Source organism: Streptomyces sp. SID5643, assembly GCF_009872555.1.
Taxonomy (GTDB): Bacteria; Actinomycetota; Actinomycetes; order Streptomycetales; family Streptomycetaceae; genus Streptomyces; species Streptomyces iakyrus.
Map to the genome: position 1 here is coordinate 1 of NZ_WWIC01000106.1, position 57,671 is coordinate 57,671.

49 protein-coding genes and 3 pseudogenes (1 of these 52 running past the window's edge) are annotated in these 57,671 nt (G+C 71.6%); 28 read left to right on the forward strand and 24 right to left on the reverse strand.

Annotated elements, in window-relative coordinates:
- The 6 genes from GTY56_RS13250 to GTY56_RS13275 all read left to right on the forward strand — a co-directional run.
- A partial coding sequence (locus tag GTY56_RS13250) for a type I polyketide synthase (RefSeq protein ID WP_161365458.1) occupies positions 1–2,515 on the forward strand: 2,515 nt, incomplete at its 5' end.
- Positions 2,516–2,621: 106 nt separating this feature from the next.
- Positions 2,622–6,695 carry a type I polyketide synthase gene (locus GTY56_RS13255; protein WP_161365460.1) on the forward strand — a complete coding sequence of 1,358 codons (4,074 nt, stop codon included), beginning with the start codon at positions 2,622–2,624 and terminating at the stop codon, positions 6,693–6,695.
- Between the two features lie 74 nt (positions 6,696–6,769).
- Positions 6,770–7,975, forward strand: coding sequence for a P450-derived glycosyltransferase activator (locus GTY56_RS13260; RefSeq protein ID WP_161365462.1), 1,206 nt, complete (start codon positions 6,770–6,772; stop codon positions 7,973–7,975).
- A 43-nt stretch (positions 7,976–8,018) separates the two neighbouring features.
- Positions 8,019–9,296: an activator-dependent family glycosyltransferase gene (locus GTY56_RS13265; protein WP_161365464.1), complete on the forward strand. Its 1,278-nt coding sequence runs from the start codon at positions 8,019–8,021 to the stop codon at positions 9,294–9,296.
- Between the two features lie 110 nt (positions 9,297–9,406).
- Positions 9,407–10,153 (forward strand): 3-oxoacyl-ACP reductase family protein, encoded by a 747-nt coding sequence (locus tag GTY56_RS13270; protein ID WP_161365466.1) that lies wholly within the window; start codon positions 9,407–9,409, stop codon positions 10,151–10,153.
- A 543-nt stretch (positions 10,154–10,696) separates the two neighbouring features.
- Positions 10,697–11,371: a lytic polysaccharide monooxygenase auxiliary activity family 9 protein gene (locus GTY56_RS13275; protein ID WP_524540100.1), complete on the forward strand. Its 675-nt coding sequence runs from the start codon at positions 10,697–10,699 to the stop codon at positions 11,369–11,371.
- 151 nt (positions 11,372–11,522) lie between these two features.
- Here the strand turns inward: GTY56_RS13275 and GTY56_RS40510 are convergent.
- A pseudogene (locus GTY56_RS40510) lies at positions 11,523–11,657 on the reverse strand (IS5 family transposase); the annotation flags it as partial.
- 271 nt (positions 11,658–11,928) lie between these two features.
- Here GTY56_RS40510 and GTY56_RS13280 point away from each other — a divergent pair.
- The 6 genes and pseudogenes from GTY56_RS13280 to GTY56_RS41305 form a co-directional block, all read left to right on the forward strand.
- Positions 11,929–12,327: pseudogene (locus GTY56_RS13280) on the forward strand (helix-turn-helix domain-containing protein); the annotation flags it as partial.
- 272 nt (positions 12,328–12,599) lie between these two features.
- Positions 12,600–12,743, forward strand: a pseudogene (locus tag GTY56_RS13285) (pirin family protein); the annotation flags it as partial.
- A gap of 194 nt (positions 12,744–12,937) precedes the next feature.
- Entirely contained in the window at positions 12,938–13,810 is an 873-nt protein-coding gene (locus GTY56_RS13290; protein ID WP_161365470.1) for a universal stress protein, read from the forward strand.
- 85 nt (positions 13,811–13,895) lie between these two features.
- Positions 13,896–16,664, forward strand: a complete 2,769-nt coding sequence (locus GTY56_RS13295) for a cation-translocating P-type ATPase (RefSeq protein ID WP_161365472.1) — start codon at positions 13,896–13,898, stop codon at positions 16,662–16,664.
- A complete protein-coding gene (locus GTY56_RS13300; RefSeq protein ID WP_161365474.1) occupies positions 16,661–17,320 on the forward strand; it encodes an NAD-binding protein in 660 nt (219 codons plus the stop codon). The genes GTY56_RS13295 and GTY56_RS13300 overlap by 4 nt, the downstream gene beginning before the upstream one ends.
- Positions 17,317–17,976 carry an NAD-binding protein gene (locus GTY56_RS41305; RefSeq protein WP_161365476.1) on the forward strand — a complete coding sequence of 220 codons (660 nt, stop codon included), beginning with the start codon at positions 17,317–17,319 and terminating at the stop codon, positions 17,974–17,976. The genes GTY56_RS13300 and GTY56_RS41305 overlap by 4 nt, the downstream gene beginning before the upstream one ends.
- A 100-nt stretch (positions 17,977–18,076) precedes the next feature.
- Here GTY56_RS41305 and GTY56_RS13310 read toward each other — a convergent pair whose 3' ends face one another.
- The 10 genes from GTY56_RS13310 to GTY56_RS13350 all read right to left on the reverse strand — a co-directional run bounded on the left by GTY56_RS13310 (position 18,077) and on the right by GTY56_RS13350 (position 26,814).
- Positions 18,077–18,964: a universal stress protein gene (locus tag GTY56_RS13310; RefSeq protein WP_161365613.1), complete on the reverse strand. Its 888-nt coding sequence runs from the start codon at positions 18,962–18,964 to the stop codon at positions 18,077–18,079.
- Positions 18,965–19,065: 101 nt separating this feature from the next.
- Entirely contained in the window at positions 19,066–19,677 is a 612-nt protein-coding gene (locus tag GTY56_RS13315) for a V-type ATP synthase subunit D (protein WP_202510110.1), read from the reverse strand.
- Positions 19,674–21,077 (reverse strand): V-type ATP synthase subunit B, encoded by a 1,404-nt coding sequence (locus GTY56_RS13320; protein ID WP_161365477.1) that lies wholly within the window; start codon positions 21,075–21,077, stop codon positions 19,674–19,676. The genes GTY56_RS13315 and GTY56_RS13320 overlap by 4 nt, the downstream gene beginning before the upstream one ends.
- Positions 21,074–22,837 (reverse strand): V-type ATP synthase subunit A, encoded by a 1,764-nt coding sequence (locus GTY56_RS13325; RefSeq protein WP_346345476.1) that lies wholly within the window; start codon positions 22,835–22,837, stop codon positions 21,074–21,076. The genes GTY56_RS13320 and GTY56_RS13325 overlap by 4 nt, the downstream gene beginning before the upstream one ends.
- Positions 22,834–23,361, reverse strand: coding sequence for a V-type ATP synthase subunit E (locus GTY56_RS39920; RefSeq protein WP_202510127.1), 528 nt, complete (start codon positions 23,359–23,361; stop codon positions 22,834–22,836). Before GTY56_RS39920 ends, GTY56_RS13325 begins: the two co-directional genes overlap by 4 nt.
- Positions 23,358–23,591 (reverse strand): hypothetical protein, encoded by a 234-nt coding sequence (locus GTY56_RS13330; RefSeq protein WP_161365481.1) that lies wholly within the window; start codon positions 23,589–23,591, stop codon positions 23,358–23,360. Before GTY56_RS13330 ends, GTY56_RS39920 begins: the two co-directional genes overlap by 4 nt.
- Complete coding sequence (locus GTY56_RS13335) at positions 23,588–24,004, reverse strand: ATP synthase subunit C-like protein (protein WP_161365483.1); 417 nt, start codon at positions 24,002–24,004, stop codon at positions 23,588–23,590. Before GTY56_RS13335 ends, GTY56_RS13330 begins: the two co-directional genes overlap by 4 nt.
- Before the next feature lie 2 nt (positions 24,005–24,006).
- Entirely contained in the window at positions 24,007–25,446 is a 1,440-nt protein-coding gene (locus GTY56_RS13340) for a V-type ATPase 116kDa subunit family protein (protein ID WP_346345477.1), read from the reverse strand.
- Between the two features lie 37 nt (positions 25,447–25,483).
- Positions 25,484–26,440: a V-type ATPase subunit gene (locus tag GTY56_RS13345; protein WP_161365487.1), complete on the reverse strand. Its 957-nt coding sequence runs from the start codon at positions 26,438–26,440 to the stop codon at positions 25,484–25,486.
- On the reverse strand, positions 26,440–26,814 hold the full coding sequence (locus tag GTY56_RS13350) for a hypothetical protein (RefSeq protein ID WP_161365489.1): 375 nt from the start codon (positions 26,812–26,814) through the stop codon (positions 26,440–26,442). The genes GTY56_RS13345 and GTY56_RS13350 overlap by 1 nt, the downstream gene beginning before the upstream one ends.
- Positions 26,815–27,113: 299 nt before the next feature.
- On the opposite strand from GTY56_RS13350, the gene GTY56_RS40525 reads away from it, so the two are divergent.
- Positions 27,114–27,968 (forward strand): CBS domain-containing protein, encoded by an 855-nt coding sequence (locus GTY56_RS40525; protein ID WP_161365491.1) that lies wholly within the window; start codon positions 27,114–27,116, stop codon positions 27,966–27,968.
- A gap of 42 nt (positions 27,969–28,010) precedes the next feature.
- Here the strand turns inward: GTY56_RS40525 and GTY56_RS13360 are convergent, their stop codons facing one another.
- From GTY56_RS13360 to GTY56_RS13395, 8 genes are all read right to left on the reverse strand, one after another.
- Positions 28,011–28,256, reverse strand: coding sequence for an acyl carrier protein (locus tag GTY56_RS13360; protein WP_237524770.1), 246 nt, complete (start codon positions 28,254–28,256; stop codon positions 28,011–28,013).
- Between the two features lie 2 nt (positions 28,257–28,258).
- Positions 28,259–29,737 carry a dihydrolipoamide acetyltransferase family protein gene (locus tag GTY56_RS13365; RefSeq protein ID WP_161365494.1) on the reverse strand — a complete coding sequence of 493 codons (1,479 nt, stop codon included), beginning with the start codon at positions 29,735–29,737 and terminating at the stop codon, positions 28,259–28,261.
- Between the two features lie 2 nt (positions 29,738–29,739).
- A complete protein-coding gene (locus GTY56_RS13370; RefSeq protein ID WP_161365496.1) occupies positions 29,740–30,738 on the reverse strand; it encodes an alpha-ketoacid dehydrogenase subunit beta in 999 nt (332 codons plus the stop codon).
- A gap of 2 nt (positions 30,739–30,740) precedes the next feature.
- Positions 30,741–31,835 (reverse strand): pyruvate dehydrogenase (acetyl-transferring) E1 component subunit alpha, encoded by a 1,095-nt coding sequence (gene pdhA / locus GTY56_RS13375; protein WP_161365498.1) that lies wholly within the window; start codon positions 31,833–31,835, stop codon positions 30,741–30,743.
- Positions 31,832–33,622, reverse strand: coding sequence for an acetate--CoA ligase (gene acsA, locus GTY56_RS13380; RefSeq protein WP_161365500.1), 1,791 nt, complete (start codon positions 33,620–33,622; stop codon positions 31,832–31,834). Before acsA ends, pdhA begins: the two co-directional genes overlap by 4 nt.
- Before the next feature lie 303 nt (positions 33,623–33,925).
- Positions 33,926–34,954: an alcohol dehydrogenase catalytic domain-containing protein gene (locus GTY56_RS13385; protein WP_161365618.1), complete on the reverse strand. Its 1,029-nt coding sequence runs from the start codon at positions 34,952–34,954 to the stop codon at positions 33,926–33,928.
- A gap of 270 nt (positions 34,955–35,224) precedes the next feature.
- Entirely contained in the window at positions 35,225–36,700 is a 1,476-nt protein-coding gene (locus GTY56_RS13390) for an AAA family ATPase (RefSeq protein ID WP_161365619.1), read from the reverse strand.
- Positions 36,701–36,803: 103 nt separating this feature from the next.
- Complete coding sequence (locus tag GTY56_RS13395) at positions 36,804–37,673, reverse strand: universal stress protein (RefSeq protein WP_161365501.1); 870 nt, start codon at positions 37,671–37,673, stop codon at positions 36,804–36,806.
- Between the two features lie 197 nt (positions 37,674–37,870).
- Here GTY56_RS13395 and GTY56_RS13400 point away from each other — a divergent pair, with 197 nt between their 5' ends.
- From GTY56_RS13400 to GTY56_RS13420, 5 genes are all read left to right on the forward strand, one after another.
- Entirely contained in the window at positions 37,871–38,692 is an 822-nt protein-coding gene (locus GTY56_RS13400; protein WP_161365502.1) for a universal stress protein, read from the forward strand.
- A 164-nt stretch (positions 38,693–38,856) separates the two neighbouring features.
- A complete protein-coding gene (locus GTY56_RS13405; RefSeq protein ID WP_161365505.1) occupies positions 38,857–39,462 on the forward strand; it encodes an Rv1733c family protein in 606 nt (201 codons plus the stop codon).
- 37 nt (positions 39,463–39,499) lie between these two features.
- Complete coding sequence (locus GTY56_RS13410; RefSeq protein ID WP_161365507.1) at positions 39,500–40,852, forward strand: nicotinate phosphoribosyltransferase; 1,353 nt, start codon at positions 39,500–39,502, stop codon at positions 40,850–40,852.
- A gap of 34 nt (positions 40,853–40,886) precedes the next feature.
- The gene (locus GTY56_RS13415; protein ID WP_161365509.1) at positions 40,887–41,174 is read left to right on the forward strand and encodes a DUF1876 domain-containing protein; all 288 of its coding nucleotides are present in this window, start codon (positions 40,887–40,889) and stop codon (positions 41,172–41,174) included.
- 34 nt (positions 41,175–41,208) lie between these two features.
- Positions 41,209–41,667 carry an Hsp20/alpha crystallin family protein gene (locus GTY56_RS13420; RefSeq protein WP_161365510.1) on the forward strand — a complete coding sequence of 153 codons (459 nt, stop codon included), beginning with the start codon at positions 41,209–41,211 and terminating at the stop codon, positions 41,665–41,667.
- A gap of 117 nt (positions 41,668–41,784) precedes the next feature.
- Here the strand turns inward: GTY56_RS13420 and GTY56_RS13425 are convergent, their stop codons facing one another.
- A complete protein-coding gene (locus GTY56_RS13425) occupies positions 41,785–42,459 on the reverse strand; it encodes a CBS domain-containing protein (RefSeq protein WP_161365512.1) in 675 nt (224 codons plus the stop codon).
- 133 nt (positions 42,460–42,592) lie between these two features.
- Here GTY56_RS13425 and GTY56_RS13430 point away from each other — a divergent pair, with 133 nt between their 5' ends.
- On the forward strand, positions 42,593–43,519 hold the full coding sequence (locus GTY56_RS13430) for a pyridoxamine 5'-phosphate oxidase family protein (protein WP_161365514.1): 927 nt from the start codon (positions 42,593–42,595) through the stop codon (positions 43,517–43,519).
- Between the two features lie 57 nt (positions 43,520–43,576).
- Complete coding sequence (locus tag GTY56_RS13435) at positions 43,577–44,569, forward strand: Acg family FMN-binding oxidoreductase (RefSeq protein WP_346345478.1); 993 nt, start codon at positions 43,577–43,579, stop codon at positions 44,567–44,569.
- A gap of 52 nt (positions 44,570–44,621) precedes the next feature.
- Here GTY56_RS13435 and GTY56_RS13440 read toward each other — a convergent pair whose 3' ends face one another.
- The gene (locus tag GTY56_RS13440) at positions 44,622–45,299 is read right to left on the reverse strand and encodes a CBS domain-containing protein (protein ID WP_161365516.1); all 678 of its coding nucleotides are present in this window, start codon (positions 45,297–45,299) and stop codon (positions 44,622–44,624) included.
- A 24-nt stretch (positions 45,300–45,323) separates the two neighbouring features.
- Positions 45,324–45,725 carry a Crp/Fnr family transcriptional regulator gene (locus tag GTY56_RS13445; protein ID WP_161365623.1) on the reverse strand — a complete coding sequence of 134 codons (402 nt, stop codon included), beginning with the start codon at positions 45,723–45,725 and terminating at the stop codon, positions 45,324–45,326.
- Between the two features lie 315 nt (positions 45,726–46,040).
- Here GTY56_RS13445 and GTY56_RS13450 point away from each other — a divergent pair, with 315 nt between their 5' ends.
- The 6 genes from GTY56_RS13450 (at position 46,041) to GTY56_RS13475 (ending at position 54,910) form a co-directional block, all read left to right on the forward strand.
- Entirely contained in the window at positions 46,041–46,916 is an 876-nt protein-coding gene (locus tag GTY56_RS13450) for a universal stress protein (RefSeq protein ID WP_161365518.1), read from the forward strand.
- A 57-nt stretch (positions 46,917–46,973) separates the two neighbouring features.
- Positions 46,974–49,373 (forward strand): glycoside hydrolase family 65 protein, encoded by a 2,400-nt coding sequence (locus GTY56_RS13455; RefSeq protein WP_161365520.1) that lies wholly within the window; start codon positions 46,974–46,976, stop codon positions 49,371–49,373.
- A gap of 113 nt (positions 49,374–49,486) precedes the next feature.
- On the forward strand, positions 49,487–50,365 hold the full coding sequence (locus tag GTY56_RS13460) for a potassium channel family protein (protein WP_161365522.1): 879 nt from the start codon (positions 49,487–49,489) through the stop codon (positions 50,363–50,365).
- Positions 50,366–50,484: 119 nt separating this feature from the next.
- Positions 50,485–53,121: a cation-translocating P-type ATPase gene (locus tag GTY56_RS13465; protein WP_161365524.1), complete on the forward strand. Its 2,637-nt coding sequence runs from the start codon at positions 50,485–50,487 to the stop codon at positions 53,119–53,121.
- A gap of 236 nt (positions 53,122–53,357) precedes the next feature.
- Positions 53,358–54,107, forward strand: coding sequence for a glucose 1-dehydrogenase (locus GTY56_RS13470; RefSeq protein ID WP_161365625.1), 750 nt, complete (start codon positions 53,358–53,360; stop codon positions 54,105–54,107).
- 125 nt (positions 54,108–54,232) lie between these two features.
- Positions 54,233–54,910: a hypothetical protein gene (locus tag GTY56_RS13475; protein ID WP_161365526.1), complete on the forward strand. Its 678-nt coding sequence runs from the start codon at positions 54,233–54,235 to the stop codon at positions 54,908–54,910.
- 155 nt (positions 54,911–55,065) lie between these two features.
- Here the strand turns inward: GTY56_RS13475 and GTY56_RS13480 are convergent, their stop codons facing one another.
- On the reverse strand, positions 55,066–55,593 hold the full coding sequence (locus tag GTY56_RS13480) for a DUF6448 family protein (RefSeq protein WP_161365528.1): 528 nt from the start codon (positions 55,591–55,593) through the stop codon (positions 55,066–55,068).
- A gap of 195 nt (positions 55,594–55,788) precedes the next feature.
- Between GTY56_RS13480 and GTY56_RS13485 the strand changes: the two genes are divergently transcribed.
- Together GTY56_RS13485 and pspAA are read left to right on the forward strand one after the other, a co-directional pair.
- Positions 55,789–56,565: a PspA/IM30 family protein gene (locus GTY56_RS13485; RefSeq protein ID WP_161365530.1), complete on the forward strand. Its 777-nt coding sequence runs from the start codon at positions 55,789–55,791 to the stop codon at positions 56,563–56,565.
- Positions 56,562–56,840 carry a PspA-associated protein PspAA gene (gene pspAA / locus GTY56_RS13490; protein ID WP_161365532.1) on the forward strand — a complete coding sequence of 93 codons (279 nt, stop codon included), beginning with the start codon at positions 56,562–56,564 and terminating at the stop codon, positions 56,838–56,840. The genes GTY56_RS13485 and pspAA overlap by 4 nt, the downstream gene beginning before the upstream one ends.
- Positions 56,841–57,036: 196 nt before the next feature.
- Here the strand turns inward: pspAA and GTY56_RS13495 are convergent, their stop codons facing one another.
- Positions 57,037–57,671, reverse strand: the 3' end of a protein-coding gene (locus GTY56_RS13495; RefSeq protein ID WP_161365533.1) for a multicopper oxidase domain-containing protein. 862 nt of this gene lie beyond the right edge of the window; the window shows 635 of its 1,497 coding nt (coding positions 863–1,497); its start codon lies beyond the right edge, outside the window; the stop codon is at positions 57,037–57,039.

Below are 57,671 nucleotides of genomic sequence, written 5' to 3' on the forward strand. Positions count from 1 at the left end.
GGTGCCGTTCTATTCGACGGTGGAGGCCGCGGCGGTCGACACCGCGTCGTTGGATGCGGGGTACTGGTTGAGGAATCTGCGTCGGCCGGTGCGGTTCCAGGAGACGGTCGAGCGGCTGCTGGCTGATGGTTGTGCGGTGTTCGTGGAGGCCAGTGCGCATCCGGTGTTGACGGGGGCGGTGCAGGAGACGGCGGAGTCGGTGGGCCGGCAGGTGTGTGCGGTGGGTTCGCTGCGCCGTGAGGAGGGCGGCCTGCGGCGTTTCCTGACCTCGGTGGCGGAGGCGTTCGTCCAGGGCGTCGATGTGACCTGGCCGGCGCTCTTCGACGGTACCGGCGCCCGCGTCATCGACCTGCCCACCTACCCCTTCCAACGCCAGCGCTACTGGCTCGAGTCAAGCCCCTCCACGACGGTGACCGAGTCCGCCGCAGCGTCAGGAATCGAGAGCTGGCGTTACCGCGTGGCGTGGAAGGGCCTGTCGTTGCCGGAGTCGGTGCGTGTGGACGGCCGGTGGCTGCTCGTCGTGCCCGAACACCTGGACGCGGACGCCACGCGTGTCGCCCACGACGTCCAGCAAACCCTCACCACCCACGGCGCCACGGTCTCCCGTCTCACGGTCGACGTGTCGGCGACGGACCGCGCCGACCTGTCGGCGCGGCTCACCACCACCGCGGCCGAAGAACAGGAACCCCCTGTCGGGATCCTGTCCCTCCTGAGCACCGATGAGCGGCAGCACCCGGATCATCCGGGTGTCGACTGCGCCACGGCAGGCACGATGCTGCTCGCGCAGGCGTGCGCGGATCTTGACGTGGACGTGGCCCGGGGCGTGGAGCCGAAGCTGTGGGTCGTGACCCGTGGGGCGGTCGCGGTGTCCCCCGCCGAGCGCCCGTCGTCAGCCGGCGCCCAGGTCTGGGGCCTGGGCCGCTGTGCGGCACTCGAACTCCCCACCCGGTGGGGCGGGATGGTGGACCTTCCCCGGGCGGCGCGGGATGCCGGACGGCAAGGGCGGCAGCTCGTGCGAGTGCTGTCGGAGACCTGTGCCGAGGACCAGGTGGCGCTGCGCGCGTCGGGCGCGTACGGCCGCAGGCTGCTGCCCGCCTCCAGCCCTTCCGCATCCGCCCGCCGGGCCGCGAAGGGCGGTTACCAGCCGCACGGCACAATTCTGGTGACCGGCGGAACCGGATCCCTCGGAGGCCATCTGGCGCGGTGGCTGGCCCGCAACGGCGCCGAGCACATCATTCTGGCCGGGCGACGGGGCGAGAGCGCGCCAGGAGCTGCGGAACTGTCAGCGGAGATCAAGGAACTGGGCGCAGAGGTGACCGTCGCGGCCTGCGACGTGACGGACCGGGACGCGTTGCGGGACGTGCTGGACGCCCTGCCGGCCGGGCAGCCGCTGTCAGCGGTGTTCCACGCCGCCGGTGTCCCGCATTCGGCGCCGTTGGCAGAGACGGATGTGGGGGGACTCGCCGCCGTTCTCTCGGGCAAGGTCGTCGGGGCGCGGCATCTGCACGACCTCACCAGGGAGAAGGAGCTGGACGCGTTCGTGCTGTACGCGTCGGGCGCCGGGGTGTGGGGGAGTGGCGGGCAGAGCGCATACGGAGCCGCCAACGCCGCACTGGACGCACTGGCCGAACAGCGCCGGGCGGAGGGACTGACCGCCACTTCGGTCTCCTGGGGCCTGTGGGACGGCGGAGGCATGGCCGGCGAGCAGGGCGAGGAATTCCTCACCGCCCTCGGTCTGCGGGCGATGGAGCCCGAGTCGGCCGTCGCCGCCCTGGGCGAGGCCCTGGACCGAGGGGACACCTGCGTGAGCGTGGTCGACGTCGACTGGTCCCGGTTCGCACAGTCGTTCACCGCTTTTCGACCCAGCCCGCTGATCGGGGAGCTGCCCGGAGTGCGTACCGCGCCGGACGGACCGGCGGGCGGGCCGTCGGAGGACCTCCCGGGCGGCGCACGCCGCGGCGGGGCAGCAGACCAGGGCGTGCTGGCACGGCTCGGCCGGGCCACGGGCGACGAACGGCGGGAGATCCTGCTCGATCTCGTGCGCCGCCATGCCGCCGCCGTCCTCGGTCATCCGGGGCCGCAGCACATCGAGTCCGACGCCGGGTTCCGGACGCTGGGGTTCAGCTCGGTCACCGCCGTGGAACTGGCGAACAAGCTCGGTGCGGCCGTGGGCACCAAGATCCCCGCCACCTTCGCGTTCGACCACCCCAACGCCCGTGCCGCGGCAGCCCGCCTCGACGTCCTGCTGCCGGTGCCGAGCGACGAGGCCGCGCAGGAGGCGGAGATCCGGCAGGCACTGCAGAACGTGCCGCTGGCCCGCCTGCGGGCCGCGGGCCTCCTCGACGGTCTGCTCGAACTCGCCGGACCGGGAGCGGAGTCCGACGGCTGGGCCGACCTGCCGGGCGACGAGCCGCATCGCGACGGGGCCACGGACGAGGAGTCCGCCTTGGCGGAAGTCGACGGTCTGGACGCCGAAGCACTGGTCGACCTCGTCCTCAACCAGTCCGACTCCTGACCGTTGCGGGCGGCGCCGGGGCCCGCTGCGCCGTCGCCGCCTTCGGCCGCACGAACCACACAGACCTGGCCGGGTCACGGCCCGGAGCCCAGCAAGGAGACCACTCATGGCTCTGTCCCAGGAGAAGGTGCTAGAGGCACTGCGCACCTCCGTCAAGGACGCCGAACGGCTGCGCAAGCGCAACCGCGAACTCCTCGCGGCCCGTCACGAGCCCATCGCGATCGTCGGCATGGCCTGCCGCTTCCCCGGTGGGGTCCGCTCGCCCGAGGACCTCTGGGAACTCGTCGTGTCGGGGACGGACGCGGTGGGTCCCTTCCCCGAGGACCGGGGCTGGGACGTGGAGCGGATCTACGACCCGGACCCGTCGGTCCCGGGCACGACGTACTGCCGCGAGGGCGGATTCCTGTACGACGCGGGAGACTTCGACGCGGCGTTCTTCGGGATAGGACCGCGCGAGGCCACCGTGATGGACCCGCAGCAGCGCCAGCTGATGGAGGCGTCCTGGGAAGCCCTGGAGCAGGCCCGGCTGGACCCGCGCGCGCTGCGCGGCAGCCAGGGCGGTGTGTTCGTCGGCGCGGCGAACCAGGGCTACGTGCCGGGCGACGCGGCGGCGTCGGGACGTCTGCCGGAGGGGTCCGACGGCTACCTGCTCACCGGCACTGCCGACGCGGTCCTGTCGGGCCGGATCAGCTACTTCCTGGGCCTGGAAGGCCCGTCCATGACCGTCGAGACGGCCTGTTCTTCCTCACTGGTGGCACTGCACCTGGCGGTGCAGGCGCTGCGCCGCGAGGAGTGCGAGTTCGCCCTGACCGGCGGAGTCGCCGTGCTCGCCAACCCGGCCGCCTACGTGGAGTTCGCCCGGCAGCGGGGGCTCGCCCCGGACGGCCGCTGCAAGGCGTTCGACGACGCGGCGGACGGTACGGGCTGGGCCGAGGGCGTCGGCGTCCTGGTGGTGGAGAGGCTGTCGGACGCGGTACGCAAGGGGCACCGGGTCCTCGCCGTCGTGCGGGGTACGGCGGTGAACCAGGACGGTGCCAGCAGCGGCCTGTCCGTGCCCAACGGGCCCTCCCAGCAGCGAGTCATCCGCCGCGCGCTGGCGGACGCCCGACTCGAGGCCGGCCAGATCGACGCGGTGGAGGCGCACGGCACCGGCACCCGGCTGGGCGACCCCATCGAAGCGCAGGCCCTGCTGGACACGTACGGTGAGGAGAGGAGCCCCGAACGCCCCCTGTGGGTCGGGTCGTTGAAGTCGAACTTCGGCCACGCGCAGGCGGCAGCCGGAGTGGGCGGCGTCATCAAGACGGTGATGGCGCTGCGGCATGGTGTGCTTCCCCGCACGCTCCATGTGACCAGCCCGACGCGGCACGTCGACTGGGGCGACGGGCAGGTGCGGCTGCTGACCGAGACGGTGGAGTGGCCGCGGACCGGCGCCCCCCGGCGGGCCGGAGTCTCGGCGTTCGGCGTGAGCGGCACGAACGGTCACGTCATCCTCGAAGAGGCGCCGCCCGCACAGCTCGAAGCGGAGCGGCCGGCCGTGGCGGGGCGGCCGGCCCTGGTCCCGTGGACGCTGTCCGGCCGTACGAGGCCGGCGCTGCGCGAGCAGGCCGCGCGCCTGGCGGCACACCTGGAACAGCACCCGGGCCTCGACCCGCTGGACGTCGGGTTCTCGCTCGCCACGACCCGCACCCACTTCGAGCACCGGGCCGTGCTGCTCGCGGACGCCTCCGCCGAGGGCGGCTCCCGTGCCGACGTGCTCGGGGGGTTGGAGGCGATGGTGGAAGACCGCGACCCGGGCGGAGCGGTGCGGGACACCGTGCAGGGCGAAGGGCGTACCGCCTTCCTGTTCAGCGGGCAGGGCAGTCAGCGACCCGGCATGGCGGAGCAGCTGTACGCGCAGTACCCGGCGTTCGCACGGGAGCTGGACACGATCGCCAAGCATCTGGACGCCCATCTGGACCGACCGTTGTCGACGGTGATGTTCGCGCAGGCCGGTTCGCCGGAAGCCGCACTGCTCGACGGCACGCAATACGCCCAGGCCGCCCTGTTCGCCGTAGAGGTCGCGTTGTTCCGGCTCTTCGAGGGCTGGGGGGTGCGCCCCGACGTGCTGCTGGGTCACTCCGTGGGCGAGCTGGCCGCTGCCCACGTGGCCGGGGTGTTCGGGCTGGCGGACGCCTGCGCACTGGTCGCCGCCCGCGGCCGGCTCATGCAGGAGCTGCCGACCGGCGGCGCGATGCTCTCGGTCCGTGCCGCCGAGCACGAGGTGCGGGACCTGATCGCCGGGCAGGAGGACCGCATCGCGGTGGCGGCCGTCAACGGGCCCCGCTCCATTGTCGTCTCCGGGGACGAGGACGCCGTCTCGGCGCTCGCCGAGGAGCTGACCGAATACGGCGTGCGGACCAAGCGCCTCAACGTCAGCCACGCCTTCCACTCCCCTCGCTTGGACTCCATGCTGGAGGCGTTCCGCCGGGTCGCGGACACGGTGGAGTACCACGAGCCGACGCTCGACGTGATCAGCGGCCTGACCGGCCGCGCGCCCGGGGCCGGGGAACTCGCCGCCGCCGACTACTGGGTCCGGCAGGCGAGGGACACCGTCCGGTTCCACGACGGGGTGCGCGCCGCTCTCGCGCTCGGCGTCAGCACCTTCGTGGAGCTGGGGCCGGACGGCGTGCTCTGCGGCCTGGCCCTGGAGACCCTGGAGGAGGAGACGGCCGGGGAAGAGGCCGCCGCGGCGCCCGGCCGGGCGCGGGCCGCGCTGGTGCCCGTGATGCGTCGGGAGCGGCCGGAGGGCAGTACCCTCCTGATGGCGCTCGCCACGGCCTACGCGCGCGGCGTGGAGGTGGACTGGTCCCGGTTCTACGCCGGCACCGGCGCCCGCCACACCACAGTGCCCACGTATGCCTTCCAGCGTCAGCGGTTCTGGCTGGAGGCGGCGGCTCCCGTGCCCACGAGGGCCGCCGGGCCCGTCGCGCCCGCGGTGGGCCCGGCGGCCGGACCGGCCGACACGGAGGAGACCACCGGTCCGGCGGCCCGGCCCGCGCTGAGTGCGCAGGACCTGCTCGTGCTGGTGCGGACACAAGCGGCGGCCGCACTTGGCCACGCCGAATTGAAGGACGTACCGGCTGACACCCCCTTCGGCGACATCGGTTTCGACTCGCTCGCCGCCATCGAACTGGGCGCCGCCCTGACCGGCACCACCGGCCTGGAAGTGCCGTCCTCCTTCGTCCTCGACCATCCCACCCCCAGGGAGCTGGCCGGGCACCTGGCAGCCGCCCTGACGGCCGCCGACAGCGACGGCACGCCTGCCAAGGGCCCGGACACGGCCGGTGAGAGCAGCCTGGTGGCGACGTACCGGCGGGCCGTGCGGCTCGGCAGGGCCGAGCCGTTCATCGGCACACTCGCCGAACTCGCCGCCTTCCGGCCCGCCTTCCCCGCCGATCATGTCCTCGCGGACGGAGAAACCCTCGGGCAGGCGGCCGCCGCATGGCAGCCGGCGCCAGTGCCCCTGGCCACCGCGGACGGTGCGGGACCGGAGCTGATCTGCTGCGCGGGCACGGCGGTGGCGTCGGGTCCGGAGGAGTTCACCGCACTGGCCGCGGCCCTGGACAACCGGCTGAGCGTGTCGGCGCTGCGCCAGCCCGGCTTCCGCGCGGACGAGTTGCTGCCCGGCTCCCTGGACGACCTGCTCGACGCGCAGGCGGACACGGTGCTGCGGCACACCGGTGACAGGCCCTACGCCCTCCTCGGCCACTCGGCGGGCGGAGCGCTGGCACACGCGCTGACCTGCCGACTGGAGGAGCGCGGCGCGGGTCCTACGGCGCTGATCCTGGCGGACGTCTATCTCCCCAGCTCGCCGGGGGCGATGGGGGTGTGGCGCAACGAGATGCTCGACTGGGTCATGCAGCGTTCCGTGGTGTCCATCGACGACTCCCGGCTGACGGCGATGGGCGCCTACAACCAGATGCTCCTGGAATGGGCGCCGAAGCCCACGAAGGCGCCGGTCCTGTTCCTGCGCGCGACGGAGCCGGTGGGGCAGTGGTCCGGGGAACCGGAGAGCTGGCGGGCACGCTGGGACGGCGGCGACCACACCGCCGTCGACGTGCCGGGCACCCACCTGACGCTGATGACCGAGCACGCCCGCCACCTCGCGGCGACCGTTCACAGCTGGCTCGACACCCTGTGAACCACCCCGGGGGAACTTCGCCGGGCGGCTGCTTCCCCCGTTTTCCGTACACCGCGACACCTTGGAGGACTCCCGTGACAACGCAGTGGACCACGCCGTCCGCACTCGGCCGCAGACTTCAACGAACCTACGTGGGCCACTGGTTCGCTGGAACGCAGGGAGACCCCTACGCGCTGATCCTGCGCGCCCAGCGGGACGACACCACTCCCTACGAGGAGGAGGTCCGCGCACGCGGACCGGTGTTCCACAGCGAGGGGCTGGACACCTGGGTGATCGCGGACGGCGCCCTCGCCCGGTCCGTCCTGACCGACGCCCGCTTCGGAGCACTGACCCGCGCGGGAGAACGCTACCGCGCTGAACTTCTCCCGCCGGCAGGCCCCGAGACCGGTCCGGCCCGCGCACGGGAGCACGGCGGCGTGCCGGCCGACGCCGAGCCGGCGGTGTCGGCGCAGGACGAGGTGGCCGTGGCGTCCCTGGCCGAGCAGGTGTCACGCACCCTCCTGGGCGCGCTCGGCGCCGACTTCGACCTCGTTGCCGACTTCGCGCGACGCCTGCCGGCACAGGTCCTGGCTGAATTCCTCGGGCTGCCCGCAGCCGGGCGCAGCCGGTTCGAGGCACTGCTGGCCGGCTGTGCCCGCAGCCTCGACAGCCGGCTGTGCCCGCAGACTCTCGACATCACACGGACCGGCCTGGGAGCAGCGGCCGAGCTCCGGGAACTGCTCGCGCGCCACCTCAGTGAGGGCGGACCACGGTCCGCTCAGGCGGCTCTCGCTCTGGCAGTCGATGTGGCCGCACCCGCCGGTGCGCTCATCTGCAACGCGCTCGAGGCGCTGGGCAGCTCTCCCGGGCAGTGGGACGCCCTTTGCCGGGACCCGGAGAAGGCCGACGCCGTCATAGCGGAGACCTGGTGGCGGCAGCCGCCGGTGCGGGTGGAGAGCAGGATCGCGCAGGAGGACGTAGAACTGGCCGGAGTGCCGATCCCTGCGGACGGGCATGTGGCGATCCTCGTCGCCGCCGCCCAGCGCGACCGGGCGGTCACCCCGGCCCCGACGGAGAACGGCACCGGCGCCCCCGAACAGGGCGTCGGCGTCCCCCTGGGGCTCCTCGGCGATGCGCACTCCACCTCGGCCGCCCGGACGGTCCGCGCCCTCTCCCGCGGTGCGCTGCGGGTGCTGGCGCAGGAGGCACCGGGCCTGCGGCCGAGCGGGACCGCGGTACGCCTCAGGCGGGCACCCGTCACGCTCGGCCACGCCCGCTTCCCCGTCGCCCGTGCGGCATGAGCACGCGCGACGAACACCGACTGCCGAACGGGGAGACGAGCCGATGCGCGTCCTGATGACGTCGATCGCCCACAACACGCACTACTACCACCTGGTGCCGCTGGCCTGGGCCCTGAGAGCCGCTGGCCACGAGGTGCGCGTGGCCAGCCAGCCCCGCATCACCGACATCATCACCGGGTCCGGGCTCACCGCCGTGCCGGTCGGTGACGAAAAAGACATGATGGAGCTGTTCGCCGAGATCGGCGGAGACATCACCCCGTATCAGGAGGGACTGGACTTCGCCGAGGAGCGGCCCGAGGCGCGGTCCTGGGAACATCTGCTCGGCCAGCAGACCGTTCTGACCTCGCTGTGCTTCGCGCCGCTCAACGGCGACTCCACGATGGACGACATCGTCGCGCTGGCCCGCTCCTGGCAGCCGGACCTGGTGATCTGGGAAACCTTCACCTATGCGGGAGCGGTCGCCGCCCATGCCGTGGGCGCGGCGCACGCCCGCATCCTGTGGGGTCCCGACATCATCGGACAGGCCCGCGAACGCTTCCTGGACGCCAAGGCACAGCAGGCGCCCGAGCACCGGGAGGACCCGATGGCCGAGTGGATCGGCTGGACCCTGGAGAGGCTGGGACTCCCGTCCGCCGGAGACGGGCTGGAGGAGTTGCTGAACGGCCAGTGGGTCATCGACCCAGGCCCGGAAAGTGTGCGGCTCGACCTTCGCGGGCCCATCCTGCCCATGCGCTTCGTTCCCTACAACGGCCCTGCCGTCGTACCCGGCTGGCTGTCCGAGAAGCCGAAGCGACCGCGCATCTGCCTCACCCAGGGAGTGTCGGGGCGCGAGACCCACGGCAAGGACAGCGTCCGCTTCCAGGACCTCCTCACGGCGCTGGGCGACCTCGACGTCGAGATCATCGCCACGCTGGACAGCACCCAGCGGGAGAACCTGACGGAGGTCCCCGACAACGTCCGGATCGTCGACTTCGTCTCGATGGACGTGCTGCTGCCGAGTTGCGCCGCGATCATCTACCACGGTGGCGCCGGAACCTCGGCGACAGCCCTCCTGCACGGCGTTCCGCAGATCGTCATCGGCGCGCACTGGGACGTGCCGGTCAGGGCCCGGCAGCTCGACGGCCTGGGCGCCGGCATCTTCATCCGGCCCGGGGACCTTGACGCGGCCACACTTCGTGCGGCGGTTCAGCGCGTGCTCACCGAGCCTTCCCTCCAGCAGGCCGCGGACCGGTTGCGGGCCGAGATGCGGTCCAACCCCACCCCCGCGGAGACCGTCCCCGTGCTGGAGCGGCTCGCCGAGAGCCACCGGCAGTCCCGCTGACCACCCGGCCGGTACACGGTGCGGGCCCGCGTGCCAGGGCACGCCGTCGCGGCGGTCGTCGGATCGCCGTCCGGTCGTCTCCCGTAATCAACGGATGGAGCGAAGAGCACATGGAGTTCGAAGGTCAGGTCGCGCTTGTGACGGGGGCCGGCAGGGGGATCGGCCGTGCGACGGTCGTCCGGCTGGCGGAAGCCGGATGCGACATCGCGCTCAACTACCACAGCTCGAAGTCACAGGCTGAGGAAGCCGCCGAGCACATCGCCGCACTCGGCCGCAAGGTCGGACTGTTCCCCGGCGACATCTCCCGCCCCGAAATCGCACGGCAGTTGGTGGCCGCGGTGCACCAGAAGTTCGACCGGATCGACATTCTGGTGAACAACGCGGGCATAGCGCGGGACAAGCTGCTGCTGACCATGGAGGCGGACGACATCCATCAGGTCGTCGCCACCAACCTCGTCGGCCCGATGTTCCTCACCCAGGCCGTCGCACTCACCATGCTGCGCCAGCGTTCCGGACGCATCGTCAACATCACCTCCGCGGCCGCGAGCAAGCCCGGAAAGGGCCAGGCCAACTACGCCGCGTCCAAGGGCGGTCTGGAGGCTTTCACCAAGGCCATGGCGGTGGAACTCGGATCCCGTGGAATCCTCGTCAACGCGGTCGCTCCCGGCATCGTCAAGACCGATCTGACCCAAGTGCTCCGCGACGGGGCACAACCGGAACTCCTGGCCCGGCAGGTGATCGGATCCTTCGCCGAGCCTGAGGCGGTGGCGGAGGCAGTGGCCTACCTGGCGAGCCCTCGCAACACGCATACGACGGGCACGGTCCTCACCGTCGACGGCGGCCTCAAGATGGTGTGAGCGCCACCGGACACCGGACCGCCGCCCTGGCGACAGCCAGGGCGGCACAGGCGGGAGAGCGCGCAGCAGGCGCGAGTGTGCGGTGAACACCGACTCCACGTCCTGCCGGGCGCATCAGCATGCGGGCCGGGGCCTGGCTGTCGAGGCCCTTGTGTATGTGCGTGATCAATGTCTTCTCCTCCGACAGCCGTAAGCTGACGGTGGAGAGGACGTCCGCCACTTCTGGGAGCCGTGCCTCGGCAAGTGCTCGGGTGCCCGATGCCAGAATGACGAAGTCGTCCGCATACAGGATCAGCCGGTAGTCGGGCAGACCTGTCCGGCGACGTGTCCACCGTTGCTTCGTCGTGGACTGCGGCCCACCGGGCGCCTTGACGACGTGTTCGTCCAGGACGAGAGAGCCACCTGACTCCGGCTTACGGCACATTCCCTGCCAGCGGCCCGCCCCTGTAATCAACTCCGTTTGCTTCATTGACATCTCGCTCAGAAGTCCTACCGTTGGGAGCGCTCCCACGATAGCCTCGCAACTCGAAGGAGTACCCCCACATGCGCAAAAAGAGTCCGTTAACCGGGCGTTCGCGGTCGCCGCTCCGCCGACCTCTCCAGGCGCTCGTCATGCTGTTCGCCGTCGTCGTCGGCGCCCTCGCCTGGTCGACCCCCGCCCAGGCTCACGGCACCGTCGTCGGCCCCGCCACCCGCGCGTACCAGTGCTGGAAGACCTGGGGCAGCAACCACACGAACCCGGCCATGCAGACCCAAGACCCCATGTGCTGGCAGGCCTTCCAGGCCAACTCCGACACCATGTGGAACTGGATGAGCGCGCTCCGTGACGGCCTCGGCGGCCAGTTCCAGGCACGGACCCCCGACGGGACGCTCTGCAGTAACAACCTCTCGAGGAACGCCAGCCTGGACAAGCCCGGACCGTGGAAGACCACCACCGTCGGCAACAACTTCTCGGTCCACCTGTACGACCAGGCGTCCCACGGTGCCGACTACTTCAAGGTCTATGTGAGCAAGCAGGGCTTCAACCCCAAGACCCAGACCCTGGGCTGGAGCAACCTCGACTTCATCACGCAGACCGGCCGCTTCGCCCCGGCGAAGGACATCACGTTCCCCGTCCAGACCTCCGGCTACACCGGACACCACATCCTGTTCGTGATCTGGCAGGCCTCGCACCTCGACCAGGCCTACATGTGGTGCAGCGACGTGAACTTCGGCTGAGCCGCAAAGCACCGCACACGGCACCGGCCACCGCCGGGCGCCGGTAACCCGCCGCCCGGCCGACCGAGCCCCGTCGGGGCAGGGGCCTCGTCTGGCCACCCTGCCCCGGCGGGGGTTCCTCGTCGCCGAGAGGTCTCCTTCTCTCGATGTTTCATCCCGGAATTGGTGTTGGAGCCCGCGGTGTCGGGTCGCGCCAGGAGATGGTGGCTTCGCCGGTGAGACGGCGGGGCATCAGGGCGGTCATGGCGAGTTGGATCACGGCTTCGGAGCGGGCGGGATGCGTCTGGACTCACCCCACTTCAAAAGCGCTGGACCGTGGAGCGCGCGTACGGACGGCCTGATGTTCCAACCGTGCGAAGACGCGCACGCGTGAGTGCCACGTACAGGGCTCGATGGTCTGCGTCGTCAGGGTCCAGGTGTGCTTTGCCTGGGATGTCGGTGACAGGCGACACGCCTTGAGTGGTCCTTGAATGAGGGGAGGGCCTCTGGGAACGGGGTGGATTGCGACATCTGCAACCGGCTCCCAGGAGGCCCTCGTTGTTCCGCCGTAACGCCCGCTGACCGCGACCGGCAGGCTGCGTCTGGCCCGGTGTCTCGTCGAGGAGGGATGGCCGCTGCGCCGGGCCGCGGAGCGCTTCCATGTCAGCCACACACCACCGCAGCGCGCTGGGCGCGGGCCGCTGACGCAAGCACGGGTCCGCCGGGATGCAGGACCGCTCCAGCCGCCCGGACCACCAGCCCCGCCGCACCCGGTCTCCGTCGAACGGGTGGTGCGCCTGCGGCGCGAGCATCGGATCGGTCCGGTGCGGCTGGCCGCCCGCTGCAACATCGCCGCCTCCACTGCCCACCGCGTCCTCGTCCGCCGCGGTCTGCCGGCTCTGGCCGCCACCGACCGTGCCACTGGCGAACCCGTCCGCCGTTACAAACGGGCCCGGCCGGTGAACTGGTCCACGTACCAGCCGGCCGCGTCACCAACTTCTCCGAACAGCACCCCTGGTCGCTTCTGTGCCGCGCTTCGTCGCAGGGATGCGAGGGCAGGGATGGGAACCAGGGATGAGGGGGCCTTGCGGGCTGCGGTGTTGATCTCCCGGAGCGCTTTGCCGTGGGTGGCCCAGTCGTCGAGGTAGCTCCGAATTCGGCGTGATGTACGGCGAGGGTGACGTCGGATTCGGCGGTGCCCGCATCGCGCCGGCTCTTGCGCATGCCGTAGGCGTGGTCGTCATAGGGCAAGGAGATCGAGCAGGCGCGGCGGGACTGGACGGAGGGGGCGCGGTTCGGGGAGGTGAAGGGGTACGACGGGAATCCGCTGCCGGCTCCTGCGCTGCCTCCAGTGCCCCTCAAGGCGCACAGAAGGACTCGCAGGAATGGCTGACGGGCTGGCGACAGTCAGTCGGCCGTCCTGCATCGTCCCTCACAGTTCTACTGGCGAGTCATCAGATGGTGGTGCCGGTCATGGCGCGCCCTCGCCACGCGCCCGCGCAGCCGTGGCGTGGCGGCACCCGACAGCAGGGGTGAGGCTGGAAGAACAGAGAACGGACGGGCTGCCGGGAGATCCCTGGAGGTGCCATGACGGGTGCGGACGGGCGTCGGCCGATCGTGGTGGGCGTCGACCGGGACCCTTCGAAGCGGTCGGTCCTCGCCTGGGCCACCGACGAGGCGGACCGACGTCACCTGCCGCTGCGGCTCGTCCATGCCCAGGGTGTGCCGACCGGCGGGTACCGGCCGGGCGAGGCGCGGCCGTCCTGGGAGGAGTGGAACCGGGCGCTGCACGGGCTGGGTGATCAGGTGCTCAAGGAGGCGGTCGCCTTTGTCGAGTCCCGGCGCCCGGCGGTGGAGGTGTCGACGCTGCTGGCGGAGGGAGAGCCGGCGTGGGTCCTGCGCGAGGAGGCCCGTGGCGCCGCCCTGGTCGTGGTGGGCTCCTGGCACCTGAGCAGGCGGCGCGAGATGTTCTCCTCCGCCTCCGTGGTCCTCCCGCTCACCGCCCACGCTCCCTGCCCGGTCGCGGTGGTGCCGGAGCCGGAGCACGTCACCCAGCAGCCCGCGTACTTCGTGGTCGGCGTCGACGGCAGCCCGCATGCGGCCGCGGCGGTGGATGTGGCGTTCGAGGAGGCGGCCCTGCGCGGAGCACTCCTGAGGGCCCTGTACGTCTGGCATCCGCCGCTCCTCGGTGTCCTCGATGAGGAAGCCGCGGTGCGGGAGTGCCGCCGGGTGCTCTCGGAGACGGTCGCGGGCCGCACCGCGACGCACCCGGAAGTGGAGCTGCACCACGAGGTCGTACGCGGACACCCGGTGCAGGTCTTGACGGAAGCCTCGGAACACGCGCTGGGCCTGGTCGTGGGAACCAGGGGGCACGGAGGCTTCACCGGCATGCTGCTGGGCTCGGTGAGCCAGGGAGCGCTGCACCACGCCCGTTGCCCCGTCATCACGGTCCCGGCGTGAGGCGGCGAACGGTCCGGGACCTGTCGCCCGGACGCCTCCGTCCTTGCCGGTCGGCCCTTCACACGATGAGAGAGCGCCGCCGTTCATGAGCGGCGAACAGGCGAGCACGGACCCGATGGCACCGGATCTCCCCGCTGGTGAGGTCTTCTCCGCGCTGGGCACCTCACGGCGCGGCCTGTCGGCGGCTCAGGCAGGGGCCAGGCTGGAGAAGTACGGGTCCAACGAACTGCCGCGCGCCGGGCGTCGCGCCGTGTGGCGGCAGTTGGGTGCGCAGTTCACGGATCTCTTCGCGGTGGTGCTGATCGTCGCCTCGGGGATCACCTTCCTGGCGTACGGGCTGGAGGAGCCGCGTGACATCGGCACCTTCCAGCTTGCGGTGGCGATCCTGGGCGTCGTGGTCCTGAACGCCGCCATCGGCTTCGCACAGGAGTACTCCGCCGAACGCACGGCCCAGGCCCTGGAGGCGATGGTGCCCCATACGTGCCGGGTGCTGCGAGGCGGTGAACGGCTGGAGTTGCCCGCCCGGGAGCTGGTGCCGGGCGACGTGGTGGTGCTGGAGGCCGGGGACGCCGTGTCGGCGGACTGCCGGGTGGTGGAGGCGCACGAGCTGGCCGTGAACAATGCGCCGCTGACCGGGGAGAGCAACGCCGCGGGCCGCACGGCCGACCCTGTGGCCGCCGGACCGCCGCTGGAGGCCCGCAACTGCGTGTTCATGGGGACCGACGTCGTCGCCGGCTCCGGGCGGGCCGTGGTCTTCGCCACCGGTGCGGCGACCGAGTTCGGACGGATATACCGGCTGGCCGCGGCGGCCCCGCGGCAGAAGACCCCGCTGCAGCTCCAGGTGGCTTCGATGGCACGGCGGGTGGCGGGGGCGGCCCTGGCGATCGGTGCCCTGATGTTCGCCGTGCGGCTCCCCACCGGGGAGTCCGTGGTGACTCTGTTCGTGTTCGCGCTGGGGGTGATGGTGGCGCTGGTGCCGGAAGGGCTGCCGGCGACGCTGTCGGTGTCGCTGGCGATCGGCGTACGGCGGATGGCGCGCCGCCATGCCCTGATCAAACAGCTGCTGGCGGTGGAGGCGCTCGGGTCGACCACGGTCGTGTGCACCGACAAGACCGGGACGCTCACCCAGGCGGAGATGACCGTCACACACGTGTGGGCGGGAGGTGCGCCGCGCCCGGTGAGCGGTGTGGGCTACGAGCCGAGCGGCGAGGTCGCCGACGCCGCGCCGGTGCGTGAGCTGCTGCGGGTGGCGGGTCTGTGCTGCAACGCCCGGCTCGTTTCACCTACGGGCCCTCGGGAGCACTGGCGGGTGCTCGGCGACACCACGGAGGGGGCGCTGCTCGTCGTCGCGGCCAAGGCCGGTCTGGATCTGGGCGCGGAGGAGGCGGCGACGCCGCGAATGACGGAGTTCCCCTTCGACTCGGACCGCAAGCTGATGAGCACGGTGCACAAGACCGGCGCCGGCTACCAGGCATGCGTCAAGGGGGCGCCCGGAGAGCTGCTGGCGCGGTGCACCGACGTGGAATGGGACGGGCGGCGTGGGCCGCTGACCGGGACGGACCGGACGGCGGTCGTCGCGGCGGGTGACGCGCTGGCGTCGCAGGGGCTGCGGGTGCTGGCCGTCGCGCGGCGGGAGCTGGACGGGCCCCGCCCGGCACAGGAGGAGGCGGAGTCTGCGCTGACGCTGCTGGGACTGGTCGGCATGCTGGACCCGCCGCGCCCGGAGGTCACCGAGGCGGTCGCCGCCTGCCGCCGGGCCGGCATCCGGGTCGTCATGGTCACCGGCGACCACCCGCTGACCGGGGAGGCCGTAGCCCGCCGGGTGGGCATCGTACGGTGGCCGGAGCCGGTCGTGGCGACGGGCGCCCGGCTCGACGCGATGGACGACGAGGCGCTCGACTCGCTTCTCGCCGAGGGGTCCGAGCTGCTGCTGTGCCGGGTCAGCCCGGAGCACAAGATGCGCGTGGTCACCGCGTTCCAGCGGCGGGGCGAGGTGGTGGCGGTCACCGGGGACGGCGCGAACGACGCCCCGGCACTCAAGCACGCGGACATCGGCGTGGCGATGGGCGCGTCGGGCACGGACGTGGCCCGGGAGGCGGCCTCGATGGTGCTGCTGGACGACTCGTTCGCGTCCATCGCGACTGCGGTGCGGCTCGGCAGGTCCGTCTACCAGAACATCCGCAAGTTCCTGATCTACGTCTTCAGCAGCAACATCGGTGAGCTCGGCCCGATCCTGGCGGCGACGTTCGCCGGGTTTCCGCTGGTGCCCGTCAGCGCGGTGCAGATCCTTGCGATCGACCTGGGCTCCGACGTGATGCCCGCCCTGGCGCTGGGCGCGGAACGGCCCGAGCCGGACGTGATGGACCGCCCGCCCCGCTCCCGGCGCGAGCGGCTGTTCTCGACGGCGGTGGTGGGACGCATCCTCTTCCTGGGTGGCATCCAGGCGCTCGGCGTGTGCGCGGTGTTCTTCTGGCACATCCATTCCTCCGGCATCCCGTTCGGCGACTTCACCGAGGACAGTCCTGTCTACCGGGAGGCCGTCACGCTGGCGCAGGGTGGGATCGTGCTCAGTCAGTTCTTCGTCGCCCTCGCGGTGCGCACCGAGCGCCAGAGCATCCTGAAAGCAGGTCTGCTGTCCAACCCGGCCCTGCTGGCGGCAGGCGCATTCGGTGTCGCTTTCATGGTCGGAATCAGCTATCTGCCGCCACTGCAGGCCGTCTTCAACACCGCCCCGCTCGACGCCGCCGACTGGGCGGTCCTGGCCGGGCTCGGCACCCTGCCCCTGCTCGCGGACGAGGCCCGCAAGGGGTGGCTGCGCCGCCGCGCCGCACACCGGAAAGGAGGCCCACGGTGAAGGTGATCGTCGTCGGGTGCGGACGGGTGGGCTCCGACCTCGCCGGTCTGCTCGCCGCGGAAGGGCACGACGTGGCGGTCGTCGACCGGCGTCCCAAAGCGGCCTGGCGGCTGCCCGACAGCCCGCGCATCCGCTTCCACGAGGGCAACGGCTACAGCCGCGCGGTGCTCCAGACCGCCGGGATCGAGCACGCGGACGCCTTCGTGGCCGTCACCTCCGGGGACAACAGCAACATCGTCTGCGCACGAACGGCGAAGGAGACCTACCGGGTGCCGATCGTACTCGCCCGTATCTACGATCCCCGGCGTGCCGACATCTACCGCGAACTCGGCATCCCCACCATCGCCAGCGTCCGCTGGACCGTGCACCAGATCCACCAGATGCTGCTGCACCGCCACCTGAGCCCCGAACTCAGCTTCGGCAACGGAGAGACGCTGCTCGTGCGTTCCGAGGTACCCGACTACCTCATCGGGCGTCGGCTGACGGAGTTCGACGTCGACGGCGAGATCCGCGTCGTCGAGGTCACCCGCGCGGGCCGTTCACTGATCCCCGCGCACAGCACGTCCGCGCAGGCGGGCGACCTGGTCACCTTCGCCGTCGCCGCCACCGCGCTGGGCAGGCTGCGCGGGTTTCTCGACAAGGAGCTGGGGACGTGAACGTGCTCATCGCCGGTGCCGGGCGCCTCGGCACTCAGATCGCCCAGGTGCTCTCCGCGGCCCGCAACGAGGTCACGCTGATCGACGTCGACGACGACCGGGTGGCCGAACTGGAGGGCCGCCTGCCGGGAGTGCGGCTGGTCGGGGGAGACGCGTGCGAACCGGCCCTCCTGGAACGCTCCGGAGCCCTGGCCGCCGACCTTGTCATCGCCACCACGGGGGACGACGAGGACAACCTCGTCGTCAGCCTGCTTGCCAAACGCCAGTTCTCGGTGGCTCGCGTTGCCGCCCGGGTCAACGACGCCGACAACGCCTGGCTGTTCGACGCGCGATGGGGCGTCGACGTCGCCGTCCCCGCCGCCACCCCGCTGATCTCTCTCATCGAGGAGGCCACCGGGGCCACCGACACGGTCGCCCTGCTGCGGCTCAGCAAAGCCGGCGTCGACGTCATCGAAACGGCCATCACCCCGCAGTCCAGGGCGGTGGGCCGCACTCTGGGCGAAGTCCGGCTTCCCGAGGGAACCGTTGTCGCCACGATCGTCCGCGGCGGACAGCCCACCGTGCCGGATCCGGCGATCCGGCTGCATGCCGGGGACGAACTCCTCCTCGTCTCGCACTCCGCGACCGAGCAGGAGATCCATGCGGCGTTCCAGTGAGCCGGGCCCGGACCAGGAGTATCCGGGGCACGGTCACACCTCGGTGTTCGGAGCGACCCAGCGCCCGCTGCCCAGGCACCGAGCTCCGTGACCGGCGCCCTCAGTGGCGCTCCACCGCTCCCCGCACCACAGCCACCGGGCAGTGCGCGTGGTGCAGCAGGGCCTGGCTGACCGACCCCAGGACCAGCCCGGCGAAACCACCGCGCCCCCGGGCACCGACCACCATCAGCTGAGCGGACCGACTCGCCTCGATCAAGGACTCGCGCGTCCCGCCGTGCACGACCTTGTGTTCCACCGGCACACCCGGATGGCGCTCCTGATGGCCGGCGAGCGCCTCGGACAGCAGCCGCTCCTCCCCCTCGGCCAGCGCTCCCGGTGGGTTCGCGTACGGCATCGAGGGGTCTTGCGGTGCGGGCATCGGCGCGTTCCAGGTGGTCCAGGTGTGCAGCGCCACCAACGGCGCATCGCGCAGGGCCGCCTCGGCGAAGGCGAAATCAACGGCCTTCTGCCCCGCGGCCGAGCCGTCGACGCCCAGCACGATCGGACCGTCGGCGTGCGGCCGCTCGCGTACCACCAGGACCGGACACGAACCGTGGGCCGCCAGATGTACCGCCGTCGAGCCCACCAGCAGTCCGACGAACCCGCCCATGCCCCGGGACCCGACCACCACCAATTCGGCGGCACGCGACTGCGCCTCCAGAACCGTCAACGGCTCAGCGGTGACCACGACGTGACTGGTATCGACGTCCGGCGCCACCGCCCGTGCTCGCTCGACCGCCTCTGTCACCAGGCGATCGACCATGTTCCGCAGCCCGCCCTCCGACGGCCCCAGCGGCGACGGCTCCAAGGGCACGTGCATCGCGGGCCAGACGAACGCATGCACCACCCGCAGCCCGGCACCCCGCAACCGAGCCTCCCGCGCTGCCACCTCCACCGCAGCGAGACTCGACGCCGAACCATCCACACCCACGACCACGAGACCACTCACCATGCCTCCTCCAGACAACACCGATACCTCTCACCTTCAGGTTCACCCGGGCCGGGCCCCACCGCCTCGGGGACCGAGCGGAGCAGTCGGGCGTGGAGCGGTCACCGTCCGGCCGCCCATCGCCGCCGGACGCTGTCCTCGTGTTCGGCCTGTTCCAAGGCCAGATCGGCCCGGTCGAGTGCCTCCCGCAGACGGGGGATCCAGTGGCGTCGCAGGGCACGGGCCCGGTGCCGGGTGCTGACGACCTCCGCGCCGACGAGCTCGGCGGCGGCGTGTGCGGCCGCGTACTCGGCGGCGGCACGCGCGGCACGACCGTAGGCCGCCTCGGCGTGCACCAGGGCCGTGTTGGTGGGAGCGGCGCTGGTCGGCGAGCGGGCAGGTACGGATACGGCGACCGACGCCGGATGGCGTACTCCCATGGAGACGGTCCACTGGACCGTGATCTCGGCCGGGCCGATGCCCGCGGCGGCCGAGTCCAGGGACTGTTCCCCGCCCAGGAGCAGCCCACGCAGCAGCCAGGTCTCGGCCTCGGACAGCAGGTCCTGCCAGGCGTGAGCGGCTGCTTCCTCCGCACGTAGCAGCCGCTGGTGCTCGGAGCGGAGGATGCGGAGCTTCTGCTCCAGCAGATCGGCTCCGCGCTCGGCGACGTCGAGGCTGTGCCGCAGTCGCAGCCGTCCCGCACGACCGGGCGGCGTACGGCGGGTGCCGGTCATGGGGTCGTCTCCGTGTCCGGGGCGTCCTTCGCGCCATGGGCATCGAGGAGGCGGGCGGGGAGCATGGAGAGCTGGCTGCGGGGCAGGGTGAGCAGCGCCCGCCAGCCGCGTTCCAGCGAGGTGGCGAGGTCACGCGGTTCGTCGCTGCGCTGGTCGGCGAAGTCCCGCAGGAACGCTTCCTCGAAGGCCAGGTACCTGCGGTCGGTGGAGCTCAGGGCCGCCTGACCGACCAGGTCCGCGAGGTCGCGAACCTGCCGGGCCCGGGCCAGGGCGGCCAGCAACTGGGCCGCGACGTCGAGGTGGTCGTCTCGGGTGCGGCCCGGGCCCGCGCCCTTGCGCATCAGCCGGGAGAGAGAGGACAGGGCATCCAGCGGCGGGTACACGCCGCGCGCCTGCGTCTCGGGCAAGAGCACGATCTGGCCCTCGGTGATGTAACCGGTCAGGTCCGGCACGGGGTGGGTGATGTCGCCCGCGGGCATGGTGAGCACCGGCAGCACGGTGACCGAGCCGGGACGGCCCCTGACGCGTCCGCAGCGTTCGTACAGGGAGGCCAGGTCGCTGTAGAGGTAGCCGGGGTAGGCGCGGCGGGCGGGGATCTCCCCGCGGGCGGCGGAGACCTCGCGCAGGGCCTCGGCGTAGGTCGTCATGTCGGTCATCACGACGAGGACGTGCCGTCCCTCGGTGAAGGCGAGGTGCTCGGCGACGGTGAGTGCGATCCGGGGGGTGAGGATCCGTTCGATCACCGGGTCGTCGGCGGTGTTGAGCAGCAGGACCAGTTCTCCGGCGGCGGACCGTTCCTCCAGGGCGGCGCGAACGAAGGAGGTGTCGGCGTGGGTGAGACCCATTCCCGCGAAGACGACGCTGAACGCCTCACCGCCGGCGGTGGCCTGTGCGGCGATCTGGGCGGCCAGTTCCAGATGCGGCAACCCGGCCACGGAGAACACCGGCAGCTTCTGCCCGCGTACCAGCGTGGTCAGTGCGTCGACGGCCCCGACTCCGGTGAGCACCGGCTCGGACGGCGGCTCGCGCCGCACCGGGTTGATGGGGGCGCCGCCCACATCGGCGTCGTGGGCGCTGAGAACGGGCGGGCCGCCGTCCAGGGGCGCTCCCCGGCCGTTGCAGACGCGGCCCAGCCAGTCCGTGCCGACCGGTACGCGCAGGGGGCTGCCCGAGAAGGCTGCCCGGACGCCCTCCGGATCCATGCCCGCGGTGCCCTCCAGCACCTGCAGGACCGCCAGGTCGCGGTCGGCGTCCAGGACGACGCCGTGGCGCCGTTCGCCGGAGGCGAGGGTGACGCGTACGTACTCGTCCCAGCCGACCCCCGAGACGCCCTCGACGATCACGATCGGCCCCCTGAGCTCACGCACTGTCGTGTACTCGATCCCACCGGGCAGACTCATGACCGCACCTCGTCCAGCCTGGAGAGCATGGCGTCCCGGCGAACCAACACACCGGCGCTGTCGTGGGGGCCGGTGTCCTCCCTGGCGCGCAGCAGCGGACCGAAGTCGAGCTCCTCGACCGAGGCCGCCGGGACACCGGAGTCCACCAGCTCGTGGCAGCGGCCGGCGACCGTCAGGACGGCGTCGGCCAGTGCGGCCGTCTTCTCCGGTCCGCAGTACGCGTCCCGCTCCGACAGCGCGCTCTGCTGCAACACACCCTCGCGGACCAGCCTCCCCGCCAGCACGCTGATGCGCTCCCGCGCGGGCAGGGCGGTGATGCCGATCAGGTCCACCAGATCGGCAAGCCGGTCGGCCTCCGCCAGCACCGCCCCCACCCGTTCGCGGCGCCGGGCCCACGCCGGATCGCCGGCCAACCTGTGTCCGGCGGCCAGCACCGGGACGTCGCGAGAGAAGGATCCCGCCCAGGACACCGCCGGGTAATGGCGGGCGTAGGCGAGGTCGCGGTCGAGGGTCCACAGGCAGCGGACGAAGCGTTCGGTGTGCGCGGTCACCGGTTCCGTCATGTCCCCGCCCGGCGGAGACACCGCGCCGATCACGGTCACCGAGCCGCGGTCCCCGCCGAGGGTGGTCACGGCGGCGGCCCGCTCGTAGAAGGCCGCGATGGCGGACGCGAGGCCGGCCGGATAGCCCTCCTCGGCGGGCAGCGCGCCGGTACGGGAGGCGAACTCGCGCAGCGCCTCGGCCCACCGGGAGGTCGAGTCGGCGATGACCACCACGTCGAGACCCATGTCCCGGAAGTACTCCGCGACCGTCACTCCCGTGTACACGCTCGCCTCACGGGCCATCATCGGCATGTTGGAGGTGTTGGCGATCGTCACGGTGCGGTCCGCGAGGCGTCCGCCCGTGCGCGGATCCTGGAGCTCCGACAACTCAGTGATGACGTCGGCCATCTCGTTGCCGCGCTCACCGCAGCCGACGTAGACGATGACGTCCGCGCTGCACCACTTGGCGATCTGCTGCAGCAGGACGGTCTTGCCGGTGCCGAAGCCACCGGGCACTGCCGCCGTACTGCCCCGGGCCACGGGGAAGAGCAGGTCGATCACACGCTGGCCGGTGCTCAGGGCCTCGTGGCTGTCGACCCGCTCCCGCACCGGGCGCGGCCGGCGCACCGGCCACAGGGCGCCGACCGTCACCTCGGTGCCGCCCACCACGGCCACCACCGCGTCGCGCGCACGCTCCGCCGCGACGCTGACCTCCGTGACCGTTCCCCGGCAGCCGGGTGGCGCGAGGACCTTCACCGGCACCGGCCCCGTGCCGCGGATCGTCCCGATCGACTGCCCCTCGGCCACGCGCTCGCCCCCCGCCACCGATGGAGAGAAGGCCCAGGTGCGTTCCTCGGCCGCAGCCCGCTGTGCGCCGGGCAGCAGCCAGTCGCCGGCACCGGACAGAGGGCGCAGCAGGCCGTCGAAGATCCCGCCGAGGAGTTCCGGACCGAGCCGCACCGACAGCGGACGGCCCTGGGGCAGCGCCGGCTGGCCCGGGGCGAGGCCGCCGGTGTACTCGTACGCCTGGACGGTGACCACGTCACCGCTGAGGGCCACGACCTCGCCGGGCAGCCCGGCGGGGCCGAGTGAGACCAGGTCGTACATCGCGATGCCGCTCGTGTACTCCATCTCGACCAGCGGACCGGTGACGCGCAGGATCCGGGAGGCCCGCTGCCGGTCAGCCGGCCGTCGGCGTGTCTCAGCGGCTTTCCTCACGGCTCCCACAGGCTCCGCACCTCCGCTCCCATGCGCTCCAGTGCGCGGTCGGCCAGCGCGGTAAGCGAGAGGTCGACCCGCCTTCCCGGCGCCCGGGCCACCACGCCCCCGTCGGCGTGCTCGCTCACCTCGGCGGTGGGACCGAGGAGGACACGGGCCCGGTGTTCCAGCCGTTCGCGCAGAGACGCGTAGCCGTTGGCCCGGCGTAGGTTTCCGGCCCGTTCGGCGGCCTCGCGGCGCAGTTCGTCGTACGCCTCCCGGCGGGCGGCGAGGGTGCGTGACCTGGCCTCGCGCCGGGCCCTGACGAGGAGGTCGCGGGCGGTGTCCGCGCCGTCGGCCTCGCCCTGGCGCCGGGCCTCGTCGAGGATCCCCCCGGCCTCGGCGCGGGCCTGGTCGAGCACGGCGGCGACCTCTTGCTCGGTGCGGGCCAGGAGTGCTTCCGCGTCGGCCTGAGCGGCCCGCAGCAGCTCCGCCCGGACCGGGTGGAGCGCGTCCGTCGTCTGGTCGGGGGCCGGAGTCGTCATGGCGGCATCACGGCGGTCAGGGGGCGGTGGCCTCCGGGTGCCGCTGGGCGCGACTCCAGAGCTTGGGCCGCGGCAGGGGTGAGGATCACCAGGTCGATGCCGTCCGGCAGGTCGCGCCAGACCCGGCGTACGGTTTCGGCGTCCTCCGCGACGAGGACGGCTGCTCCGGCAAGGGCCAGACCGGCCACACGGGTCCGCTCTCCGATGGCGGCGACGCATCCCATGGTCATGCCTTCCCTATGAGGATGACCGCGACGACCAGCCCGTAGATGGCGATGCCCTCGGCCAGGCCGACGATGACCATCGCCCGGCCGAAGAGTTCGGGCCGCTCGCTGAGTGCCGCGAGGGCCGCCGCACCGGTGTAGGCGACGGCGATGCCCGCCCCGATCGTCGCCCCGGCCACCGCGACCGCGGCGCCGATCAGGGCGGCGGATCCGGAGCCCGAGTCCTGTGCGGCCGTGGTCGCGGCCTGCGCGGACCCGCCGCTGAGAGCCAGGGTCAGCACCACGGTGGCGGCCACCAGGAGCACCGCGTCGGCGGCGACCATCCACCACAGGGCCGTGCGCCCCGAGCGTCGCAGCACACGGCGTACGACGACGAATCCTGCGACGATGACGGGCAGGGCCAGGAACCAGGTGATCACGATTACTCCTCCCTCGCCGGGCCTTGTCGGACGGCCTGCGCCGCTGCGGGTGGCCCGGCGGCAGCGGCTGAACCAGGGGCGTGCTCCACCGGCAAGTGCCAGGGTTTGAAGGGACGGCCCTCGCCCTCGAAGAGCCGGGAGAACAGCTCGTAGAACTCCAGCCGCAGCGCCTGGACACCCGCCACCAGCGCCTCCAGGCAGAAGGCCAGAGCATTGCCGAGCAGGAAGACGAGAACCGCCGCGACGATGCCCACCGGGCCCCGGCCCGCCAGAGCCGTCGTACCGTCCCAGACGATCGCGCCGAGCGCCGCATGCGTCAGGCCGAAGGCCGCGAGTCGTGCGAAGGACACGACGTTGGACCCGATCCGGACCACCGCGTCGAACAACTGAATGCCGGTCTGCACGGCGCCGCCCGGACCGCCCGCCGTGGTCGCGAAAAGCCCTGCCCCGGCCAGCGCCAGGCCGACCGCCGCGATCACGGCCCCCACGACGCCGTACAGCGCCTGGCCGAGCCAGACAGACCCGGCGATGATGGCGAGACCGAGATAGAGCGCCGCCCCGGCGATCCCGGTCGTCGCGTACAGGGCCGCCGCCGGTCCGCCCTCCCGCCACCGGTTGGCGATTCCCGCGGCGTAGGCGACGGCGAGCAGCACTGCGCCGAGCCCGACGGCGACGGCCAGCAGCCGCATGGGCTCCTCCAGCGGCTCCAGCCACAGCACCGGAAGCACCCCGGTCGGGCCGAAGAACTCGCCGTACGCCACCCCGGCCAGAGTGGCGGCCAGCCCGGCCCCGGCGACGAAGGGCCACAGCGGACGCAGCGCCGCAACCCGGCGTGGCCTTCCCGCCCGAAGCAGAAGCGCGATGGCGACCAGCAGCAGCCCGTGACCGGCGTCGCCGAACATCAGGCCGAACATCACCACGTAGACGATCCCGGCCGCCATCGTCGGGTCGAGATCGGCGTAGGGCACGGTTCCGTACGTCGTGACCAGGGGTGTGAAGGAGCGCCGCACGGTCGCCGCGGAGCCCGGAGGCACCTCGCCCGCTCCGGTCAGCAACGTCGGCGGGTCGACGCCACGCGGGGCTCGCAGCGGCACCAGCGCGCCCCCGGCACCGGCGATGCGCGCCGCTGTGGCGCCCACCTCCGTCTCGGGGCACCAGCCGGCCAGTGCCGCGACCGCTCCGTGCCGGACCGCGCTGCCGAGCCGTTCCTCCAACTGCGCCTCGCCCGCCAGCAGGTCCGTGCGGCCCTCGCGCTCCAAGGCGTCCAGGTCGGGGGGCACCGCGCCCAAAGCGGGACGGGCCGGCTCGGCGCGCAGCCGCGTCAGGCGCGTCGCCGCCGGTCCACGGATGTCCGGCCCACCATCGCCGGCCAGGTCGATCTCGACACAGCCCGCCTCAGCGATCCGTACGAGGCTCTCCCGCAGCGCCTCCTCGGGAGCCACGATGGCCACCCTGCGCATACGAACGGGGACCGCGGTCTCAGCCCGGAGCATCGAGCACCTCCGCCGGCCAGTCCCCGGGGCCGCCGCCCCGGCCTGCCAGTTCCAGCGCGCCGCGGGTCCGCCAGGCGTCGGCGGACAGCACGGCCACGGCCCCCACCACCGGCCGGGGCCCGAAGTGGGACCGGCGCAGCAGTTCCCGGCCGTCCCGCTCGACCGCCTTCCACCACCCTGCCTCGGCCCCCCACAGGTCCGCCGGCTCGTCGACGTCCTCCAGCAGCCATCTCGCGGTGGCCGGCAGCGCCTGCCGGAAGTCGGCATACGATCCCGCGCTCACCGCCCGCGGGCCGAGCAGACGGGCCGCCCGGCGGGTGGAGACGTCCGGCATCCGCCGGCCGACGACGAACATCTCGCGGCCGAACAGCAGGGCGAGCCGGGCCGCCGCCCAGCGCGCCGCGTCGGGGACGGTGGTGGCGAGCCGTAGGGCGGCGGAGACCCGCATACCGGTGGCTACCGCTGCCGCGGAGTCGCCCCCGGGGTCGCCCCAGACGGAGGCCGCGAGCGCGTTGCGCAGCTCCGACGGCGTACGGGTGCGGGCGAGCCGCGTCCAGGCGATCGCCAGCGCGCCCAGGCGGTGGGGCGGGACGTGGATGCGTGGGCTCAACGCTCGAGGGTCGGCCGCCAGAGCCCTCAGATGGTGTTCGGTGTTGGAGATCTCGAATCCCGCTGCGAGTGCCCGGATGGCGTCAGCACCGTTCGCTGGTTGCCAGCCGGCGAGGACCCGCAGATGCCACAGCAGGGTCGCCGAGACCGCCCGCTGGCCTTCGGCCGACGTGGCGCCGGGGGTGACGTCGTGCCGATAGGGGGTGGCCGCCAGGTAGCGCAGTGCGTCATCGAGGGTGGGGGACGCGGCCACCTCCCCGATGCCCTCGGCCCCGAGGCACCTGGTCCGCAGGGCGCGTGCCCGGGTCACACCGGCCACCCAGTCAGCGCTCATCAGGGACCACCCTCCCGGGGCGTCCACTGGCCGGGCGACCGATGTCCCCCGGCTGACGGGGGAGTCGGCTGCTCCGCCGCGACGTCCTCCCTGACCAGTGCCACCACTCCGTCGGCGAGCCCGGGCATCCGGCTCCTGGCACGGTCGCGTACGGCGGCGGCCTCGCGTGCTGCTTCGGCGAGCAGGGCCGCCGCCTCGGCCTCGGCGGCCCTCAGTACCTCCTCGGCAGTGCCCGCCCGTACCCGGTCGGCCTCCTGACGCGCCTCGGCCACGATCTGCTCGGCCTGCCGCTGCGCTTCCCGCAGGCGTGACGCGGCGGCCGTGTCGGCCCGTCCTCGCAGGGCACGGGCTTCCGCCTCAGCCTGCTCGAGCATGGCCAGGGACGGTGAGAGTTCCGCACGAAGCTCGGCGGAACGGTCCGAGGGGACACCACCTGGCGCGGCCCGGCCGGGCGATGCCGCCGGCCGGAACCGCGTCAGAAAGTCCCGGAAACCCGTCACGAACTCTCCTTCGGAGCGACCAGGCCCCGCTTCCAGTCTCCGTGCCAGGCGCTGGTGTGTCGCGCCGCGCCGGGCCGCCCGTCCCACTGGAGTGGCGGTTCGGCCCGGAGGCCGCGCCGGCCGAACGATGCGAGACTGACCGCGTAGGCGGACGGCATCCACGGGAGGCGGCCGTGAGCGACTTCGAGCACCGCTCCACGGAGAAGGAAGCCCGCGGTAGCGCGCCGGGCCGCTCTTGGACACCTCGGGAGGAACCGCGCCAGGACGCGCTGCGCCGCTACCTCGCGGCAGTCGCCGCCGCCGCGACGGCGAGAGGCACCGAGGAGCCCGGGCCCGGCGAGGAGAGCCCTGGGACGCCCGTCGCTGCCGCAGCCGGGCCGTCCGCCCGGGAACCGGCGACCCTCCGCGTGCGGGACGTCATGCAGGTGCCGGCGGCTTCCGTCCACGGCGACCTGCCGTTCCTGGACGTGGCTCACACACTCGCCCGCGAGCAGGTGAGCGCTGTTCCGGTGGTCGACGAGGACGACCACGTGATCGGTGTCGTCTCGGAGTCCGATCTGCTGGCGAAGGCTGCCGTCATGGCGGAACCACACCGGCACGGGCCTGTCGGCAGGCTGCGGCAGCACCGCTTGTACGAGAAGAGCCACGGCGAGACGGCAGCCACGTTGATGACCTTCCCGCCGGTCACGGTCCATCCGGCGGAGCGTGTGGCGGACGCCGCGTGGACCGCCGCCCACGCGCGTTTGAAGCGGCTCCCCGTGACCGATCACCGCGGTCGGCTGGTCGGCGTGGTGGGCCGGCGCGAGCTGCTGCTGGCCCTGATCCGTGACGACGCCGAGATCCGGACCGAGGTCGAGTCCCTGGTCGGTCGGCATCTGCTGGATCCGCGCACTGTCGAGGTGACCGTGGAGAACGGCGTGGTGACCATGGCGGGGAGACTGGACAAGGATCTTGTCCCCGGACTGCTTGCGTCGGTGAGGGACATCGATGACGTGGTGGATGTCGTCGACGACATAGAGGCGGTCTGAGCCGTAGTCGCTCACGGGACGCGTGTCACTGCGCGTGGACCGCTACTGCGTGCGGGCGACGAGGAAGTCGGCGCTGCCGGCGAGTGTGGTGAGCCGGGTCGTGTCCTCGTCGTCGATGCGGACGCCGGACCGTTCGCTGAGGACCTCCACGAAACTCAGGAAGTCCAGCGAGTCCATCTCCAGCACGTCGCGGAACGCATCATCGGGCCCGAGAACGGTGACGTCGGCGTCGGGGATGACGGTGGAGATCGATCCCCTGACCATGTCCAGTGCATCCGTCCGGTTCATGTTCATAGCTGCTCCGGGTTCTGAAGGAGGCGAGTGACAGCCGTGAGGTAGCGGGCGCCCACCGCACCGTCTGTCGCCCGGTGGTCGGCCGAGAGGGTCACCGTGACCACAGGGCGCACACCCAGCAGACCGTCGACGGCGCACGGCCGGTCGACCACCCGCCCGAAGCCGACCAGGGCCACCTGCGGCGGGTAGATCACACCGAAGACGGTCTCCACGCCCTGATCGCCGAGGTTGGTGACCGTGATGGTGGCGTCGGACACCTCGGAAGCGCGCAGCCTGCCGGTACGGGCCCGGGTGACGAGGTCCTTCAGAGCGCTCATCAGCTCCGGGAGCGCCAGGGCGTCGGCGTGGTGCAGCGCGGGGGCGACGAGCCCTCCGCCGCGCAGGGACACGGCCACGCCGAGGTGCACGCCCTCGCCCGCCGTGAAGTGGTCGTCGGTCCAGAAGCCGTTGAACTCCGGGACCTCAGTGGCCGCCAAGGCCGCTGCCTTGAGCAACAGGGCAGCGGGGAGCAGCCGTTCACCGACCGGGCTGCGTCGGTTGTGCTCGAGCAGCCAATCCATCGCGGCGGCCATGTCCACAGTGGTGGAGAGGTAGTAGTGGGGGATGTCCTGGTTGGCGCGGGCCATGAGGCCGGCGATCGCGTGCCGCATGGCCACCGTCCGGTTTTCAGACGGGCGTGCCACAGAAGGGCGAGCCACAGCGGGGCGTACAGCGGAAGGACGGTGGGGCGCGGCGCCTGCGGGCGGGGGCGGGGCCGAAGGGCCGGGGGCTGTAAGACGTACGTCCGCCGCACGGACGGCCGACTCCCTGCCCGTCCCCGTCACCGTGGCCAGATCCACGCCCAGTTCGGCGGCCAGGCGCCGGGCGAGGGGAGTGGCCCGCACCCGCGGTGCCTTGGTGCCGGCTCGGGTGGCGGACGCACGCTCGACATCGGTCCGTGTGACGCGTCCTCCTGGTCCGGAGCCGTGCAGTGTCTCCAGGTCGACGCCGCTGTGCTCCGCGAGGTGCCGGACCAGGGGACCCGCCTCGATGTGGCCGCTCGGGTGAACGGCGGACGGCGCTGGGACCGGGGCGGGTTCGGGTGGCGGGGAGGGGCGCCCGGAAGCCGGCCCCCTTTTCGGTGTGTGACGGGCCGGTCGTCGCTCCTTGGGCTCCTCGGCTTCCTGAGCTTTCCCCGGGGTCCCGGACTTCCGGGGCTTCGCCGGTTTCTCGGGTGCCTCCGGCTTCCCGGGTTTCTCCCCCTTCACCCCGATGAGCGCGAGGGGCGTCCCCACCGGCACCGTCGTACCGGGCTCGACGAGCAGCTCCGTCATGGTCCCGGTTTCGAAGCACTCCACCTCGATGGTCGACTTCGCGGTTTCGACGACCGCGACCGGATCGCCCTTGTGCACGGTGTCACCGGGCCCTACCAGCCATTCCAGGAGCGTGCCCTCATCCATGTCCGCGCCGAGGGACGGCATGGTGAACTCGGACATGATCAGTCCACCGCCCGGTGCGTGGCCGCGACGATGTCGGCGGTCTGCGGCAGAGCGGCCTCCTCCAGTTGCCGGGCGTACGGCATGGGAACCTCCGCGCTGCACACCCGCTCGACGGGAGCGTCCAGGTCGTAGAACGACCCTTCGGTGATACGTGCGGACACCTCGGCGGCGAGGCTTCCCGTGCGCCATGCCTCGTCGATGACCACGGCACGGTGAGTACGGGCGACGGAAGCGGTGATGGCCGCGTCGTCGAGGGGACGGAGCGTGCGCAGGTCGATCACCTCCGCGCTGATGCCCTCGGCCGCCAGCTGGTCCGCCGCCGCGAGGGCCTTGGGCAGTGAACCGCCGTACGTGATCAGGGAGATGTCGGTGCCGGGGCGGCGGATCGCGGCGTGGTGCAGGTCCACGGGTTCGGTCGGCGGCGGCAGGAGTTCGCCGGAGACGTTGTAGAGGCTGCCGTGCTCGAAGATCAGTACGGGGTCGGGGTCGGCGAGCGCCGGGGCCAGCATGTGGCGTGCGTCCTCCAGGGTGGCCGGCGTGAGGACGCGGATGCCGGGGATGTGCGCGTACCAGCCTTCCAGGCTGTGGGAGTGCTGGGCGCCGAGCTGCCGTCCGGCGCCCGTGGTCATGCGGATGACCAGCGGCACGGGCAACTGCCCGCCCGACATGTGCAGCAGGGTGGCGGCGTTGTTGAGGATCTGATCGAGGGCGAGCAGACTGAAGTTGACGGTCATGATCTCGACGATGGGCCGCAGCCCGGCCAGGGCGGCGCCGATGCCGGCGCCCACGAACGCGGACTCCGACAGCGGGGTGTCGCGGACGCGCTCGGGGCCGAACTCCTCCAGCAGGCCGAGGCTGACGCCGAAGCATCCGCCGTACCGGCCGACGTCCTCGCCCATGAGGAAGACGCGGTCGTCGGAGCTCAGCGCCTCCCGGAGCGCCTCGCGCATCGCCTCGCGGTAGGTTGTCTTCACGTCCTGCGTCGTGTCGGCGCCCATGGTCAACTCCCCGCCTCCGCAGAGGAACTGGTGACATGGCGGAGCAGGTGCCCGACCGGCTCCTCGGGTGCCTGTTCGGCCGCTTCGACGGCGTGGTCGATCTCGTCGGCGATCCGCTGCTCGATGCGGGCGAGCTCCTTGTCGCCCAGCTCACCCTTCTCACGCATGCGGTCCATGAGCAGGCTCACCGGGTCCCGGGACTTCCACTGCTCGACCTCCCCCTTGTGGCGATACCGGTCCGGGTCGTACATCGAGTGGGCGCGGAAGCGGTACGTGCGCAGTTCCAGGAAGTGCGGTCCGGTGCCGGCCCGGATACCCTCGACGGCCCGTCGGGCGGCCTGCTCGACGGCTTCGGCGTCCATGCCGTCCACGGCCCAGGCGACCATGCCGTAGGAGGCGGCACGCATGGCCAGGTCGGTCTGTGCCTCGTGCCGCTCCAGGGCCGTGCCCATGGCGTAGAGGTTGTTCTCGCAGACGAGCAGTAGGGGCAGCTTCCACAGGGCCGCCAGGTTCGCGGTCTCGTGGAACTCGCCCTCGGCGAAGGCTCCGTCGCCGAAGAAGCAGCAGGTGACATTGGCCCGTCCGCGCATGCGGTCGGCGAGCGCGAGGCCGGCGGCCAGGGGGAGTCCGCCGGCGACGATGGCGTTGCCGCCGTAGAAGCGGCGGCTCGCGTCGAACAGGTGCATGGATCCGCCGCGGCCGCCGCTGCATCCCGTCGTCCTGCCGTACATCTCGGCCATGACGGCCTCGGCCGTGATTCCACGGGCCAGGGCGTGGCCGTGTTCGCGGTACGTGGAGACGACCGCGTCCTCGGGCGTCAGTGCCTCGTTGACGCCGACGGCCACGGCCTCCTCGCCGATGTAGAGGTGGACGAAGCCGCGGATCTTCGCGGCGCTGTACAGCTCGACGCACCGCTCCTCGAAGCGCCGGATGCGCAGCATCGCCTCCAGCAGATCTGTCCGGTGTTCTGGGCCCGTTCGGCCGGCCGGAGGCCCGGTGCTCGCGTTCCGCTGGGCCGACTTGGTCGGCGCGGCCTTCTTACCGGCCTTCGGGCGCGCCGGGTCCTTGCGCGTACGGGCGGGGCGGGCCACGCTCATGTGGATCCCTCCAAGGTTGACAAGTCGCCCGTAGGCAGGCCCAGTTCACGGGCGCGCAGCAGACGGCGCATCACCTTCCCGCTGCGGGTCTTGGGCAGGTTCTGGTCGAACGCGATTTCCCTGGGAGCGACGGCGGGACCCAGCTTGCGGCGGCCGAACGCCAGCAGTTCCCGCTCCAGATCTGCGGTCGGCTCGACATCCGGCCGCAGCGACACGAACGCCTTGACGACGTTCCCGGCGACCGGGTCCGGCCGCCCGATCACGCCGGCCTCGGCCACCGACGGGTGCTCCATCAGCGCGCTCTCCACCTCGAACGGGCCGATCAGATGCCCCGCCGACTTGATGACGTCGTCGGCGCGTCCCACGAACCAGTACCAGCCGTCCGCGTCCCGCCGCACCAGATCCCCGGTCAGGTACCAGCCGTCCGCGAACGAGGCGTCGTAACGCTCCTTGTCGTGCAGATAGCCGCGGAACATCGACGGCCAGCCCGGCCTCAGCGCCAACTCGCCTTCGGCGCCGGGGGTCTCTACCTCCGTGACCCTGCCTTCGGCGACCAGCGCCCGGCCGTCCTCGCCCTGCTTCAGCACGGTCGCCTCGACGCCGGGCAGTGGCTGTCCCATCGAACCGGGACGGATCTCGCAGGCCGCGAAATTCGCGATCATGATGCAGCCGGTCTCCGTCTGCCACCAGTTGTCGTGCACCGGCAGTCCCAGCACGTCCCGGCCCCACACGACGGCCTCCGGGTTGAGGGGCTCGCCGACGGAGGCGATGAAGCGCAGGGCCGACAGGTCGTGGGAGCGGGGCAGGTCGTACGGGCCCTGTCGCGGGGTTGCTCGCATGAGCATGCGCAGAGCCGTAGGGGCGGTGTACCAGACGGTGACCCGTTGCTCGCCGAGGATCCGGTACCAGCGCCGGGCGTCGTAGTCGCCCTCGTCGACGACGACCGTCACGCCGTGGACGAGCGGGGCGATGATGCCGTACGACATGCCGGTGACCCAGCCGGGGTCGGCGGTACACCAGTACACGTCTTCGGGGTGCAGGTCGAGCGCGTACGCGGCCGTGGCGTAGTGGGCGATCACCGCCTCGTGGACGTGGACCGCGCCTTTGGGGGTGCCGGTGGTTCCGCTGGTGAAGTGCAGCAACGCCATGTCCTCGGGGGACGTCGGAGGGGTGGTGAAGGTATCCGGGGCGGCGGACATCAGGTCGTCGAATGATGCTGTGCCGGGCAGGTCCTCCGCGCCGGGCCCGACGATCAGGATGTGCTTCAGTCCGGGAACCGATGCGCGGCGCTCGGCGACCTTGCGCCGGTAGAGGGCCGCGGTGGTCACCAGGACCTGTGCGTCGCCCAACCGCAGCCGCTGCTCGACCGGGTCGGGGCCGAAGGCGGAGAAGAGCGGGCACAGCACACTGGTGTTCTTCAGCGTGCCCAGCACCGTGGTGTACAGCTCGGGGCAGCGGCCCAGCAGCGTGAACACCCGGTCCCCGTGGCCGACGCCGAGGGAGCGCAGGACGTTCGCGAAACGGGCGGTACGGTGGGCCAGTTCCGTGTAGGTGACGGTGGAGACGGAGTCGTCCCGGGCGACGCAGCGGAGCGCTGCCTTGCCCCCGTGAGCGGATGCCGCGTGCCGGTCGACCGCCTCATGGGCCATGTTGAGACCGCCCCCCGGAAGCCCGGCCAGGTCGGTGCGCGCCTTCGACCACCTGAAGGCCGAGCGGGCCCGGTCGTAGTCGGTGAGACGGGGCGGGACGACCGGTGGGGCGTCCTTGTGAATGGTTTCCCAGTGCATCGGTGCTCCTCCCGGCACTGCCCCCGCTTTCCAGAGTCGCCGAGCCCGGCCCGCGCTGCACGTCGGCGGAAGGACACGGCCCGAAAGGGCGGGTGCCGACCTGGGGCCGACGTCATGGAGCCGGGGGCCGCCCGCTTCTTGCGGGCCCGAATCACACGGTGCGCGGCTCTGGTCCGCTTCTCCGTGTCTCCTTGTGGCCCTCGGCTCAATTCCATGGCACCACCCACCACCGGCGTGCTGTAGGGCCGGACGGCCCCGGCCTGGGGACCGGTCGGCCCGTTCGGGCTCCTGGCGTCCGCCCTGTCACTCGCGGTGCAGTACGACCTTGAGAGCGCCCGTGGTGATGCCGCCGGCGAACGCCTCGTAGGCATCCTCCATCCGGTCGAGGGGGAGGGCGTGGGTGACCAGTCCGGAGATGGGCAGGTCTCCGTACCTCACCAGCTCCAGCAGCCACCGTGTGGAGGACGTGTCCACCTGCCCGGTGCTGATGGTCAGGTTCTTGCGCCACAGGGACTCGAGATGCAGCGTCACCGGCTTGCCGTGCACCCCGATGTTGGCGATGTGCCCTCCGGTACGGACGGCGCGGGTGGCCAGAACGAAGCCGTCCGGTTCGCCCGATGCCTCGATGACCACGTCGGCACCCGGTCCCTCGGACAGCTCGGCGATCATCTTGCCGGGCACTTCGGCGGCATCTGCCCCCACACCGGTGGCGGCTGCGAGCCGCGCGGCGGACGGGTCCACCACGATGATCCGCCGGGGCGAGTACAGCCGCGCGATGACCACCGAGGCGAGACCGACAGGACCCGCCCCGACCACGACCACGGTGTCGCCCGGGCTCACGTGGCCGTTCCGTACCCCGACCTCGTAGGCCGTGGGGAGGAGTTCGGAGAGCAGGACCGCTTCCTTGAGTGGGACCTTCCACGGCCGCCGGTGGGTGGAGTGGTCGGCGAAGGGAATCCGCACCAGCTCGGCCTGGGTCCCGTTGATCAGATTGCCGAGAATCCATCCGCCGCCCCCGCTGCACTGCCCGAGCTTGGTGTCATGGCATTCCCGGCAGCGGCCGCAGGCCGAGACGGCCGACACGATCACCTGGTCCCCGGGACGCACGTGGTGGACGTCGCGCCCGACCTCCAGAACCTCACCGACGGCCTCGTGCCCGAGGACCGTCCCGGGCTTCACCTCGGGGAGATCGCCCCGCAGGATGCGCAGGTCACTGCCACAGACGGTGGCGGCGTCGACGCGCACGATCGCGTCGGTCGGCTCCTCGATCGCGGGGTCCGGGACGGGGTCCCAGGAGATCTGTCCGGGGCCGTGGTAGACGAGCGCTCGCACGATACTCACTCCCTCGCTCCCCCACTCCACGGTCACTCCCGAGGGATGTGCGGGCAACTGCAATCATCGGCCCGTCGGACCGCCGGCACGGCGGGCTCCGTCGTCTCGTGGTCGGCTGGTGTTGCATGACCGCATGGATCGAGCTGCCGCTGCGCCGATCAGCGAGAACCGGCCCGTCAGCCCGGCCGGGTCGGCGGCGCAACATCCCGCCGCGACATTCTGGTAGCGCCCGGCACCCGGTCCCGGATCTACGAGGGTCCACCCGCCCATTCAGTCCGGCTCCATGTAGGGGCGGCGGAAGACCGGGGCCTGGCCTGAGCCCCACGGGCGTACGGCTGTCAGCGCCCGGGCGACCGCGGACTCCAACGGGCCGCTGGTGTCGACCGCGACCGCCTCCGGCCATGACGGTTCCCCGGCCGCCATGGCAGCGGCGATGTCGAGGTCGGCGTCGGAGATTCCGGAGGCGCGCGTGGTCAGGCGGGCGGCTGTCACGTCGCCCGGCACGTGGCAGCGGAGGGCCACCAGGTCGGCGCTGGTGCGTTCGGCCACGTGCAGTGCCGCTTGGCGTTGTCCCGCATCGGACCAGGTGGCGTCCAGCACGACGGACTCGCCGGCGGACAGCAGGGCGGACGCACGGTCGAGCAGGGTGGCGTAGGTCCTGGCCGTCCACTCGGGGCTGTACAGGCCCTCGCCGTATGCGGCGGCCGCGGGCTGCTCGGCGGGGATGCCCGCCAGCTCCTTGCGGACTCGGTCGCTGCTGAGCAGCGTGACCCCCAGCCGGTCGGCCAGAGCTCCGGCGAGGGTGGATTTCCCGCTGCCCGGCAGCCCGCCGACCAGCGTCAGACCCACGGCGGAGGTCCGCAGATGGCGCAGCGTCGTCGAGACCAGCCGTCGTGACGCCGCCGCTGCGTCCGGTGCGCCCTGGCGTGCCTGGATCAGGGAGACCTTGGCGCGAACGAAAGCGCGGTAGGCGACGTAGTGGTGCCACAGGGAAGGAGGTGCGGGGTCGCCGGAGTACTCGCTGTACTGGGCGAGGAAGTACGCGGCGGCCTCCGGGGCGCCGAGCTGTTCCAGGTCCATGGCGAGGAAGGCGGCGTCGTCGAGACCGTCGACGTAGCGCAAGTGGTCGTCGAACTCCAAGCAGTCCAGGACGCGAGGACCGTCGTCGAGGCTGAAGACGTCCTCGGCGAGCAGATCACCATGACCGTCGACCACCCGCCCCTGCTCGACACGTGACGCGAACAAACGCTCACGCCCGGCGAGATAGCGGCGCACGAGCAGCTCCACCTCCGCAACACCGTCCGGGACGAAGCCGTCGGCAGCCAGCGCGCGGACCTGCTCGAAACTGGCCTCCCAGCGGGACGACAGCGCATCCCGCGTGCCCTGTTCGTCCACGTCCCGGCCGCGGGGGGCCTCGGCGTGCCACGTCGCAACCTGGCGGGCGAGGGCCCGCAGGATGTCGTCGACGGCGGCCCCGTCCCGCACCAGTCGGGAGAGGCGGCGATCCGCGGGCATGCGGCGCATCACCACGAGCGGCTCGGGCGCTGCCGCGTCGGGGCTGCGGATCTCGCCCAGACCCAGATAGACGTCGGGAGCGAAGCGGCGGTTGAGAGTGACTTCCCGTTCGCACGCGGCTCGCCGGGACGCCAGCGCGGTGTAGTCGAGAAATTTCAGATCCACTGGCTTCTTGAGCTTGTATGCGTGGTCGCCGACGAAGAACACGACGGAGGTGTGCGTCTCACACACCTCCGCGCGCGGCAGCGGCTCGCCTTGGTGCCGGGCACCGGATCGGGGCACCGACGCGTCATCCGGCGTCACCGACCGAACCGATCTCTCACCGCTGCCAGGTTCAGTCATGAGGGACGACGGCGACGGGGCAGCGCCCATGGTGGATGGCGGCCTGGGTGACGGGACCCAGGTGCGGCGCCAGACCCGGACGGTGTTGGCGTCGGCCGACGACCAGCAGGACGGCGGCTTCGGCGGCCTGTACGACGGCCTTGGCCGGGCTTGCGAGAAAGATGCTGTCGGCCACGTCCACCTGCGGATACTTCTCACGCCAGGGGCGGAGCGCCTTGCTCAGGTGTTTCTGCGCGTCCCGCCTCATCTCCTCGGTGACGTCGTGATCCACACCCCAGGGCACGCGTGCATGGAGTGGCACGCTTCGGCCGTGGACGGCCAGAAGAGGCACGCCCCTGGCCGCAGCCGTATGGAAGGCGAAGTCGAGCAGACTTTCCGAGGAATCGCGCAACTTCAGCGCCACGACCACGCGACTCACGGGTGCCGGGACCGGCTCCTTCTCCCCGGTGTCGGCGCGGACCAGCACCACCGGCCGCTGGGCCCGTGCCACGACCGGCATGCTGACGTCGCCCAGGAAGTAGCTCGCGACAGACTCCAGCCCTCGTGAACCGAGCACGAGCGCCTCGGACTCCGAGGCCGCTTGCACCAGAGCGTTCTCGGCGTCTTCGGCGACCAGGCTCGCGCTGATGGGCAGGTCCGGATGACGCGTCTGAAGCTCCGCCTGCGCGGTGTGGACGAGACGCTTCGCCCAGTAGTTCTGATCGACTTCCGCGGGGACGCGGGCCGGTTCCGGCGCCAGCATCGGCCACGCGTGCAGCAGGCGCAGGGTGAGCTTGCGCTTCGCGGCCTCGTCGGCTGCCCAGCGGGCGGCCGCAAGGCTCTCGGGTGAACCGTCGAGGCCCACGGTGAGGACTGGTTGCATGGCACCGGCCTCCGTCTCATAGCAAGCTGGAAATGACGGCTGACGAGTCCGATCGCCGGACTGGTCCGGGTGTTGCCGACATGCCGAGCGTGGCGGGTTCCTCATTCGAGGAGTACCCCAATCCCTTGCACGGCGCATGTGCACCACCCGCCGGGGAGGGGGCCGGAAGCCGGGCGGCCGGAGAGGAGGCAGGGGCGATGACGATTCCCTTGGTGGCCGGCGTCGACGGGTCCGAGGCGAGCCTGGAGGCGGTGGACTGGGCCGCCGACGAGGCGGTCCGGCACGGAGTGCCACTTCACCTCCTGCACGCGGCACCGCGGGACCACGAGGTGTCCGACGTCATCGCTCACGCCTCGGAACGTGCCGTCAAGGGGGCGCCCACGGTGCGGCTGTCGAGCGAGGTGCTGCACGACGACGCGGCCTCCGCCCTGGTCGACAAGGGACGCAACGCCTTCGCGCTGGTGCTCGGCTCCAGAGGGCTCGGAGACCTCGCCGGAATGCTTCTGGGATCCGTCAGCCTCGCCGTGGCGGCACGCGCGGACTGCCCGGTCGTCGTGGTCCGCGGCGCGGCGGAGCACCGGAATTCCCGGTTCAATACCGTGGTCGTCGGCGTCGAGGAGGGCGAGGGCAGCGGCACGGCCGTGCAGTTCGCCCTCCGTGAGGCCCAGGTGCGGCGCTGCCGGCTGGTCGCGGTACATGCCTGGAGCGCCCCGTTGGGTGCCCTCACCACACCTCAGGCCCCCTCGTGGTACGCCCTGGAAGCCCACCGCCGCTCGCCGGCGCAGGTGCTCGACGACGCCCTGCGCACTTCGCAGGAGCAGTACCCCGACGCCCGGGTGGGCCGACGGGTGATCAATGGACCGGCACGCCAAGCACTGCTGGAAGCCGCGTCGGAGGCGGATCTGCTGGTCGTAGGCGCCCGCAGACGACAAGGGCACCTGGGCCTGCAACTGGGCCTGACCAACCACGCGCTACTGCATCACGCGCCGTGCCCGATCGCGGTCGTTCCCCGGATATGACCGCGGCCGGCAGGGACGGACCGGGTCGGCGGGTCGGTGCCCGACCAGGGCCGGAAGGCGGCCCGCCAGGGACCTTCGGCCCTGTGACCGAAAGTCCGCATTTGTCCGATGGTGGAAACGAAGCAGTGGGGAAACGGGACCAGCGACCTGCTGGAGGGCGACTCATGAGTGCACAAGGTTCGCCGTACGCGTCCGGTCCATCCCCGGCGCGCAGGGAACTCTCGGCCAAGGGGACGAACCCCCTGCTCCGGCCGTCCGACAGGTTCGAGACCTGGATCCGCCGCTTCCTGATGCTCGTCCTGGTCTTCGGACTGCCGGTGGCAGCGCTCAGCGCGGGGCTGACAGCGTACGAGTCGTCGATGCGCACCGTGCGGGTCCAGTCGGCCGAACGACAGGAGGCCACCGCCCGGCTGACGTCGAGCGTCGAAGGCGCCACCGCGGACGGGAAGCAACAGGCGCAGGTCCGCTGGACCGACGACAACGGCAAGGTCCGGACGGGAACGACCCTCGTGAAGTCGGGAACGCCCGAGGGGGCCACCGTGCCGGTGTGGCTGGACCGGGAGGGAACCATCACCAGCCCGCCGATGACCACGCTCACCGCGACGACCAACGGCTGGTTCGTGGGCGGCATGGCGGCGGTCGGAGCGGTCGGCGGGTTCTTCGCGTTGCGTGGAGGCACGCGCCGCGTGCTGGACCGGAGAAGGTACGCCCAGTGGGACGCCGAATGGGACCTCGTGGAGCCCCTGTGGTCCGGGCGCTTCCGCAGGTGACGGGCAGAGACCGGACGTGCGCGAGGAGGCGACGCCGATGTCCGTGGCGACGACCACCGATCTGTACGAGGTGACGATGGCCATGTCCTACCTCGAGGAGGGGATGACGGGCCCGGCCACCTTCAGCCTCTTCGTCCGCGACCTCCCTCCTGAGCGGGGCTTCCTGGTCGCCGCAGGACTGGAGTCGGCCCTGGACTACCTGTCGGGCCTCCGAGTGGGCCCCGAGGACGTCGACGCCTTCGCTTCCGCGCTGCACCGGCCGCCGCGGGATCTTCAGCCCCTGCTCGGCCTGGAGTTCACGGGTGACGTGCGGGCCGTACCGGAGGGCCGGATCGTGCTCGCGGGGGAGCCGCTGCTGGAGGTGACCGCACCGCTTCCACAGGCGCAGTTGGTCGAAACGTACGTGCTCAACCAGCTCAGCCACCAGACGGCGATCGCCTCGAAGGCAGCGCGTTGTGTGCTCGCGGCGGCCGGGCATCCGGTCGTGGACTTCTCCCTGCGGCGCGCCCACGGTCCGCAGGCCGGGTTCCAGGCCGCCCGGCTCGGTGCGATGGCCGGCTTCGCGGGCACCAGCAACGTGGCTGCGGCCACGGCTCTCGGCATCCCCGCCGTCGGCACGATGGCCCACTCCTACGTGGAGGCGTTCGCCACGGAGGAAGAAGCGTTCCGCGCGTTCGCACGCTGCCACCCCGGCCCCGTGACGTTGCTGGTGGACACCTACGACACCGAGGAGGGCGTCCGCGTCGCGGCGCGCGTCCTTCGGGACCTGGACCGCGGTCCCGGCTCGGCCGTCCGGCTGGACAGCGGCGACCTCGGAGCCCTGGCGGCCCGGGCACGCTCCATTCTCGACGAGGCGGGCCTGCCGGAGGTGCGGATCATCGCCAGCGGGGGTCTCGACGAGTACGCCGTGGACGATCTGGTCCGCTCCGGAGCGCCGATCGACACCTACGCCGTCGGGACCCGGGTCGGGGTCTCGGCCGACGCCCCGTACCTGGACTCCGCGTACAAGATGGTGGAGTACGACGGGCGCCCGGTGATGAAGCTGTCGTCGGCGAAAGTGACCGCACCCGGCCCCAAGCAGGTGTTCCGCCGCGCGGCGTACGCCGACGTGATCCGTCTCGCCGACGAGCCGTCGCAGGGCGACGGCAGCCCACTGCTGGAGACGGTGATGCACGGTGGGCAGCGCACCGGCGGCAGGTCCACGCTCGGCGTGTGCCGGGAGAAACTCGCCGCCGACCTGGCCGGTCTGCCAGCAGACGCCCGCCGGATACGGGACCCGGTCGCGCCCCGCGCGACGGCCTCCGAGCACTTGGGCGCACTCGCCCGCCGCGTCCGGCGCCACATCGACGAACAGACGTCGGCTCCCTACGCACGGCCCGTGCGTCCATGACGGGCCGATCCGGATCGCAGTGAGGAGGAAAGTGATGCCACATACGGTGGAATGGAAGGTTCGTCTCCACCTCTTCGAGGACGACGAGGGAGCGACGAAGGCACATGTGGTGCTGGACACCGGCACCACGGAGCTCACCGGCCAGGGAACCGCGCACCGTCATCCGGCGGACACGAACGTGCCGGAGATCGGCGACGAACTGGCGGCGGGCCGGGCCATGCGAGCACTCGCCCAGCGACTGCTGGACATCGCCGAGCGTGACATCGAAGGCGTCGGGGCGTCCCGGCCGAGCACCCGTCAGGCCGCCGGGTGGCGCTTGTGACCCACGGCGGCAGGCACGTCAAGGAGGATCACTCATGACGCATCCCGCACGACACGGCAGGGGCGGGCTTCCGGCAGCCTTGCGTGAGCTGGAGGACCTCCGTAGCAGGGTCGACCAGCTCATGCACGCCGCCTTCCCTGGTGGTGGCACCTCCCCGTTCGGCGCGGCCGAGCCCTGGGCGCCGCTGGCCGACATCGAGGACACCGAGGACGCCTACCTGGTGGAACTCGAGCTTCCCGGAGTGGAGAAGGACCAGATCACCGTGGAGGTGGACGAGGGCGAACTCGACATCCACGGAGAGATCAAGGAGAAGGAACACGCAGGGGTGGTACGCAGGCACACCCGCCGCATCGGGCAGTTCGACTACCGCACGACGCTGCCCCCGAACTCCGACACCGAGCACATCAGCGCGGATCTGACCCACGGGATCCTCACGGTGCGCGTCCCGAAGACCGAGCAGGGAAAGGCACACCGCATCGAGATCAGCGGCTGAGTCGGCTGTGGGGCCGCTCACCGGGAACGCGTCCGGGGTCGGGCGGGTGCCCGTTTGCCTCCGGAGGGCCGGCGGTCGTGGCGTCGGCCCTCCGCCCGGCCACCGTTTCCGTACGGCTCAGCCGCCGGGGGACGAAAGGCGGGCGTCGTCGTTCCGGTAGTCGATGTGCCCGGTGACCGAGACCACGCCGTCGACGCTGCCGCACAGCCGCTCGATGACGGGAATCAGGCTCCTGAACTCGACGGAGCCACCGAGCTCGACCCGTCCGTCGCGCACCTCGGCCGTCACCTCCGAGGGAGCGAGGCCCATCGTGCGCCACAGCACGTCCTCGGTGATCTCGTCACGGATGGCGTCGTCCCGGCGCAGGAAGATCCGCAGCAGGTCACCACGGCTGACGATGCCCAGCAGCCGGTCCGTCTCGTCCACCACGGGCAGCCGCTTGACGTGATGGACCTCCATCAGCCGGGCGGCCTCGACCACGCTCCACTCAGGACGTGCGCACACCGCAGGAGCGGACATCAGCTCCTCGGCGCGGGACCCCTCCGCCTTGGCCCGCTCCCATGCCTCGAGGTGTGGAACCGGGCTGCGACCGGACGGGTCGGCCTGGTCGGCGCTCTTGCGCAGCAGATCGGCTTCCGACACCACACCCGCGGGACGGTCCAGATCGTCCACGACGGGTACGGCGGTGACGTCGTTCTCCGCCAGCAGTCTGGCGATCTCCTTGAACGGCGTGTCACGCCGCGCTCGGACGACGTCCCGGCTCATGAGTTCCGCGACCGTTCGGTGGCGCATGTCGGCTCCCATCCGGTACGTGACAGTCAGTCGTCTCGGCCCACCCCGCGGATAGGGACCGGTCGGCCCATGCGGTGGCCTGTCGCGCGTGGCACGTTGGTTACAACACCATTCTGAGGAGAGGGCGGCGACCATGCGAGCTCACCTCGGTGACCAACTCGTCATCGAAAGCCCGGCGACCGGCGCCACCAGGCGCGACGGCGAGATCGTCGGACTCCACCACGAGGACGGAACACCTCCCTACGACGTGCGCTGGTCGGACACGGACGAAGTGACGCTCGTGTTCCCCGGCCCCGACGCGCACCTCCGCCACGTTGAGCACCGACAGCCGCCCGGGGCTCCCCAGGGGGCTTCCCAGCCGGACACGGTCGAGCCGGGATCCGTCCGCGCGGCAGCCCCGCCGACCGGGACTCCCAACCCCGGCGACATCGGCCGGCGCGTGGCCGCGGAACGCCACAGGAGTGGGCTCAGCCTTGGCGAAACGGCCCGCCGCGCCTGCATGTCGCCCGACTACCTGGCGTATCTGGAGCAGCAACCCGCCGACCCGAGCCCGGGGACTCTCGTCAGGCTGGCCGACGCGCTGGGCACCACCGTCGCTGCCCTGCGCGGCGGCGGCGTCGATCTGCCTCCCGGCCAAGGCCAGGCGCTCCTGCACCCGCGGCTGAGGGATCTCAGCCCGCAGGAGTGCCGCACGCTGCTCTCCACGCACGGTGTGGGGCGCATCGCGCTCCCGGCATCCGACGGTCGCCCGGCGGTGGTCCCGGTCAACTACGAGGTCGTCGACGACGCCATCGCCTTCCGGACCGCCCCCGGGTCGATGCCGGCGGCCGCCGTGGGGAAGGAGGTCGCCTTCGAGGTGGACCACGTGGACGAGGCCATGAGCCAGGGCTGGAGTGTGCTGGCAGTCGGCCCGGCGCGCGTCGTCACCGATCCCGACGCCGTGCGCGGGCTCACCCGACGAGCCCACACCACGCCCTGGGCAGGCGGTGAACGCGAGATGTGGGTGTCGATCCGGCCCGCGAGCCTCACGGGCAGGCGCATCACCCCTGGCGACGAGTGAGCCACCGCAGGACCGGTCCCCTCCGGGCCTGCCGCCTACTCGCGAGAGGAGACTCCGGTGAGCGGACAAGAACCGTCCGACGAGCGCCTGACGGACCTGGTCCACGACGCTGCCGCCGCCCCGTCGATGCACAACGCACAGCCTTGGCGCTTCCGCTACCTCCGGCGCAGCCGCACGTTCGAGATGCGCGCCGACTTCGAGCGGGCCATGCCCCGCTCCGACCCCCGTACCCGCGGCCTTCACATCGGCTGCGGCGCGGCCCTGCTGAACCTGCGTGTCGCCGTGGCTCACGAGGGCTGGCATCCGGAGACCCGGCTGCTGCACGACCCGTCCGATCCGGCACTCCTGGCGAGTGTGCGGCTGGCCGCACCCGGAGCCGGGGAGAACGACCTCGGCGCGCTGTATCCGGCGATCCACGAACGGCACAGCAGCCGCTTCCCGTTCGACGACACGGAGATACCCCGTGCCGTGCGGAAGGAACTCGGCGAGGCCGCCCGGCGTGAGGGGGCCGTGCTGACGTTCCCCACCTCATGGCATCTGCAGGAGGTGCTGGAGGTGGTCCGGGAAGCCGAGGCACGCAACCTCACCGACCGCGGCAGCGACCAGGATCTGGCCGAATGGACCCGTACCGGGGCTCCGTCGGTGAGCATGACCGACGACGGAGTCCCGGAGTACGCCTTCGGGCCGCGCAAACGCGGGGGCAAGGCTCCCATGCGGGACTTCGCGGGCCCGCGGCAGGTGGCGGGACGGGACGCCGCTGACTTCGAGCAGAGCCCCCAGGTGGCCCTCGTCAGCACGAGCCACGACCGTCCGGAGGACTGGCTGCGCGCAGGCCAGGCCATGGAACGCGTCCTGCTGCTGGCCACTTTGGAGGGCCTGTCCAGCTCCTTCGCCACCCAGCCCCTCGAATGGACGGACCTGCGCTGGCCGCTGCGTGATCCGGTCACCGGGACGGGTTACACGCAGATGCTGCTGCGCCTCGGGTACGGCCCCAAAGGCCCCCGTACGCCGCGCCGACCAGTGGCGGAGGTACTCGACATCCGGCCTTGACCTGCCCTGCGGACCGCAGACCGTCGGTGCCGGGCGCCGACCGGCACACGGGTCACAGACCGTTCTCCGGCCTGTCCGGACCGGCTGACTGGCCGGTGAGCTGCGGCTCGACGTCCACGACGCCCTCCACGGCGCGCACGAGGCGCACGGCGACCGAGATGAGCGAGGTGTCGTGGATGTGTCCGCGGAGGGTGACGACCCCCTCGTGCACGTTCACGTGGATGGCGTGGCTGAAGGCCGGGAAGAGGTAGGACACCACGGTGCGGCGGACCTCCTCCTCGATGTCCTCGTCCGACCGCAGGAAGACCTTCAGCAGATCGGCACGGCTGACGATGCCCTGGAGCATGCCCACCCGGTCGACCACGGGCAGCCGCTTGACGTGCCGGACGGCCATGATCCTCGCGGCCTGGGCCAAGGTGGCGTCCGGATGGACCGTGACAGCGGGGGTGCTCATGAGCTCCTCCGCCGTGACGCCCCCGGCCTTGGCGACGTCGGACAGGCGCCGGCGCTGCTCGAAGAGGTTCGGGTCGCTGTCGCGGAACTCCTCCTTGGGCAGCAGGTCGGCCTCGGACACGACGCCGATGACGCGCCCTTCGCCTTCCAGGACCGGCATGGCACTTACCTTCCACTGCTCCATGGTCCGGACGATCTCCTTGAACGGCGCGTCGCGTCCCACGGCCACGACCGTCTGGGTCATCACATCGCTCACGATGTGCGGGGTCTCGGACACCGCGAACCACCTCGTCTCGCCTCGTCAGGGCACCTCGCCCGCGCCGTAGGGCGCGTACAGGTCGAGCAGCCGAACCCGCGCGGACCTGAGCCGCCCCGCGATCACTGCGGCGACATAGGCCAACAGTTCCTGCTTCAGTTCCGGGTCCTTCCCGCACAGCTCACCGACCGCGGCCGCGTCGAACTCGTAGGCGCGCACCGGGCTGGTGGCCTGGGCGCCCAGGTGCCAGTGATGGGGAGCGACCAGCCAGGACCAGCCCAGCAGTTCCCCGGCTCCGAGGGTCTCGATGACAGCCGCCCGGCGGCCGGGAACATGGACATCGAGAGCGACGGTGCCCGTGTGGATGATCCAGAAGCGGTCGGCTTTCGCGCCCTCGTTGAAGATCCGCTCGTCGATCGCGAACGACACTTCACGAGCGAGCGACATGAGCTGCTCCTGATGCTTCTTGGTCAGGGCGCCGAAAGCGCCGGTCCTCGCAACCACGATCGCCTCCCTTCACCATGACCTCGAAGCGGAGCGGGCTCGTATCCGGCCGAAGAGACAGCCGTGACTGAGATGGCAGGGCGGCACTCCGTTTCTTCTGCCACCTGACTCCACGATCGTCGCAAATCGGCGCCGTGCAACCTGGGTGCGGGTGCCCCTGCCAAGAGTCACTCCACGTGTCGCGACGGGCCCGGGGCGGTGCGACGGTATTGACAGGGACTTCCCGGTAGTGCCTGCGGCAGGAAGGTGATGGTGACCATGGAACTCCCGCTGCTCGTCGGTGTCGACGGATCGGAGTCCAGCCTGCAGGCCGTGGACTGGGCGGTGGACGAGGCGGCACGTCTCGGGCTGCCTCTGCGGCTCGTCCACGCCTCTTTGTGGGAGCGGTACGAGGGAGGCCTCCCCTCCTTCAGCACCGACCGTCCGGCCGAGGAGATTCTGGCCGAGCACATCGCGGCGTCCTGCGCGGAACGCGCCCAACTGCGCAACCCGCAGGTGAAGGTGTCGAGCGACGTGCTGCCCGACGACGCCGTGTCCGCGCTCCTGCACGCGGCTCATGAATCCTTCGCCCTGGTCGTGGGCTCCCGCGGTCGCGGCGAGGTCGCCGGGCTGCTGCTGGGGTCGGTCAGCCTCGCGGTGGCCGCCCGTGCGGTGTGCCCGGTCCTCGTGGTCCGCGGCGGGGAGCGGAACCAGCAGGGAACCTTCGGCAAGGTCATGGTCGGCGTCGGCGATTCGGCGGAGGGCTCGGCCGCTGTGCGGTTCGCCTTCCGCGAGGCCGAGGCGCGCGGCGGCGCCCTGCACGCGGTACGGGCCTGGCGCCGCCCCGCCCGTGAGCACGTGGACCATCCCCTGGTCGCGGACGACGCCGCCGGTGCCCACGAGGAACGGGCCTCAGCGCTCCTCACCGACGCACTGCGCGACGCCGTACGGGACCATCCCCAGGTCGATGTGCATCGCCGAGCGGTCGAAGGCCCCGCACACAAGGTCCTCCTGGATGCCTCGACCGAGGCCGATCTGGTGGTCGTGGGCGCGTTGAGGCGGCACGGTCACTTCGGTCTTCAGCTCGGCAGGGTCGCCCACACCCTGCTGCATCACGCCGAATGCCCGGTGGCCGTCGTCCCGCAGCGGGCCTGATCCGGCGCGCGTCTCACGCTCCGGCACATCTCGTCGAGCGAGAAGGGGAGGGCGCGGATGTCGGACTGGACATGGGAGTACGAAGGCTACGACCCCACGGCCGAGCGGCTGCGCGAATCACTCTGCACGCTGGGCAACGGCTGCTTCGCCACGCGTGGCGCGGCGCCGGAGTGCCGGGCGGGCCTGGTGCACTACCCGGGGACCTACGCCGCCGGGTGCTACAACCGCCTGGAGTCGACCGTGGCGGGACGGCACGTGGTGAACGAGGACCTGGTCAACCTTCCGAACTGGCTGCTTCTGCGGTTCCGTGTGCGCCGCACCGGGGGAGCGTGGTGCCCGTGGTTCTCTCCTGACACGAGCGCGCTGCTGGACTACCGGCACGTCCTGGACCTGCGCCGGGCCACGCTCACTCGCACGCTTCGTTTCCGGGACGGCGATGTGGGCGTGCTCGGCGTCCGGCAGACCCGCCTGGTGCACATGGGGGACCCTCACCTGGCGGCCCTGCGGACGGTCTTCACACCCGAGGACTGGTCGGGGGAGATCGAGATCCAGTCCTGCCTCGACGGTGACGTGATCAACGGCAATGTGCATCGTTACCGCGCACTCAACGGGAGCCACCTGACCCATGTGCGGACGGGGGCACAGGAGCCCGACACGGTCTGGCTCGGCTGCCGTGCCAGCACCTCGGGCATAGGTGTCGCCATGGCCGCCCGGACGGTCGTCGCCGACCGGTCCGCGGCCTCTTCGGAGCTGCGTCCCGCCCGGCGCCGTGCCGTGCACCGCCTGGTGGTCCCGATCGCTCCGGGCCGGCCCGTCGACGTGGAGAAGACCGTGGCGCTGTTCACCTCCCGCGACACGGCGATCAGCGACCCGCTGGAGGCAGCACTCGACCGGGTGTCCACGGCGGGGGGCATCCCGGAGCTGCTGGACTCCCACGTCGCCGCGTGGGAGCGGTTGTGGCGGCGCGCGGACATCGAGGTGCCCGGCCGGGCCGGCCGCGTCCTGCGCCTCCATCTCTTCCACGTCCTGCAGACGCTCTCGCCGCACACGGCGGACCTGGACGTGGGAGTGCCGGCCCGGGGCCTGCACGGTGAGGCGTACCGGGGCCATGTGTTCTGGGACGAACTGTTCGTGCTGCCGTATCTCAACCTGCACTTCCCCGAGGTCTCCCGGGCCCTGCTGAACTACCGCTACCGACGCCTCCCGCGCGCGTGCCGGGCGGCCGCCGCCACCGGCCGGGCCGGGGCGATGTACCCGTGGCAGAGCGGCAGCGACGGCCGCGAGGAGACTCAGGTGTGGCATCTCAACCCGCACTCGGGGCGCTGGCTGCCCGACCACTCCCGGCTGCAGCACCACGTGGGCTCGGCAGTCGCCTACAACGTGTGGCAGTACTGCGAGGCCACCGGCGACACGGAGTACCTGCACACCAAGGGCGCGGAGATGCTGCTTCAGATCGCCCGCTTCTGGGCCGACCTCGCGCGCTTCGACCCCGGCACGGGCCGCTACCGCATCCACGGCGTCGTCGGCCCCGACGAGTACCACGACGGCTACCCGGGTGCCGCCAGGCCAGGCCTGGACGACAACACGTACACCAATGTCACCGCCGCCTGGGTCCTCACCCGTGCCCTGGACCTCCTGCGGCGCCTTCCCGCCTGGCGCCGGGAGGAACTGTTCGAACGCGTCCGGCTGGGCGGCGACGAACTCCCCAGGTGGGAGGAGGTCTCCCGGCGGTTGCGGGTGCCGTTCCACCAGGGCGTCATCAGCCAGTTCGAGGGCTACGACGCCCTTGCCGAGCTGGACTGGGACGCCTATCGAGCGCGCTACGACAGCATCCGGCGCCTGGACCGGATCCTGGAGGCCGAGGGCGACACGGTCACCCGCTACAAGGCGTCCAAGCAGGCCGACGTCCTCATGCTCGGCTATCTCTTCTCGCCCGCCGAACTGCGGGGTCTGTTCCGGCGCCTCGGGTACGACCTGGACGACGAGGTCTGGCGCAGGACTGTCGACTACTACCTCCAGCGCACCAGCCACGGGTCCACGCTCAGCGGGCTCGTCCACGGCCTGGTCCTCGCCCGCGCGCGACGGGCCGGGGCATGGGAGTACGTCCAGGAGGCATTGGAGGCGGACATCGCCGACATCCAGGGCGGCACGACCGGCGAGGGCATCCATCTCGGGGCCATGGCCGGCACCCTCGACCTGGTCCAGCGGGGTCTGACCGGACTGGAGACGCGCGAGGACGCCCTGTGGCTGGACCCCGTCCCCCTCCCGGCACTGTCCGAGTACGGATTCTCGCTGCGCTACCGCGGTCACTGGGGTGTCGGCGTCCGGCGCCGAAGAGGACAGCTGGAGATCGCAGTGCCCGACTCGGAGGAATCGCCGATCCGCGTGGTGCTGGCCGACCGGGCGGTGACGGTCGCGCCCGGGGAGACCTGCACGCTCGAGCTGCCGACGACTTGAGCAGCGCACACGGGCGTGCCGGGCCCCGCGGCTGCCGCATGATCCACCACACACGCCGTAGGCTCCGAGAAAGCGGGTTCCGCTTGAGGCGACAAGGGCCGTGGGAGACGTGAATGAAGTGGCTGGTCTCGCTGGTCGGTGCCGGGCTCGTCATGATCACCCTGCGGGACCTGTTCCACACCCTCTGGCACCCCACCCGCCACGGTGGCCTGAGCCGCCTCGTCATGACGGTGCTGTGGCGACTGGCCCGGCGTTTTCGTGCGCACAGGCGTGTCGTCGGGCTCGTGGGACCGCTCGCCATGGTGACGGTGGTGAGCATGTGGGCCGTCACCGTCATCCTCGGCTGGGCCATCGTCTACTGGCCTCACATGCCCGGGGCGTTCACCTTCTCGCCCGGTTCCGAGGCGGCGCGGGAGCCGGCGCTGCTCGACTCCGTGTACCTGTCGCTCGTCACGGTCGCCACCCTGGGACTGGGGGACATCGCGCCCGCCGAGAGCTGGCTTCGCCTGGTCTCACCGCTGGAAGCCCTCGTCGGCTTCGCCCTCCTGACGGCCACGGTCTCCTGGGTGCTGGAGATCTACCCGGCGCTCACCCGTAGAAGGGTCCTGGCCATCCGGCTGGCGCTGCTGCGTGACTCGGTCCCGACGACGCAGCAGATCGACTGCACGGCGGGGGCGCTCCTGCTGGACAGCCTGGCCACCGAGGTCGTACGCGTCCGAATCGACTTCACCCAGTACGCCGAGGCGTATTACTTCCATGACGGGGAGGACCACTCGTCGCTGGCGGCCGTGGTCGGTTACGCCGATGCCCTTGCCCGACGCGGGCAGGCCGCGCGGCGGCCGGAGGTGCGACTGGCCGGTGAGCTGCTCGCCGGTGCCCTGAAGGACTTCGCGGCCATCCTTGACCAGCGCTTCCTCCATACGGGCGGTACGCCGACGGAAGTGTTCGCCGCGTACGCCGACGATCACGGCCGCAGCCGCGCGCAGCTTTGAGTAAGGATGCACTCTGAGAAGGCGGGGGTACGTCCCTCGGCTCGGTGGCCGGGTACACGACGGGAGCGGTGGATGGCAGCCCATGCGCGGAATGGTCCGGACGCGGCTCTGCCACGGACATGAACCGGCGGGAAGAGAGCCGGAGGCCCGCAGCGAAGGTCGACCGGCTCCCGGCCACGACTCCCGCCACGGGGCTGTCGTCGGGTGAGGCCGCGCGGCGGCTGGCTCTCCACGGGCCCAACGAGATCCCCGCGGAACCGCGGACTCCGGTGTGGCGGCGGGTGCTGCAGCAGCTGCGCGATCCGCTGATCCTGGTTCTGCTCGTGGCGGCCGCCCTGACCATCGGGACGGGCGATCTCTCCGACGCCTCGGTGATCCTGTTCGTGATCATCGTGAACACCGTGGTCGGCGTCGTACAGGAGGTGCGGGCGGAACAGGCGGTGATGGCGCTGTCCGCCATGAGCGCCCCCGCAGCCAGGGTGGTGCGGGACGGTGAGGAGCGCTCCGTCACGGCAGCCGAGGTGGTGCCGGGCGATGTGGTCCTGGTGGCCGAGGGGGACATCGTCCCCGCGGACGGGGACGTGCTCGCCGCGGCGTTGCTGCTGGCGGACGAGTCGTCACTGACGGGCGAGTCCGTTCCGGTGGAGAAGGTCTCCGACAGTGACGAAGTGCGCGGGGCGGTGTCGGCCGGCACGGTCATCGTCCGCGGTCACGGACGGGTTGTGGTGACCGCGACCGGGGCCGACAGCGCGCTCGGCCGGATCGCTTCCCTGATGGGCGGTGCGCCCGGCCTCACCCCGCTGCAGCACCGGCTGGTGAAGTTCGGCCGGACTCTGGCGGCAGTCACGGTGGCGCTGTGCGCGGTGGTGCTCGCCCTCGGGCTGGTGCGCGGCCAGCCCGTGGAGCTGATGATCGTGGCGGCGATCAGCCTCGCCGTCGCCGCCGTTCCGGAGTCCCTTCCCGCCGTGGTGACGCTCGCTCTGGCGCTGGGAGCACGGCGGATGGCGGACCGGCACGCCATCGTCCGCAGGCTGCCCGCGGTGGAGACTCTGGGCTCGGTGACTGTGATCGCCACCGACAAGACCGGCACGCTGACCGAGGGCCGGATGGCGGCCGAGCACCTGTGGACGTCCCTCGGCGAGGCATCGGTGATGGGGACCGGCTACGAGCCCGAGGGCCGGGTCGTCCGAGACGGCGAGGCGGTGACCGCGGGCGGTGCGCGCGACCTGGCGGCGCTGCTGAGCGTCGCGATGCTGTGCAACGACGCGGCGCTGGAGCCCCCGTCGCACCACTCCCCGGAGTGGAGCGCGCTCGGCGATCCCACGGAGGCCGCCCTGCTGGTGGCCGGGGCCCGCCTCGGGCTGGACCGGGCGGCGCTGGACGGCGAACTACCGCGCCTGGAGGAGATTCCCTTCGACAGCAGCCGCAAGCGCATGACGACCGTGCACCGCCGCCCGGACGGAGGGGTGCGCATCGCGTGCAAAGGAGCGCCGGAATCCGTGCTCCGCCCGCAGATTCTGGCCGACCGCCCTGAGACGGTCGCCCGCGCGACCGCACAGGCGGAGGCCTTGGCACGCCGTGGATACCGTGTGCTCGCCGTCGCCTCGGCCGACCACGACGGCCGGGCGCAGCCACCCCCGACCTGGGAATCCGGCTTGTCGCTCCTCGGCCTCGTCGGCATCCTGGACCCGCCCCGCAGCGCGTCCGAGCCGACGATCACCGCGTGCAGACGGGCCGGCATCGTCCCTGTACTCATCACCGGCGACCACCCGCTGACCGCGCGGGCCGTGGCCGGGCGCCTCGGCATCGCCACCCGGGACGACGAGGTCACCACGGGGGACGGGATCCGGACCGGTACAGCGGGCGATCTGACAGGCGTACGCGTCTACGCCCGGACCACTCCCGAGCAGAAGCTGGACATCGTCCAGGCGTGGCGGGGAGCCGGGCATGTGGTGGCGATGACGGGGGACGGTGTCAACGACGGCCCGGCCCTGCGTCAGGCCGACATCGGCGTGGCCATGGGCCGACGCGGCACCGAGGTCGCACGCCAGGCGGCCGATCTGGTGCTCGCCGACGACAACCCGGCCACGATTGTGGCGGCCGTCGAGGAGGGACGCCGGGTCTACGCGAACGTGCGCCGGTTCCTGCTCTACGCGCTCGCCGGGGGCAGCGCGGAGGTCCTGGTGATGCTCCTCGGCCCCTTCCTGGGGATGCCGTTGCCGCTGCTGCCCGCGCAGATCCTGTGGATCAATCTGCTCACGCACGGCCTGCCCGGTGTCGCTCTCGGTGCGGAGCCCGTCGACCCGGACACGATGCGTCACCCGCCCCGGCCCCCCGAAGAGAGTGTGCTGGGGGCCGGTCTGTGGCCGCGAATCCTGTTCATGGGGGCCTTCGTCACGACGGTGACGCTCGTGGTCGGGGTCTGGGCCCGGGAGACCGGACGTCCCTGGCAGTCCATGATGTTTCTGGTGCTCGGGGCGACCCAGCTCGGAGTCGCACTCGGCTCCCGGGCGCGCCCGGGCACCCTGGCCAACCCGTTCCTGCTGGTGGCCGTGGGCGTGGCACTGAGCCTCCAGGCGGCCGGTGTCTATCTGCCGCCCCTGCGGGACCTGTTGGGTACGGAGCCGCTCGCGCTCACCGACCTGGCGATCGCCTGCGTGCTGTCCGGCCTCGGCCATGTCGTCATGCGACTCCAGGCGCGACTGAGACCGGAACGCCCGCCGCGCTCGGGTCCACCGGTAGCAAAGGGACATTGAGTGACATGGGCGCGTGTTCCCGGCATGCGCACGGGAGGTGAGGAACTCACACTGGTCTGGAGGGGCACCGGCCCGGGTGGGCCACGTCGTCGAGATCATCTGCGCGATCCTGTGGCCCATCTGTCGTCCTGCGGCCTGCGGCCCTTGCGCCCAGGCATGGCATGCCGTCGCGCTGAGCCGGTCGCTGCCGATGCCGTACGTGCGCATTCTCGTCGGGGCAGGTTCAGGAGGTCATGATGGGACGTCTGAACGAGCGGGTGGCGATCGTCACCGGCGGAGCCAGAGGGATCGGCGCCGCCGTGGCGCGGATGTTCGCGGCCGAGGGCGCGACCGTGGTGGTCGCGGATGTCCTCGACGCCGAGGGGGAGAAGCTGGCGGCGGAACTCGGTGGCCCGGCCCGCTACGCACACCTGGACGTCAGCACCGAGGTCGGCTGGCAGACGGTCGTCGCGGAGACGGAGCGGGACCTCGGCCCGGTCTCGGTGCTGGTCAACAACGCCGGGATCCTCGAGTGGGGGACCGTCGAGGAGCAGAGCCTCGAATCGTTCCGGAGGGTCATCGACGTCAACGTCCAGGGCGCCTGGCTGGGCATGCGAACGGCGGCGCCGTCTCTTCGCCGGGCCGGCGGAGGCGCGATCGTGAACATCTCCTCGATCGCCGGTCTCACCGGCTACGCCGGCATCGGAGCGTATGTGACCAGCAAGTGGGCACTGCGGGGGCTGACCAAGGCCGCAGCTCTGGAACTGGCCCCGGACGGGATCCGGGTCTGCTCGGTCCATCCCGGTGTGGTGCGCACAGCCATGACGGCCGACTTCGACGACTCGTTCACCGCCGGCCAGCCCCTCCCGCGGTTCGGTGAACCCGAGGAAGTCGCCCGCATGGTCCTCTTCATCGCCACCGAGGCCACCTTCTCGACCGGTGTGGAGTTCGTCCTGGACGGAGGCGTCACCGCCGGCCCGCCCACCGTCCTGACGCCCACCGACTGAGCCCGAGAGGCCAACGACATGCCGCGGCCGTGCGTGAGGTGACGGCATTCTGATCGGGTCGGGCTCCGGGTAGGCGGTGCCGAGTTCACGTGGTGGGACTGGTCCGGAGCTGCGACGCTGAAGACATGAGCGAGCACCGACCCGGGGCCGGGCGACGTCCACTCGGTGTGGCGGCCGCCGCGCTGGCCTTGTACGGAGCCTTCTTGCGGCCCCGGGTGCTGACCTGGGGCACGACACACGACGAGGCCGACCGCGACCTCCCCGGCGATGACCTCGTCCCCGATGCCGACGGCACCTCGACCATGGCCACGACCCTGCCGGCGCCGCCCGAAGAGGTCTGGCCCTGGCTGACACAGATGGGTTGCAACCGCGGCGGCTGGTACAGCTGGGACCGCCTGGACAACGGCGGACGCCCGAGCGCGGAACGCATCGTCCCGGCATGGCAGCGCCTGGAGCGGGACCAGCACCTGGACTCCCTGCCGAGCGGCGACGCCTGGTTCACCGTCGCGGTCCTGGAACCGGAGCGGACCCTGGTGCTGCGCTCGCAGACGAAGCTCCCCTCGGGACGCCCCTTCGACGTGCGGTACGAGCCACTGCCCAAGGCGTACATCGACTCGGTCTGGGGCTTCCACCTCCGGCCGGAGCCCGGCGGCGGGACCCGGCTCATCGTCCGCACGCGGGCTCGCAGCCGCCCGCGGCCCCTCACCCGGACCATGGACATCCTGTTCTGGGAACCCGCCCACCTGATCATGCAGACCCGCCAGTTCCGCAATCTGCGCATGCGTGTCAGTGCGACGGCATGAACGCAGGGAGGACGCGTTGGCACCGCGACAGAGGACCGACCGCGTGCGGGTCCTCGTCGAACGGGCGACACGCCCGCCGTCCTCAGCGCCGGATTCATACGCCCGCCGTCCTCAGCGCCGGATTCATACGGCGGCGGGCCCGGCCTGTTCGCTTCTTACGAGCGCCGGGTTGGTGCATGCGGGACGGCGATCGCTTGTCTGTACACGTGGTGAGCCCACACCTGCAGGCCGAGACTGGCCTCCACGAAGGCGCGGGCGGCAGCCACCCCCTCAGTGGCATGCTCCTTCAGCGCCATGGCCCGGCCATGACGCTCTTCCACCTGCTCACGGATGATCCCGCAGAGTGCCCCGGTCAGTTCGTCCGCTGAGCCGGTAGCGAGGGCACGCTCGGCAGCCGGGATCACCGGCCCCACATCGAGCCCTGCCGGCTTCAGTCCCGTGAAGGGAGCGCCTTCTCCGGCGCGGTGGACGCGGACGACCGTCTCGAAGAACCAGCGGTCGGCCACTTCCTGCGCCTCCCGGCCGGACGCGCGCGCCTTGGCCGTGAGACTGAACGCCTCACGGACCTCTCGTTCCCCTTCCTCGGGCACGTAGGGCAGGATCTGGTCGACATCCCTGTCCTCCAGGGCTTTACGCGCGGCCGTGACGACGGGACCGTCGAGAGAATCACAGTGCGGTGGCATCGCCGGTCACCTCCTTTGCGGCTTACCTTCATCATCGACCCGCGAAGCGCGAGCGGGAGAGTGCTGCCGTCGCAGCCGCCCTCGGACGCCGGGACCGAGGTTGCGGCACGGACCATGCCGCCGGAGCCTGGAAGTGTCCCGCAGACGTGGCATGGCCTGGCTGATTCCTCATCGATCGAGAGGAGGCAGGCCGCTATGACCAGCATCGCCCACCGCATAGCCGCCCTGTTCCGGATCAAGGCGAACCAGGCCCTGGACAAGGCCGAAGACCCGCGCGAGGTACTGGACTACTCCTACGCCCAGCAGCAGGAGATGCTGCAGAAGGTACGACGTGGTGTGGCGGATGTGGCCACCAGCCGCAAGCGCATCGATCTGCAGATCAGCCAGTTGCGCCAGTCCAGCGGCAAGCTGGAGGGCCAGGCACAGCAGGCGCTCGCCGCCGGGCGCGAGGACCTCGCCCGTGAAGCCCTGAGCCGGCGCACCGCCGTGGCCTCCCAGCTCACAGGCCTTCAGACCCAGCAGGCGACGCTGCAGGCCGAGGAGGAGAAACTCACCCTGGCCTCACAGCGCCTCCAGGCGAAGGTGGACACGTTCCGCACCAGCAAGGAGACCATCAAGGCCCGCTACACCGCGGCCGAGGCCCAGACCCGCATCACGGAGGCGGTCACCGGCATCGGGGAGGAGATGGGCGATGTCGGCCTGGCCATGCAGCGCGCCGAGGACAAGACCGAACAGCTGCAGGCCCGCGCGGGAGCGCTGGACGAACTGCTCGCCTCCGGCGCCTTGGAGGACGCCACCTTGCCCGCCGGCCGTGACGACATCCAGGCCGAACTCGAACGCGTCACCGCGGGCCAGGACGTGGACGAGGAACTGGCCCGGATGAAAGCCCGACTCCCCGCGTCCGCCACCGCGCCGGCCGTCGAAGGCAAGAGCCCCGAGCAGGGCCCTCCGGGCCAGGAGGCGACGTCATGATCATGCGGATTCTCGGCGAGGGCCAGTACGAGATCACGGAAGCCCACCTCGACCGGCTCAATGAGCTGGATGCCGCTCTGCAGTCGGCAGCCGACTCCGACGACGACAGGCTGTTCGCCACCGCTCTGTCGGCTCTGCTGGAAGCGGTGCGCAGCTGCGGCACCCCTCTGCCGGCCGAAACGATCATGCCGTCCGACCTGGTCCTGCCCGACGAGGACACCAGCCTCACGCAGGTGCGGGAACTGCTCTCCGACGAGGGCCTGATCCCGGGTTGACGGCGATGCGCGGCCGATTCGCGCGACCGGCAGCTCACCGCCCGGCCTCCGATGGGCCTGCCCCCAGGCGGCCGTCGGCTTCATCCCGACCGGAGTGGGTTCGGTCCGCTTCGCCCCGTGGAGTCCAGTCGCGACGACTACGGCCACTGATGTGGCCGGACGACAAGTGAGCGACGCGCCGTCCGACCACTGGGGGTCATGCTTGGTAGGCGACGTTTGTCATCATCCCGGCCTCGCCGTGGTAGGCGTTGTGGCAGTGCAGCATCCACTGGCCGGGGTTGTCGGTGTCGAAGAACACGGACAGCTTTCTCCTGGGCAGCACGATCGCGGTGTCCTTACGGGGGCCGGAGCGGCCGAGCTGGAAGGTGTGGCCGTGCAGGTGCATCGGATGCCACATGGTGGTGGTGTTGACGAAGTCCAGCCGGACTCGCCGACCCTCCTCGACCAGGATGGCGTCGGCGTCCGGATCGGCCATGTCGAACGGCTTGCCGTTGATGGCCCAGTCGTAGCGCATCATGCCGCCGGTGAGTTCGATCCGGTGCGTGACGTCGGCCGTGGCGGACTCCAGCCGCACGTCGTCGGCCGCGCGGAGCCGGGACGCGGTCATGACCGTGCCGTCGAGTTCCCTCGGACGTACGGCGGCCGTGGGTGCGCGGCCGGAGCCCGTGCGCACCAGGGCCAGCCCGCTGGTGTTCTTCCCCTCGGCCAGCGCGACCAGGGGGAAGACGCCGTCAGCGAGAGTGACCAGCACGTCGTAACGTTCGCCCATGCCGATCAGGAGCGCGTCTGTTCGCTGGTGCTGGACGGGGAAACCGTCGGTGTGGGTGACGA

Excerpts from the sequence above, each read along its gene's own strand:
- GTY56_RS13255 (WP_161365460.1), top strand. The coding sequence starts at position 2,622 with ATGGCTCTGTCCCAGGAGAAGGTGCTAGAGGCACTGCGCACCTCCGTC.
- GTY56_RS13265 (WP_161365464.1), top strand. The coding sequence starts at position 8,019 with ATGCGCGTCCTGATGACGTCGATCGCCCACAACACGCACTACTACCAC.
- GTY56_RS13270 (WP_161365466.1), top strand. The coding sequence starts at position 9,407 with ATGGAGTTCGAAGGTCAGGTCGCGCTTGTGACGGGGGCCGGCAGGGGG.
- GTY56_RS13275 (WP_524540100.1), top strand. The coding sequence starts at position 10,697 with ATGCGCAAAAAGAGTCCGTTAACCGGGCGTTCGCGGTCGCCGCTCCGC.
- GTY56_RS13290 (WP_161365470.1), top strand. The coding sequence starts at position 12,938 with ATGACGGGTGCGGACGGGCGTCGGCCGATCGTGGTGGGCGTCGACCGG.
- GTY56_RS13295 (WP_161365472.1), top strand. The coding sequence starts at position 13,896 with ATGAGCGGCGAACAGGCGAGCACGGACCCGATGGCACCGGATCTCCCC.
- GTY56_RS13315 (WP_202510110.1), bottom strand. The coding sequence starts at position 19,677 with ATGACCGGCACCCGCCGTACGCCGCCCGGTCGTGCGGGACGGCTGCGA.
- GTY56_RS13320 (WP_161365477.1), bottom strand. The coding sequence starts at position 21,077 with ATGAGTCTGCCCGGTGGGATCGAGTACACGACAGTGCGTGAGCTCAGG.
- GTY56_RS39920 (WP_202510127.1), bottom strand. The coding sequence starts at position 23,361 with ATGACGACTCCGGCCCCCGACCAGACGACGGACGCGCTCCACCCGGTC.
- GTY56_RS13330 (WP_161365481.1), bottom strand. The coding sequence starts at position 23,591 with ATGACCATGGGATGCGTCGCCGCCATCGGAGAGCGGACCCGTGTGGCC.
- GTY56_RS13345 (WP_161365487.1), bottom strand. The coding sequence starts at position 26,440 with ATGAGCGCTGACTGGGTGGCCGGTGTGACCCGGGCACGCGCCCTGCGG.
- GTY56_RS13350 (WP_161365489.1), bottom strand. The coding sequence starts at position 26,814 with ATGCTCGAGCAGGCTGAGGCGGAAGCCCGTGCCCTGCGAGGACGGGCC.
- GTY56_RS13360 (WP_237524770.1), bottom strand. The coding sequence starts at position 28,256 with ATGAACCGGACGGATGCACTGGACATGGTCAGGGGATCGATCTCCACC.
- GTY56_RS13365 (WP_161365494.1), bottom strand. The coding sequence starts at position 29,737 with ATGTCCGAGTTCACCATGCCGTCCCTCGGCGCGGACATGGATGAGGGC.
- GTY56_RS13370 (WP_161365496.1), bottom strand. The coding sequence starts at position 30,738 with ATGGGCGCCGACACGACGCAGGACGTGAAGACAACCTACCGCGAGGCG.
- pdhA (WP_161365498.1), bottom strand. The coding sequence starts at position 31,835 with ATGAGCGTGGCCCGCCCCGCCCGTACGCGCAAGGACCCGGCGCGCCCG.
- acsA (WP_161365500.1), bottom strand. The coding sequence starts at position 33,622 with ATGCACTGGGAAACCATTCACAAGGACGCCCCACCGGTCGTCCCGCCC.
- GTY56_RS13395 (WP_161365501.1), bottom strand. The coding sequence starts at position 37,673 with ATGCAACCAGTCCTCACCGTGGGCCTCGACGGTTCACCCGAGAGCCTT.
- GTY56_RS13400 (WP_161365502.1), top strand. The coding sequence starts at position 37,871 with ATGACGATTCCCTTGGTGGCCGGCGTCGACGGGTCCGAGGCGAGCCTG.
- GTY56_RS13405 (WP_161365505.1), top strand. The coding sequence starts at position 38,857 with ATGAGTGCACAAGGTTCGCCGTACGCGTCCGGTCCATCCCCGGCGCGC.
- GTY56_RS13410 (WP_161365507.1), top strand. The coding sequence starts at position 39,500 with ATGTCCGTGGCGACGACCACCGATCTGTACGAGGTGACGATGGCCATG.
- GTY56_RS13415 (WP_161365509.1), top strand. The coding sequence starts at position 40,887 with ATGCCACATACGGTGGAATGGAAGGTTCGTCTCCACCTCTTCGAGGAC.
- GTY56_RS13420 (WP_161365510.1), top strand. The coding sequence starts at position 41,209 with ATGACGCATCCCGCACGACACGGCAGGGGCGGGCTTCCGGCAGCCTTG.
- GTY56_RS13425 (WP_161365512.1), bottom strand. The coding sequence starts at position 42,459 with ATGCGCCACCGAACGGTCGCGGAACTCATGAGCCGGGACGTCGTCCGA.
- GTY56_RS13430 (WP_161365514.1), top strand. The coding sequence starts at position 42,593 with ATGCGAGCTCACCTCGGTGACCAACTCGTCATCGAAAGCCCGGCGACC.
- GTY56_RS13445 (WP_161365623.1), bottom strand. The coding sequence starts at position 45,725 with ATGTCGCTCGCTCGTGAAGTGTCGTTCGCGATCGACGAGCGGATCTTC.
- GTY56_RS13450 (WP_161365518.1), top strand. The coding sequence starts at position 46,041 with ATGGAACTCCCGCTGCTCGTCGGTGTCGACGGATCGGAGTCCAGCCTG.
- GTY56_RS13455 (WP_161365520.1), top strand. The coding sequence starts at position 46,974 with ATGTCGGACTGGACATGGGAGTACGAAGGCTACGACCCCACGGCCGAG.
- GTY56_RS13460 (WP_161365522.1), top strand. The coding sequence starts at position 49,487 with ATGAAGTGGCTGGTCTCGCTGGTCGGTGCCGGGCTCGTCATGATCACC.
- GTY56_RS13465 (WP_161365524.1), top strand. The coding sequence starts at position 50,485 with ATGAACCGGCGGGAAGAGAGCCGGAGGCCCGCAGCGAAGGTCGACCGG.
- GTY56_RS13470 (WP_161365625.1), top strand. The coding sequence starts at position 53,358 with ATGGGACGTCTGAACGAGCGGGTGGCGATCGTCACCGGCGGAGCCAGA.
- GTY56_RS13475 (WP_161365526.1), top strand. The coding sequence starts at position 54,233 with ATGAGCGAGCACCGACCCGGGGCCGGGCGACGTCCACTCGGTGTGGCG.
- GTY56_RS13480 (WP_161365528.1), bottom strand. The coding sequence starts at position 55,593 with ATGCCACCGCACTGTGATTCTCTCGACGGTCCCGTCGTCACGGCCGCG.
- GTY56_RS13485 (WP_161365530.1), top strand. The coding sequence starts at position 55,789 with ATGACCAGCATCGCCCACCGCATAGCCGCCCTGTTCCGGATCAAGGCG.
- pspAA (WP_161365532.1), top strand. The coding sequence starts at position 56,562 with ATGATCATGCGGATTCTCGGCGAGGGCCAGTACGAGATCACGGAAGCC.